The organism is Micromonospora sp. NPDC047740, assembly GCF_043204735.1.
In the GTDB taxonomy this organism is placed as follows: Bacteria; Actinomycetota; Actinomycetes; order Mycobacteriales; family Micromonosporaceae; genus Micromonospora.
Window position 1 is genome coordinate 395,588 of the sequence record NZ_JBIDCT010000003.1, and the last position, 56,337, is coordinate 451,924.

The following is a 56,337-nucleotide window of genomic DNA, read 5'->3' on the forward strand; positions in this document are numbered from 1 at the left end:
AAGATCTCGCCGTAGAGACCGAGCGAGGCGACGCCCTCCTGGATCCGCGCGCCGCCGGAGTCGTTGATCCCGACGACCGGGCAGCCGATCTTCATGGCCAGGTCCATCACCTTGACGATCTTCTCGCCGAAGACCTCGCCGAGGGAGCCGCCGAAGACCGTGAAGTCCTGGGCGAAGACGCAGACCTGCCGGCCGTCCACGGTGCCGTAGCCGGTCACCACACCGTCGCCGTACGGCCGGGTCTTCTCCAGCCCGAAGTTGGTGGAGCGGTGCCGGGCGAACTCGTCCAGCTCGACGAAGGAGCCCTCGTCGAGCAGCATCTCGATCCGCTCCCGGGCGGTCTTCTTGCCCCGCGCGTGCTGCTTCTCGACCGCGCGCGCCGATCCGGCGTGCACCGCCTCGTCGACCCGGCGTTCCAGGTCCGCCAGCTTGCCGGCGGTGGTGTGGATGTTGATCCCGGTCTCGGTAGTCACCCAGGGAATATAACGATGGTTCAGGTGGGCGCGGCTGTGCAGTGCGCCTCACCGCCTTCCGGGCGACCGCCCGCTGCGCGGGCCGTAGGCTGGCGGGATGCCCAGCTCGCCGTACACCAATCTGGACCGCCCGCCGCTGTCGGCGGCCCGGCTGCGGCGCGCGCTCGTCGCCCCGCACGGGCCGTGGCGCCGGCTGGAGCTGCGCGCGGAGACCGGCTCCACCAACGCCGACGCGGTCGAGGCCGCGCGGGCCGGCGAGCCGGAGGGGCTGGTGGTGGTGGCGGAGCGGCAGAGCGCCGGCCGCGGCCGGCGCGGCCGGGTCTGGCAGTCGCCGCCGCGGGCCGGCATCGCGACCAGCGTCCTGCTCCGGCCTGGCGAGGCCGTCCCGGAGCGCGACTGGTCGCCTGTGCCATCCCTGCGGTACGGCTGGCTGCCGCTGCTTGCCGGGGTCGCGCTGGTCGAGGCGGTGGCCCGGCTGGCCGAGCTGGACGCCCGCCTGAAATGGCCCAACGACCTTCTCGTCAACGGCGCCAAGTGCGCGGGCGTGCTGGCCGAGGCGGTGCCGGGCGACGCGCCGGACCAGCCGCCGGCGATCGTGGTGGGCATCGGGCTCAACGTGACGCTGCGCGCCGACGAGCTGCCGGAGAACCCGACCGGGCTGCCCGCCACCTCGCTCCAGCTCGCCGGGGCCGCCGCCACCGACCGGGACCCGCTGCTGCGCGCCCTGCTCCGCTCCCTCTCCGACTGGTACGACCGCTGGCGCGCGGCTGGCGGCGACGCGGTCGCCAGCGGCCTGCGGGATGCCTACCTGGCCGGCTGCGCCACGGTCGGCCGCCAGGTCCGGGTGCTGCTCCCCGACGGCCGGGAGGTGCACGGCACCGCCACCGGGGTGGACCCGGACGGCCAACTGCTGGTCGACGGCCCGGCCGGGGAGCTCCGCCTCGCCGCCGGCGACGTGCTGCACGTGCGCTGAGCGGAAGGGCCCTTGCTGCCGCCTCCGGTATAGGAAGGGACCCCTCCCAACACCCGCCGCGCGGCTGATCCCGTGGACGAGCGTCGACCGGTTACGGTCAGCGCGTCCTGTTCTGCGAGGAGGTTCCCGTGGCGTTCCCCGAAGACGTGCTCACCGAGGACGAGCACGTCGTGCTGCACCTGCACCCGCACTGGAAGGCCCTGATCCGGCCGGTCCTGGTGCTGGTGCTCGCCATCGCGGCGGTGGTCGCGGGCTGGGTCCTGCTGCCCGAGGGCGACGGCGGCATGATCGCGCTCTACGTGATCGCCGCCCTCGGCCTGGTGCTGGTGCTCTGGCTGGGCCTGTGGCCGTTCCTGCTCTGGCGCACCACGCACTACCTTTTCACCAACGAGCGGGTGCTGCTGCAGGAGGGGGTTTTCTCCCGTAACCGGCGGGACCTGCCGCTGACCCGGATCAACGACCACTCGATGCACCAGCGTTTCGTGGAGCGGCTGCTCGGCTGCGGCACCCTCACCATCGAGTCGGCTGGTGAGCGCGGCCAGTCGGTGCTCGCTGACGTGCCGCACGTCGACAAGGTGCAGACCAAGCTCTACGAGCTGGTCGAGGCCCACCACGACAAGCACTCCCTGGGTGACGGCGAGATGCGCGAGATCCTGGCCGACATGCGCGAGGGCAAGTCCCTCCGCGACCCGTCCGCCTGACCCTCGCCCTGTTGACCAAGAAGTTTGCGCCGGATCCATCGGTGGTCCGGCGCAAACTTTTTGATCGACTCTGCTCGCGGTGCCCGCGGCCGGATCAGCGGCGGGGGCGGCGGGGGGTGGGCTGGAGTTCGGCGGCGAGTTCGGCGTCCAGGTCGGCACCGAGGACCCGCCCGAGGCCGGCATCCGCCGCGGCGGGCCGGCTCTGGGTCGGCGCGTAGTCCGGCCGGTGGTCGGCCGCCCGGGCAGCCCGCGGGGCCGGCCGGGGCTCGGTCTCCTCCAGCTCGCTGACCGACTCGGCCAGCTCTGCCACCGGGTCCATCTCGCCCACGTTGTCCCATTCGTCGCGCGGGATGCTGTGCCAGTTCTCCTTCGCGTGCTGCGGAGCCGGCTGGAAGACGAACGTCCGGTACGACCAGAAGCGGAACATGGTGGCGAGCAGGACACCGCCGGTCTTCGCGATGTTCAGCATGAGCAGGCTGGTCACGCCGAAGCCGTACTTCGCGGCCGCCAGTACGCCGAGTTCGATGAGCAGTCCGGTGGCGTTGAACAGGAAGAACAGGACGTATTCGCGGCGCAGGGCCGACTTCGGTCGATCCCGGTACGTCCAGTGCCGGTTCATCAGATACGACGTGATCGTCGCGACGATGGTGGCCACCACCGTCGCCTTGAGCTGGCCATCGCGGAAAACCGTGAGTGCCAGCGCGTTGAACACCGCGTAATTGATGACGGTGTTGATGCCGCCGACGATGCCGAATTTGAGCGCCTCGTGGATGAACTTCCGCCAGCGCTCGGGCAGCAGACGGACTCCAGGCATGCGAAACACCTTAGGGCAGCGGGCAGGGCCGGCTCGGCCCGGCGGGACGGGATGGGCGCTGGGTCACGCCCCTGACTCTCGGTCGTGGCTCGTTGCCGGAACGGGAGGAGTTCCCGCTTCCACGAAAACGAACCGCCGGTACGACCAGAATCGGAACAGCGTCCCGAGGCCGGTGCCGACGATGAAGCTGGCGATGTTGTCGGCCAGTGGAGTCTGGAACACGTGGGGCCAGAGGGCACCCAGCCCGTAGCGACTGATCGCGAGGCAGCCCACGGCGATGCCGAGGCCGACGCCGTTGAAGAAGAAGAACAGCGCGTACTCCCGGGCCGGGTGGTTGCGCTGGCGGTGCCGCCAGGTCCAGAACCGGTTACCGAGGAACGCCATGGTCGCGGCCACCACGGTGGAGATGGTCTTCGCCATCACCGGCGGCTCGTGCTGGACGCTGGCCAGGTAGTTGAAGAGCGCGAAGTCGACGAGGAAGGCGAGCCCGCCCACCGTGGCGAATTTGCTCAGCTCACGGACGAGGTGACCGAAACGGTCGATCAGTGCCCCGAGCAGACCTCGACGGGTCTGCGGAGCCCCCGGCTGGTCTCCGGTCATCGTCGCGGCCACCCGCCGAGAGTACCGGTTGGGCGTACCTGGACGGGGTAGCAACGGCGAGCGGGCGGCACCCGGGTCAGGCGTGCCGCCAAGGGCCGGGAGGTCCGCCTGCGGGACGTTGTGGTCACGCCGCCCCGCCTCCCCGCCCGTTCCCGCCTTTGTGAACGGAGCGTAACTGGCTGTCGCCGAATTGTGGACGGGATCACGGAAGTCACGGTTGGTGGGGTGGAAGGCCGCGACGGGTCGCTCCGCCGACGTCCGGCGAAGGTTCTTCACAAGATTTGCGTGAAACTGCGCGCGAAAGCGGGTATCAGATCGCGATGCCGCAGCGTGGCCGTACCTTGTGCAGTTCTTCACAACAAGTCCCACTGACTCGCGACGCAGGCCGGTTTACGCTGAGGCCAATCCCAGGTTTCCACGAAGGCGACGCGCCAGCGCGCCAGAACTCGTGCATCCAATACATCGGTCAGCGTCGACCACAAGGAGATGTGACATGGTTGCTCCGGCTACTGTTCGGGGTATCGATCAGGCCCCGACGTCCCACCCCAAACTGCTTGCCTGGGTACGTGAGGTCGCGGAACTGACCACGCCCGATCGGGTGGTCTGGGTGGACGGGTCCGATGAGGAGTGGCGCCGCCTCACCGACGAACTCGTCGAGAACGGCACCCTGATCCGGCTGAACCCCGAGAAGAAGCCCAACTCGTTCTACGCGCGGACGGACCCGACGGACGTCGCGCGGGTCGAGGAGCGCACCTTCATCTGCTCGGTTGACGAGGCGGACGCCGGCCCCACCAACAACTGGATGGCGCCGTCCGAGATGAAGCGCACCATGACCGAGCTTTACCGCGGTTCGATGCGCGGCCGGACGATGTACATCATCCCGTTCGTGATGGGTCCGGTCGAGGCGAAGAACCCCATGTTCGGCGTCGAGATCACCGACAGCGGGTACGTGGTCGCCTCGATGCGGATCATGACGCGGATGGGCGCCAAGGTCCTGGAGGCGATGGGCGACGACGCCGACTTCGTGCACGCGCTGCACTCCATCGGCGCCCCGCTCGCCCCCGGCCAGCAGGACGTGCCGTGGCCGTGCAACGACACGAAGTACATCTCGCACTTCCCGGAGACCCGGGAGATCTGGTCCTTCGGCTCCGGCTACGGCGGCAACTCGCTGCTCGGCAAGAAGTGCTACTCGCTGCGGATCGCCAGCGTGATGGGCCGGGACGAGGGCTGGCTCGCCGAGCACATGCTGATCCTCAAGATCACCTCGCCGGAGGGGCGGGTCTACCACGTCGCCGGTGCGTTCCCGTCGGCGTGCGGCAAGACCAACCTCGCCATGCTGGAGCCGACCATCCCGGGCTGGAAGGTCGAGACCATCGGCGACGACATCGCCTGGATGCGGTTCGGCCCGGACGGCCGCCTCTACGCGATCAACCCGGAGTTTGGCCTCTTCGGCGTCGCGCCCGGCACCGACTGGAAGACCAACGCCAACGCGATGCGGACGCTGGACCGCGGCAACTCGGTCTTCACCAACGTGGCCCTCACCGACGACGGCGACATCTGGTGGGAGGGCATGGGTGAGCCGCCGGCGCACCTGATCGACTGGAAGGGCAACGACTGGACGCCGGAGAGCGGTGAGCTCTCCTCGCACGCCAACAGCCGGTTCTGCACCCCGATCGCGCAGTGTCCGATCCTGGCCGAGGACTACTACGACCCGAACGGGGTGCCGATCGACGCCATCCTGTTCGGCGGCCGGCGCCGGGACACCGTCCCGCTGGTCACCGAGGCCCGCGACTGGGTGCACGGTGTCTACATGGGCGCCACGCTCTCCTCGGAGACCACCGCGGCGGCCTCCGGCGCGGTCGGTGTGGTCCGCCGCGACCCGATGGCCATGCTGCCGTTCATCGGCTACAACGCCGGTGACTACTTCCGGCACTGGATCGAGATGGGCAAGGGCGTCGACGGCGACGAGGCGAAGCTGCCCAAGATCTACTACGTCAACTGGTTCCGCAAGGACCCGGAGGGCAACTTCCTCTGGCCGGGCTTCGGCGAGAACTCCCGGGTGCTCAAGTGGATCATCGAGCGGATCGAGGGCCGCGCCGAGGCGGTCGAGACCCCGATCGGCATGGTCCCGGCCCTGGACGCGCTCGACGTCGAGGGTCTGGACATGACCCCGGAGGACGTCCGGATCGCCATGAAGGTCGACCCGGAGGAGTGGCGCAACGAGCTGCCGCTGGTCACCGAGTGGTTCGAGAAGTTCGGGGACAAGCTCCCCGGTGTCCTCTGGGCCGAACTGGACGCGCTGCGCGCCCGGCTCGACGCGGAGCAGCCGCAGCGATAGGTGTGCCGGTTGCCCGCACCGGGCAACATCGGATGCCATGAGGACGGCCGCCGAGACCATCGAGGTCCGGCGGCCGTCCGCCGTCCGGGCGCTGACCCTGCTGCTCGGCGTCACGGCGGCGGCCACCGTCGTGGTCGAGCTGCTCAACTGGTGGTACGCCCCGGGGCAGGAGTTCGGGCTCGCCGTACGGACCGGCTGGGCGATGCTCCGCTCGCTGGGTTTCCTGGTGCTGATCGGGCACGTGAACCGGGGCCGTGCCGTGGCGAAGCCGCTGGGGCTGATCCTCGCGGTGACCACGGTCTTCGCGGTGGGGCGGCTGGTCGTCCCCCGGGTGGGGGTGCCGCCGCTGCCCGGCCTGCTCGGCTTCGGGCTGCTCACCGGCCTCTGCGTGGCGGTGGTCGGGCTGCTCTACCGGTCGGACGTGGTCGGCGGCCACCTGGTCCGGCACCGCAAGGGCCTGGTCATCTCCGGGGGCCGGCTCTCCTGGCGGGAGGTCGCGCCGAAGCGTCCGGCGGTGACCGGGTGGCTGCTCACCGCCCGGGCCGCCGCGTTCACGTACAGCCCGCTGGTGCTGGTCCCGGCGCTGGTCGCGGGCGGGTCCATCCTGGACGGCCGGCTCAGCTCCGTACCCGCGGTGCTGTTCTGGTTCGCGGCCGGCATCGCGGTCAGCTACCTGGTGCTCTTCTGCATCGCGTTCCTGCTGCGCGGCCGGAGCTGGGCCCGGAAGCTGCTGGTCGCGATCACCCTCGGCACGCTCGCCGTCGACCTGCCGCTCTGCTGGTGGCTCCTCGGCCTGGACGGCCTCGTCCGCGACGGCGCCCCCCTCCTGGCCGCCGCCGCCCTGGCCCTCTACTCCCTCCACCGCGCGACGCAAAGTTCTTGATCAACGCCGACGGGGGTCCCGGCGGGGGGAGGATGGGTGGGTGGGTGCGGAGTGGGACGTGATCGTGGTGGGGGCGGGGCCAGCGGGGTCGGCCGCGGCGCTCTCCGCGCGGCGGGCCGGGGCCGCCCGGGTGCTGCTGCTGGACCGTTACGACTTCCCCCGCGACAAGGCGTGCGGCGACGGCATCGCGGCGCACGCGCTGGACGTCCTCGCCGAGCTGGGCGTGACCGGGGCGGTCGACGGGTACGCCCCGCTGCCCGTGCTACGTCTCGTCGGCCCGGGCGGCGGCACGGTGGCGCGGGAGCTGCCCCGGCCCGCGTACACGGTGCCCCGGGCGGTGTTCGACGCGCGGCTGGTGGCCGCGGCGGTCGCGGCCGGGGCGGAGCTGCGCCGGCACGCCGTACGCCGGGTCGACCTGCGCGCCGACCGGGTGGTGCTCGACGGCGAGTTGGCCGGGCGGGCCGTGGTGGGGGCGGACGGCGCCGGCTCGGTGCTCCGCCGGGCGCTCGGCCACCCGGTGAACCCGGACCGCCACCTCGCGCTCGCCATCCGCGGCTACGCCCCGGCGCTGCCCGGGCCGCCCGAGCAGCTCATCGTCACCTCGGCCCCGCGCTGGCCGGCGTACGCCTGGTCCTTTCCGATCGGCGACGGCCGGGCGAACATCGGGTACGGCGAGGTGCTGCGCGGCGAGCCGTTGACCCGGACGCACCTGCTGGACCGCCTGGCCGCCCTGCTGCCCGGCACCGACCCGGCCACGGTCACCGAGTTGCGGGCCCATCACCTGCCGCTCTCCACGCACCGGCCGGCGCCGGGGCGGGGTCGGGTGGTGCTGGCCGGCGACGCGCTCTCGCTGATCAATCCGTTCACCGGCGAGGGCATCTTCTACGCGCTGCGCTCCGGCGCGCTGGCCGGCGCGGCGGCGGCCGGCAGCCCGGCGCAGGCGGCCCGCCGGTACGCCGACGCCCTCCGCGGGCGGCTCGGCACGCACCTGCGGCACAGCTCGGTGGCGGCCTGGCTGGCCCGACGGCGCCAGGTGGTGGACGCGGCGGTCGGCGCGGCCCGGCGGGACGGCCGGGTCTACCGGACCGTGGTGGAGCTGGGACTGGGTGACGGACGTCTCGACGCCCGCACCCTGGCCATGATCGGCATCGGTCTCACCCGTACGACGACTTCAGCTCGGCGCGTCTAAAGCGCCGCGCCGCGACCTGAAGCCGTCGCGAGACCAGCCACCGCGACACTGATCTTCAACCTGGGTCGCTACCCTGCAAGGTGATGACTCTGCGGAAACTCCTCTACTCCGTGTACGAGCGCCGGCTGACGGCGAGGCTCGCGGGCAAGCCGGTGCCCCGGCACGTCGGCGTGATGTGCGACGGCAACCGCAGATGGGCCCGGGAGATGGGCTTCGTCGATCCGAACGACGGCCACCGGATGGGCGCGGAGCGGATCAAGGAGCTGCTGCGCTGGTGCGACGCGGCCGGCGTCGGGCACGTGACCCTCTGGCTGCTCTCCACCGACAATCTCTCCCGACCGGCCGCCGAGCTGGATCCGCTGCTCCAGATCATCGAGGATCTCACCACCGAGCTGGCCGAGGAGGGCAACCCCTGGCGGCTGCGCATGGTGGGCGCCCTCGACGTGCTGCCCGCGCACCACGCCGCCGCGCTCAAGGCCGCCGCGGAGCGCACCCGGGACCGCAGCGGCGGGGCGCAGGTCAACATCGCGGTCGGGTACGGCGGGCGGCGCGAGATCGCGGACGCGGTCCGCTCGCTGCTGCTGGAGCACGCGGCCAACGGCGGGACCATCGAGGAGCTGGCCGGCTCGATCGACGTCGACCTGATCTCCGAGCACCTCTACACCAAGGGCCTGCCGGACCCGGATCTGATCATCCGGACCAGCGGTGAGCAGCGTCTGTCCGGCTTCATGCTCTGGCAGTCGGCCCACTCGGAGTTCTACTTCTGCGAGCTCAACTGGCCCGACTTCCGTCGGGTCGACTTCCTTCGGGCCCTGCGCTCGTACGCCACCCGCCAGCGCCGCTACGGCGTCTGATCGCGGCTCGATCGCCCGGCCACCGGCCCGTGGCGCGGTCAGCGCAGCCGGGACAGGGCCGTGCTGAGGAAGTCGGCGAGGACGGCGGGCGACTCCAGGGTGAGGTCGGCGGCGTCGGCGACCTCGTGCCCGGTCTCCGGGTTGGCGACGGCCACGCAGACGCCGATGAAGTCCGGGTCGGCGGCGGCGCGGGCGCGCAGCGCGGCGAACGCCTTGAGGTCGGAGACGTCGTCACCGAAGTACCAGGCGCCGGCGGTGTCCCGGACCACCTCACCGATGACCATGCCCTTGTCCCGGTCGACCGGGGGCTTCAGCTCCAGCACCATGCGTCCGGCCTGGCAGCGCAGGCCCAGTCGCTCGGCCCGGGCCCGGCCCCATTCCTGGACCAGGTCGCCGAGCTGCGGGGCGGTGCGCCAGTGCAGGGCGACCGAGAGCCGCTTGAACTCCACGAGGGCGCCGGGCGGCAGTTCCGCGCGCGCCTGCTCGGCCAGTTCCGCCATGGTCGGCACCCAGGGCAGGGCGGCCGGCTCGGTCACGGTCTCCCCGCCGGAGTGGCTGTGCTCCAGCCCGTAGAGCCCGTAGAGGTCGATGCCGTCGAGGCCGCCGAGCTGGTCGCGGAGGAACTCCACCGGGCGCGCGGAGACGATGGCGATCCGGCGTACGTGCGGGGCGAGCGCCTCCAGGGCGGCGAGCACCTTCGGCGCGGGCCGCACGGCGGTGGGGTCGTCGTCGACCGGCGCCAGGGTGCCGTCGAAGTCGAAGAAGAACACCACGTCGCCGGCACGGGTGGCGGTGGCCCGCCAGGCGTGCTCCACGTCCAACGGGGTCTTCGGCTGCTGGTTGCCCAGGTTCAACGGCGGCACGCGCGACAGCGTACCCCGGTCACGGCGGCATATTCGTGGCCGAGACGTGACGTTCGGGCGACGTGGATCAGCGTTCGGCGGCTCCCCGTCCCCGGCGCCCGAACGGCACCACGGCCGCCTCCGGGCCGTGGCTCAGCAGGTAGCCCTCCACGAAGCCGGTGTTCCGGTCGCCGGTGTGCGCCTCGATCTCGTTGAGCCGCGCCACCAGGAACTCGGTCAGCGCGCTGACCCGGTCGTTGAGCCGGTCGTGCAGCTCGGCGAGGACGGCGAGGACCACCGCGGTGCCGGCCGTGGTGAGCGCGAAGAGGTTGACGATCAGGGGAAGCTCCCCGCCGTTCAGTACGCCCACCACCACGTTGCCGGTCACGCACGATGTCACCGACACCACCGCGACCACGACTGCCAACCATTTCAGGGTCATGGACAGACCCCTCCTTCTGTCCCGCAGGGCTGGGTTCGGCCTTGTCCCGTCCCCCCGCCGACGACGAGCCCCAGCAGTACGAATAGGGACGCTAGCGTGCCCGTTCCGTCCCCGGAGCGAAACGAACGGGTCTGACCTTCGGTTCTTTCGCCATCTGAGGAACTACCCGGCTTGTTTACCGCTATTTCGGAGATTGACGGGGAGAGTTGGCCGATAAGCGAGGTAGCGAATCGTTTCTCGAATATGGAATTTCTCCGCGTCCGACACGTTCGGGTCGACCAGTCGGCGGAGCAGTGCCTCGACGTCGGGGTCCATCGGCGGCGGGGTGGCGGCGGCGCGCGGGGTGGTGGCGCGGTCCCAGCCCAGGGCGGTGAAGGCGGCTGCCGGGTTGAGGCCCAGGCCCTCGCAGAAGGCGACCACCCGTTCCGCCTCGGGGTCGCTGGCCCAGTCCCCGCGTACCCACCGGTTGATGGTCTGCCGGGAGACCCCGGTGCGCCGGGAGACCTCGGTGCCGCTCCAGGCCCGCATGGCCCGCGCGTCGTCCAGCGCGCGGCGGACGAAGGTGGCGAAGGCGATCTTCCGGGCGTTGGCGGTCTCGGTCACTCCGTGACGGTACGACCCGTCGGCCTCGCGGGCGCGTCCCGGCGCGCTGCTGTCACGCTGACGTGACGAGGTTCTCGGATTTCCGGTAAACGATCCAGTGCTGCTCCTGAGGGGTGTCACCCGGGCAGAATAGAAGGACCCCAGGACGGCGGTAAACAGACGAAAAGCTGATACTGTCACGCTCATGAGACAACTTACGGTGTGTCACGTGCCTGAGACGATTAGTGCTCACATGCGTCACTCCGCGGGTGACGAGGGGGTGTCGTGACCGAGCTCGCGACCCGTGCCCAGGCCTTCGGCCTGATCGCGGACGGCGTGGCCGCCGGGCTGAGCGCGCCGTGGCGCCTCTACCTCGCCCGGGGCTGCCGGTACCTCTCGCTCAGTGTCGGTGACCGGGACGAGTGGAACGCCTGGCGGATCCACCTCGGCTGTCCGGAGTTGAGCGTCCGGGTCTACGACGCCGGCGGGGAGATCCGGCGCTCGTCGGTGGCCGAGGTGATCCTGGACGGCTGCCGGATCAGCGTCGAGCTGGTCGAGGAGGTCAGCACCGCCGACCTGGAACGGCTGCTGGTCGTCGACCCCGAGGTCGAGCCGGAGGAGCGATGACCCGGCGGGCCGACCTGGAGCGGCAACTCCCACTCGACGCGTCTGGCGCCGCGCCCCGAGTTGTCGACCCGACCTCTTCGGGAGCGACCGGATGAGCCCGTTCCTCGCCGTCGTGCTCGTACTCGTGCTCGGGTCGACCTGCTACGCGGCGGGTCGGCTGCACGGCCAGCTCAGCTACCGGATCGGCTACCGGTTCGGCTACCGGCAGGGATACTTCGACGGCGACCGGGGCGCCTGGCACCGGCGGCGCCGCGACGCGCAGGCCGCGATCGCCCCGGCACTGGCCGGTCCGGCGCCGGCGTCGGTGACCGCCCCGGCCACCCGCGCCGCGGCCCCGTTCGCCGGCACGGTCGCCCCCGCCGCGGTCACCGCGCGGGCGACCTCCGGCCCGGCCCTTCGGGCCACCGCGACCGCCCAGCTCGGCGGGCTCGCCACCCGGCAGGGCACCACGTACACCGGGTCCTCGTTCAGCGCCTCCGTCGCCGGCGGGCGGCCGACCGGGACCCTCGTCCGCCGGCAGGGCTGAGCCCGCCCCAGAGCACGGTGTGTCGTCCGCGGCGGACGCGCACCGTCGGGGCCACGTCAGACCGGTGACGGTGGCTCCGCCGGCCGGGATGCGCGCAGGGGGCATGCATCCCGGCCGGTTCCGCCGTGCGCCGTTCATCTCCCGGTCAGGTGAGATCCATCCGCACCACTAGCCGACGGGCTCAGGTGCCATTAGCGTCTAAGCATGGCGCGGGGTTTTCCCGGGCCAGCCGGAGAGCCCGGACCTGCGACCTCGCGCACGGGGCCCGCATCCGACCCCGTGTCCACCGGGCACCGGACGAGGCGGAACACGGGTGGCCGGGTGCCCATCCGCGGAGCAGGCCTGTGACGACTCGCCGTACCCCCGCCGGTGCCGACCAGACCCCGGCCGCGACTGCCACCACCCGCCGGACCACCCGCAGCCGCCGTGCGGCGGCAGCCGCGCCGGCCGGCACCGAGGAGCCCCGACCAGCCGGTCCGGCCTTCGTCCTGGACACCTCGGTCCTCCTCTCCGATCCCGCGGCGTTCCACCGCTTCGCCGAGCACGAGGTGGTGCTGCCGCTGGTGGTCATCTCCGAGTTGGAGGGCAAGCGGCACCACCCCGAGCTGGGCTGGTTCGCCCGCCGGTCGCTGCGCATGCTGGACGAGTTGCGGGTGCAGCACGGCCGGCTGGACCGGCCGGTGCCCGCCAACGACCAGGGCGGCACCCTCCGGGTGGAGCTGAACCACACCGACGACGGAGTGCTGCCGCCCGGCTTCCGGAACGAGTCGAACGATGCCCGGATCCTCTCCGTGGCGCTCAACCTCGCCGCCGAGGGGCGGGAGGTTACCCTGGTCAGCAAGGACATGCCGCTGCGGGTGAAGGCGGCCTCGGTCGGGCTGCGGGCCGACGAGTACCGGCACGGCCAGGCCAGCGACCCGACCTGGACCGGGATGGCTGAGCTGGACCTGGCCGAGGAGGAGATCGCCCGGCTGTACGCGGGGGAGACGCTGGACGTCGACGCGGCCGGCGATCTGCCCTGCCACACCGGGCTGGTGCTGCACTCGACGCGCGGCTCGGCGCTCGGCCGAGTGCTGCCCGACAAGACTGTCCGGCTGGTCCGCGGCGACCGGGAGGCGTTCGGCGTGCACGGCCGCTCGGCGGAGCAGCGGATCGCGCTCGACCTGCTGCTGGACGAGTCGATCGGCATCGTCTCGCTGGGTGGCCGGGCCGGCACCGGCAAGTCCGCGCTGGCGCTCTGCGCCGGCCTGGAGGCGGTGATGGAGCGCCGCCGGCACAAGAAGGTGATCGTCTTCCGTCCGCTCTACGCGGTCGGCGGCCAGGAGCTCGGATATCTGCCCGGCTCGGAGTCGGAGAAGATGTCGCCCTGGGCGCAGGCGGTCTTCGACACGCTCGGCGCGGTGGTGCACGAGAACGTGCTTGAGGAGGTCACCTCGCGGGGTTTGCTGGAGGTGCTGCCGCTGACCCACATCCGTGGTCGCAGCCTGCATGACGCTTTCGTCATCGTGGACGAGGCGCAGTCGCTGGAGCGGGGCGTGCTGCTCACCGTGCTGTCCCGGATCGGTCAGGGGTCTCGGGTGGTGCTCACTCACGACGTGGCCCAGCGGGACAACCTCCGGGTGGGCCGGCATGACGGGGTGACCGCGGTGATCGAGGCGTTGAAGGGTCATCCCCTCTTCGCACACGTCACCCTCAGCCGTTCGGAGCGTTCTCCAATCGCCGCGATGGTCACCGATCTGTTGGAGGACATCCCGCTCTGAGGCCGATCAGCCGGCATCTTTGTCCCTGTTTGATGGCCTTCACAATGTGGTGCAGGTCACAATTGGCCGGCTTCATTTCCCATCAGCCTCACCGTGCGCAATGGTGTCCAACGAGCGCTCACGCACCAGGAAGATCGTCGAGCATCGTTCGCCACGGACGGCGGAGAGCCACGAACGCCGGTGCGTCGGCTGCGACCGCGGGTCGGGGCGCTCGCGACGCCGGCGCGGCCCACCGACGGCCACGCGTCGCGTCGCGTCCTTGCCCCCGACGAAGGGACACTTCGTGAGTCGGCTGTGGAGCCGGTTCGGTGCCCGTACGGCCGCTGTCGCGCTGCTCTCCGTGGGCGTTGCCGGCGGCTTCTATCTGGGCGAAGACCGACAGGTCCAGCAAGAGGGCCTGACTGCGCAGGCCGGCCTGGAGGTCGACCAGGCGGAGTACGCGTACCAGCGCGAGCGGCAGGCGGACCACCGCCTGGAGTCGGCCCGGCAGCGGGCCGCCGAGTACCAGGCGAAGCTGCGGGCGGCGGCGGCCGCCAAGGAGGCCGCCCAGCGGGCCCGGGAGGCCGAGGCGGCCGCCGCGTCCCGGAAGAAGGCACGCGAGGCGGCGGCCGCCACCAAGCCGTACGACGGGCCGATCCCGGCCTCCTGCGAGGAGTACAGCGGCAACCGGGCCATCGGTTGCGCCATCATGCTGCAGGAGGGCTTCGGCATCGACCAGTTCCCGTGCCTGGACAAACTCTGGACCAAGGAGAGCGGCTGGAACCACAAGGCCTACAACGAGGGGTCCGGCGCGTACGGGATCCCGCAGGCCCTGCCCGGCAGCAAGATGGGCTCGGTCGCGGCCGACTGGAAGACCAACCCGGCCACCCAGATCAAGTGGGGCCTCGGCTACATCGAGGGCCGGTACAACAACCCGTGCGGTGCCTGGCAGCACTCGCAGAGCAAGGGCTGGTACTGATCGGACGGTGACGACGGCGGGGTGGGCGGGGATCCGCCCACCCCGCCGTCGTCATGTCGGGGCGTGCCGGGGCGCCCGGGTGGCGGCCGGCCGGGATTGCTGATAGCTGTTGGTACGTGACCTGGCGCGATGGCTCGACGAGCGACGATCCCCGACGGTTCGGCACCGAGGCGTTCTACGCCGCCCTGGGCCGGGCCTTCGTCGCCATGTGCGCGGTCGTGCCGGTGCTGTTCCTCATCGAGGCGCTCGACGTCGGCCTGCACGCCAACCTCGACGTCACCGCCGGGATCATCCCGCACCGGATCCAGGGGCTCGACGGGGTGTTCTTCTCGCCATTCCTGCACGCCGACTTCAACCACCTCTACAGCAACAGCATCCCGCTGATCCTGCTCGGCACCTTCGTGCTGGCCGCCGGCACCCGCCGGTTCCTCTGGTCCACTCTGGTGATCATCCTGGTCAGCGGCCTGGGCGTGTGGTTCACCGGCTCCCCGAACTCGGTGGTGGTCGGCGCGAGCGGGGTGATCTTTGGCTATCTCGGCATCCTGCTGACCCGCGGCGTCGTCGAGCGGAGCTGGTGGAACCTCGCGGTGGTGCTGCTGGTCGGCCTGCTCTACGGCTGGCAGTTGCTCGGCATCCTCCCCACCGACGAGCTCATCTCCTGGCAGGGGCACCTGTTCGGGCTGCTCGGCGGGGTCGCGGCGGCGATCCTGTTCCGCCGCCGCCGGGCTGATGGACCGGCGGGGGCACGCAGTGAGTCGCCCACGCTGACTCTGCCCTGACCGAGCATCGAGCCGTTGGCGTCAGGTGCTTGCCCGGAGGCACCGGCCCGCCTACCGTCGGGACCAGCACGCGTTGATCCGTGAGCGGGAAGTGACGGTGCGCCATGCGCGAGGTCGATGTCGCCGTGATCGGCGCCGGTCCGGCCGGGCTCTTCGCCGCCTACTACGCCGGGTTCCGCGGGCTCTCCGTGGCGGTGGTCGACGCGCTGCCCGAGCCGGGTGGGCAGGTGACCGCCATGTACCCGGAGAAGCTCATCCTCGACGTCGCCGGGTTCCCCGCCATCAAAGGGCGGGAGCTGGTGGCGAACCTGGTCGCCCAGGCCGCGCCGTTCCATCCCGAATACCTGCTCGGCGCGCGGGCGGAGAAGCTGTCGTACCTCGACGGACGGCCGGTGCTCGGCCTGGCCGGCGGTGAGCAGTTGCGCTGCGGCGCGGTGATGGTGACCGGCGGACTGGGCAGTTTCACGCCCCGGCCGCTGCCGGTGGCCGACAGCTTCCTGGGCGGCGGGATCGTCTACTTCGTACCGCAGCCGGTCGAGCTGGCCGGCCGGGACGTGGTCATCGTGGGCGGCGGCGACTCGGCCTTCGACTGGGCGGTGACGCTTGAGCCGATCGCCCGCTCGGTGACGCTGGTGCACCGGCGGGAGAAGTTCCGCGCCCACGCGTCGACCGTCGCCCGGGTGCGGTCGCTGCCCGTCCGGCTGGTGGTCAACGCCGAGGTGACCCGGTTGCACGGCGAGGATCAGGTGACCGGCGTGGAAATCACCGTACGTGGCGGCGGGGTGGAGACCCTGCCGGTGGACACCCTGGTCGCCGCCCTCGGCTTCACCGCCGACCTGGGCCCGCTCGCCGAGTGGGGGCTGCGGCTGGACCGGCGGCACATCCTGGTGGACAGCGCGATGGCCACCAACCTGCCGCGGGTCTTCGCGGCCGGGGACATCACCGAGTACCCGGGCAAGGTCCGGCTGATCGCCACCGGCTTCGGCGAGGCGGCCACGGCGGTGAACAACGCCGCGGTGGTCATCGACCCGACGGCCCACCTGTTTCCCGGGCACTCCTCCGACGGCACCTGACCGCCGACGTTCCGCACGTTGCCGAGGTGAGGGCGGGTCACGCAGCGGGCAGGCCGATGAGGTCGGCCATCAGGGCGGTCTGGTGGTCGAAGTACTCGTCGCGGTGCGGGATGACCCCGTTCAGCCGCCCGAACAGTTCGAAGCTGATCAGCCCGAAGAGCTGGGTCCAGCCGGCCAGGCCGCGGGCCAGCAGCGCCTCCGGCAGGCCGGGGGAGAAGCCGGCGGCGAGCTCGGCGAGGTCGGCGCGGACCGGCTCGGGCAGCTCCTCGTCGGGCGGGCTGAGCCGGCCGGCGGCTAGGCCGTCGCGGAGGATGCCGACCAGGGTCAGCGGGGGCCGCGCCGCCGGTGCGACGGTGTCCTTCGGGGCCGCGTACCCGGGGACCGGGCTGCCGTAGAGCAGCGCGTATTCGGCGGGGTGGGCCAGCGCCCAGGCCCGGGCGGCCTCGCACGCGGCGTGCCAGCGTCCGCGTAGGTCGGCCCGGTCGACGGCGGCGTCGGCCGCTTCCACCGCCTCGCCGAGGGCGTCGTACGCCTCGAGGATCAGCGCGGTGAGCAGGTCGTCCCGGCTGGGGAAGTAGCGGTAGATCGCCGAGGAGACCATGCCCATGTCGCGGGCCACCGCGCGCAGGGAGAGGTTCGCGCCGTCGGTGGCGAGATGGCGGCGGGCCACCGCCTTGATCTCGTCGATCATGCCGGCACGGACCCGGGCGCGGAGCGTGTGAGCCACCATGCCCCCCACTCTGCCACGGCCGAGAGCGCTAATCAAAACCAAGAGCAGTGCTCTTGACAGTGAGCGGCCTGCGGTCCATGCTGGGGAGGTCGTAGGGAGAGCACCGCTCTCGGATTGGATCCATGCTTCGAAGGGTGGCCACCATGGCCCTGCACGTGATCGTCGGCGCCGGACCCGTCGGCACCGCCACCGCCCACCTCCTCGCCGAGCGGGGCGACCGGGTGCGGGTGGTGACCCGCCGCGGCACCGGACCCGAGCACCCGGCGGTCGAGCGGGTCGCCGCCGACGCCGCCGACCCCGCCCGGCTGACCGCGCTGACCGAGGGCGCGGTCGCGCTGCACAACTGTGCCAACCCGGCGTACCACCGGTGGCCGGTGGACTGGCCGCCGCTGGCCGCCGCGCTGCTCACCGCCGCCGAGCGGACCGGCGCGGTGCTCGCCACCGTCGGCAACCTCTACGGGTACGGCCCGGTCGACGGCCCGATGACCGAGGCGACCCCGCCGGCCGCGACCGGCACCAAGGGGCGGGTGCGAAACCGGATGTGGGCCGACGCGCTCGCCGCGCACCGGGCCGGCCGGGCCCGGGTCACCGAGGTGCGCGGCTCCGACTACTTCGGCGTCGGCGGCACCTCGCTGGCGATGATGGTGCTGCCCCGGGTGCTCGCCGGCCGGCGGGTCTTCCTGCCGGTGGACTGGGACGCCCCGCACACCTGGACGTACATCCCGGACGTCGCCCGTACCCTGGTCGCCGCCGCGACCGACGAGCGGGCCTGGGGGCGGGCCTGGCACGTGCCCAGCGGGCCGGCCGTACCGATGCGGGACCTGGCCGTCCGCGCGGCGGCCCTGACCGGCGCGCCGGCGGCGAAGCTGACCCGGATGCCCTATCCGGTGCTCTGGCTCGGCGGCCTCGCCAACCCGATGGCCCGCGAGCTGCGGGAGACCGCCTACCAGTTCGACCGGCCGTACCTGATGGACTCGTCAGCCGCCACCGCCACCCTGGGCATCGAGCCGACCCCGCTGGACCAGGCGATCAAGGAGACGGTGGCGGGGCTGCGCGGCTGACCGTCAGCTTCAGCGGCGGTCCGAGCGCGGCGACGAGGACCGCGACCAGGGTCAGCACCGCGCCCAGCAGGGTGGCCGGCCCGGGGTGCGAGGCCGCCGTCGGCAGCGCCACGTCCAGCAGGACCGCGCCGACGATCTGCCCGGCGATGGTGGCCAGGCCGAGCAGCAGCACCCCGGTGAAACGGACGATGGCGGCGGCCAGCGCGATGAACACGATGCCGATCGGGCCACCCAGATAGAGCCAGGGCTCGCTGGGCAGGGCGCCGCCCGGGCGGCCCCGGACCGCCACCTCCACGGCGAAGGTGGCGAGCAGCGCGACGGTGCCGACGGCGAAGTTGACCAGGGTGGCGGCCAGGGCACTGCCGACGGCTCCCCGGACCCGGCCGTTCACCGCCTGCTGCCAGGCGATGCCCACCCCGGCCGCCAGCGGCAGCAGGGCCAGCGCCAGGGCGCGCGGGTCGCCGAGCCGGTCGCTCACCGCCAGCAGCACGGCCAGCACGGTGAGCACCGCGCCGACCAGCCGGTTCGGGGTGACCGGCTGGCGGCCGGTCGGGCCGATGCCGGCCCGGTCCACCAGCAGGCTGCTGCCGGACTGCCCGGCCACCACGGCGACGGTGAACACGGCCACGCCGAGCGTGCCGATGGTCAGCCCCTGGGTGGCCACCAGAAACGCGCCGCACACCCCGCCGAGGCACTGCCACGGCCGCAGGGAGCCCTCGCGCAGCGCCGCCCGGAGGGCGGCCAGGCCCCGCCGGCCGCCCGGGGTGCCGGGGACCAGCACCAGCAGCACGAGCAGGCCGAGGCCGAACGAGACCACCGCGGCGGCGATCCCGTCGGCCAGGCGTACGCCCAACTCGCCGTTGATCCGGGACTGGACGGCCACCGCGACCCCCGAGGCGGTGGCCAGCCCGACGCCGGCGATCCGCCGCGCGGCCGACAGCGTGGGGGGCGCCGCCGTGCCGGTCGCGGTCACTCCTGCTCGGCCAGGGGTCGTCCGTCGAAGTCGACTGCCGAGTAGAGGGCAAGCTTCTCCAGCCGGTGGTACGAGTCGATCACCCGGATCGTGCCGCTCTTGGAGCGCATCACGATCGACTGCGTGTACGCCCCGCCGGCCCGGTAGCGCACGCCACGCAGCAGGTCGCCGGAGGTCACACCGGTGGCCACGAAGAAGCAGTTGTCCCCGGTGACCAGGTCGTCGGTGAACAGCACCCGGTCCAGGTCGTGCCCGGCGGCGAGCGCCTTCTCCCGCTCCTCGGCGTCCTTCGGCCAGAGCTTGGCCTGCATCATGCCGCCCATGCACTTGAGCGCGCAGGCCGCGGTGATGCCCTCCGGGGTGCCGCCGATGCCCATCAGCACGTCGACGTCCGACTCGCCACGGGCGGCGGCGATGGCACCCGCGATGTCGCCGTCGGAGATGAACCGGATGCCCGCCCCGGTACGCCGGATCTGCTTCACCAGGTCGTCGTGGCGGGACCGGTCCAGCACGCAGACCGTCACCTCGGCGACGTCGGTGCCCTTGACCTTGGCGATCCGGCGGATGTTCTCGGCCGCCCCGGCGTTGATGTCGACCACGTCGGCGTACATCGGGCCGACGGCGAGCTTCTCCATGTAGAAGACGGCGCTCGGGTCGAACATCGCGCCACGCTCGGCGACCGCGAGCACCGCGAGGGCGTTCGGCATGCCCTTGCTCATCAGGGTGGTGCCGTCGATCGGATCGACCGCCACGTCGACCTCGGGGCCGGTTCCGTCACCGACCTCCTCGCCGTTGAAGAGCATCGGGGCGTTGTCCTTCTCGCCCTCGCCGATCACCACGACCCCGCGCATCGGGATCGAGTTGATCAGCTTGCGCATGGCGTCGACGGCTGCCCCGTCGCCGCCCTCCTTGTCGCCCCGGCCGACCCAGCGGCCGGCCGCCATCGCCGCGGCCTCGGTGACCCGGACCAGGTCGAGGGCGAGGTTGCGGTCGAGGTTCTGCGGGGTCCGCGTCCTGGTGGTTGTCATCACGGCTTCCTCCTCGCGACGTTGCGGGGTGGGACCGGCACGCTGCGGCCATCGCCGCCGCCGGCTTTGTCGCTGATCCTCACACGATGACAGGTCGCGCGCCGGGTCGGGGCGGAGGAGGCCAGGATCACGTCACCCGGACGGCTGCGAGAATGGGCGGGTGGAAGCCGCACACCCTGCCGATCGCGTACCGACCGACGCCACCCCGCCGGACGGCCAGCCACCCGTCCGGTCGACCGCCGGGCCGATCCCTCCAACGGCCGGCGAGCCCGCCCTCGTGGAGTCGTCGGGCGGGGTCGCGCCGCTGGCCGACGCGGGCGACCACGCCGCGCCGCCCGCGCGGAAGGACCGGGCGCGCTCCGAGCGGTCGCCGCGGGACATGGCGCTCTCGCTGCTGGTGCTGCTGGTCCCGATCGCACTGCTGCTCGCCTTCTACCGAGGCGTCCTGGGTGGGGACGAGCCGGCCACGGTCGATCCGGCACCCGCCATCGAGCAGGCCCGGTCGGCGGGCGCGTTTCCGGTCAGCCCGCCGGAGGGGCTGAGCTCCGGCTGGCGTACGGTCAGCGCGCGCTACCAGGCCGAGGCGGGCGGCGGGACGCTGCGGATCGGCTACCTGACCCCGGAGGGGCGCGGCGCGCAGCTCGTGGAGAGCAACGTGGCCGCCGACAAGCTGCTCCCCGCCGAGCTGAAAGGTGGCCAGCCGCAGGGGCCGGCCGACCTGGCCGACGGTAGCTGGCAGCGGTACACCGCTCGGGGCAACGAGCAGGCCCTCGTCCTGCTGGAACCGAACCGGACGGTGATCGTCGTGGGCGACGCCCGGGACAACGAGCTCCGCCAGCTCGCCACCGCCGTGCGCTGATCCGCCCGTTTCCGGTGCCCCCAAGCGCCGGGGCCGGTCCGCTAGGCTGCCCGGGCCGGACAAACTGGCACGCATCACGCGTCCGTACCAAACACCGGAAAGAGAACAACGTGAACATTCGACGGTGGAGCGTCGGCGTCCTCGCCGCCGCCCTGTTCGTCCCTGCTCTGGCCGCCTGCAAGTCCGAGGCCGGCTCGCCGAGCGCCGACAGCAAGTCCGCCGCCGCCCAGGGGATTCCGGCGGACCCGAAGGAGGCGCTCGCCGCCGCCACCAAGGAGATCCAGAAGGGCAACTTCACCTTCGGCATCAAGGGTGGTGAGTTCAACGGCAGCGGGACCGTACACATGCCGTCCAAGAGCGCCGAGATGAAGCTGGAGAGCGGGCAGACGGCCAACGACGACCTCGCGATGTCGATGCACCTCGTGTTCATCGACGCGGACAGCTGGGTCAAGCTCGAGCTCGCCGGGGCGATGGCCGACGCCGTCCCCGGCTTCAAGGCGATGAAGGGCAAGTACCAGCACCTGGACCGCAGCAAGATCAAGGACGCCAAGGAGCTGAACTTCGACTTCACCGACGTCGACCCGGCGGGCACCGACAAGATGATCAAGGCGATCACCGACGTGAAGCAGACCGGCGAGGGCACGTACGCGGGCACGATCGACGCCACCAAGGCGAGCGACTCCGACCTGCTCGACGCCGAGACCGTCAAGGCGCTCGGCGCCCAGGCCAGCGCCGTGCCGTTCACCGCGAAGCTCGACGCGCAGGGCCGGCTGACCGAGTTCGCCGTCCAGGTGCCCGCCGCCAGCGGCGCCGAGGCGCAGGCCGTGACCGTCACGTACGCCGACTACGGCAGCGCCGCCGCCGTTAAGGCGCCCCCGGCCGGCCAGGTCGTCGAGGCGTCCGACCAGCTGTACCAGATGTTCCAGAGCTGATCAGGGTGCGGGTGGGGGCGGCGTAGGTCGTCCCCACCCGACGCGGGGTCGTCCGCCCGGAACGGACAGGGATTGCCGAAGGCCGCTTCCGGGAACAGATGAGGGCACGAGCCCGCCGGGGCGCGACGCCGGCCGGACGGGCTCGTGCGCCGCAGCCGGCGTCAGGGCAGCGGCGCCCCGCCTCCGGCACCTCCGTGGGCCGGACGACCCACCTGGAGAGTTCTCATGAAGATTCGACGCTTCAGCACGGCGGCCTTCGCCGCGGCACTGCTCAGCCCCGCCCTGGCCGCCTGCAACGACAACGGGACCGGCACCGCGGGGGCCACCGCGTCCCCGAGCGTCTCCGGCAGCGTCGCGCCGAGCGCTACGTCGGGCGACGCCAAGCAGGCCCTGCTCAACTCCACGAACGCGATCCGCGACGGCAACTTCCGGTTCAGCATGTCCGGCGCCGGCTCCACCGCCGAGGGGCAGGTGCACGAACCGAGCCAGAGCGCGGAGATGCGGATGACGATCGGTGACCCGACGTCCGACCTGATGATGAAGCTGGACCTGATCCACTACAAGCCGGACAGCTGGGTGAAGCTGGAGCTGGGCGGCAAGGCCGCGAGCAGTGTGCCCGGCGTGCAGAAGCTCAACCTCGGCAAGTACCAGCACCTCGACCAGACCCGGATCAAGGGCAATCGGGCCTTGGGCTTCGATTTCGACAAGCTCGACCCGGCCGGCAGCGCCGTGCTGACCCAGGGCATCACCGAGGTCCGCCAGACCGGCGAGGGCACGTACGCGGGCACCGTCGACGTGTCCAAGGCGGCCGAGGCGGGCTCGCCCGACCCGGCGGTGATCACCGCGCTCGGGGCGCAGGCACAGTCGGTGCCGTTCACCGCCAAGGTCGACCCGCAGGGGCGGCTCAGTGAACTGGTCATGCAGATTCCCGCCGCCGGCCAGAGCGCCGCGCAGGACATCAAGATCGCCTACACCGACTACGGCAACGCCAGCGCGGCGCAGAAGCCCCCGGCCGACCAGGTCGTCGAGGCGCCGCCGGAGTTCTACAACCTGTTCAAGTGAGCACGACGACGTCGACGGGGCGGCCCCGGCCGCCCCGTCGGTCGTCCACCCAGGTCACTCCTCGGCGCGCTGCCGGGCGGCGTCGATGCGGGCCCGCGCCCCGTCCAGCCAGCGCTGGCAGGTCTCGGCGAGCTGCTCGCCGCGCTCCCAGAGCGCCAGCGACTCCTCCAGCGAGGTGCCGCCGGCCTCCAGCCGCTCCACCACGCCGGCCAGTTCGGCACGGGCCTGCTCGTAGCTGAGCCGCTCGTCCTTCTTCGCGTCAGTCATCGGCTCCCATCCCAACACATCGCTCAGCCGGCCACGGTCGCGGTGAGCTCACCCTCGGCGAGGCGGACCCGCAGTGGGTCACCCTTGGCCACCTCGGACGCGGCGCGCAGCACGTGGCCGTCGGCGCGCTGGACGATCGCGTACCCCCGGTCGAGGGTCGCCGCGGGAGAGAGCGCGCGCAGCCGGGCCAGGGTGTGGCGCAGGTCGTCGGCGGCACCGCCGAGCCGGTGCTCCAGGCAGCGCCCGGCCCGGTCGCGCAGCGCGGCGACGTCGGCGGCCCGCTGGTCAACCATCACCTGCGGGCGGGCCAGCACCGGGCGGGAGCGCAGCAGGTCGAGGCGGTGCTGCTCCCGGTCGACCAGGTTGCGGACCGCCCGTTCCAGCCGGGACCGGGCCTGGCCGATGAGGCGTACCTCCTCGGTGAGGTCGGGGACGATCCGCTTCGCCGCGTCCGTCGGCGTCGAGGCGCGGACGTCGGCGACGTAGTCCAGCAGCGGCGCGTCCGTCTCGTGGCCGATTGCGCTGACCACCGGGGTACGGCAGGCGAAGACCGCCCGGCAGAGCGCCTCGTCGGAGAAGGGCAGCAGGTCCTCGATGCTGCCGCCGCCCCGGGCGATGACGATCACGTCGATGCTCGGATCCGTGTCGAGCACCTTGAGCGCGTCGACGATCTGCGGCACCGCGCTCGGCCCCTGCACCGCGACGTTGACCGTGCGGAACTCCACCGCCGGCCAGCGCCGCCGGGCGTTGGTCAGCACGTCCCGCTCGGCGGCCGAGGCGCGGCCGGTGATCAGGCCGATCCGGCCGGGCAGGAACGGCGGCCGGCGCTTGCGGGCCCGGTCGAAGAGCCCCTCCGCGGCCAGCAGCTTCTTGAGCTTCTCCAGCCGCGCCAGCAGCTCGCCGAGCCCGACCTGGCGGATCTCGTCGGCGCGCAGGCTGAGCGTGCCCCGGGCGGCGTAGAACTCGGGCTTGGCGTGCAGCACCACCCGGGCGCCCTCGCGCAGCTCCGGCGCACCCGCGTCGAGCACGTCCCGGTTGGTGGTCACGGTCAGGCTGAGGTCGGCCGAGGGATCACGCAGGGTGAGGAAGACGGTGGTCGCGCCGGGCCGGCGGCTGATCTGCGCGACCTGCCCGTCCACCCAGACCCAGCCCAGCCGGGCGATCCAGGCGCCGATCTTCTGGCTGACCACCCGGACCGGCCACGGCTCCTCGGACGTGCTCCGCCCCGCCTCCGCGCCGCCCCGCCCCGCCTCGCTACCCCGCCCCACCTCGCTCACCCGCCCACCCTACGGCCCGGGGCCGACACCACCCGCGTCGATCATGAGGTTGACGGCGATGTCGATCTCCGCTGCCGCCGCCAACCTCATGATCGACGGTTCAGGCGAGGGCGGGCCAGGGTCACGCGGTCGCGGTCGGGGGAAAATCGGGCACGTACGATGGTTGGGTGACTGAGGCTGAGGCGACTCCCCGGACCGGCAAGCGCGTGCTCCTGGCCAAGCCCCGCGGCTACTGCGCGGGCGTGGATCGGGCGGTGCAGACCGTCGAGGAGGCGCTGCGGCTCTACGGCGCCCCGATCTACGTCCGCAAGCAGATCGTGCACAACAAGCACGTCGTGCAGACGCTGGAGGCCCAGGGGGCGATCTTCGTGGAGGAGAACGAGGAGGTGCCGGAGGGCGCCACCGTCATCTTCTCCGCGCACGGCGTGGCCCCCGAGGTGTACGAGCAGGCGAAGGCGCGCTCGCTCAAGGCGATCGACGCGACCTGCCCGCTGGTCACCAAGGTGCACCAGGAGGCGCGGCGGTTCGCGGCCGAGGACTACGACATCCTGCTGATCGGCCACGAGGGGCACGAGGAGGTCGTCGGCACCGCCGGTGAGGCTCCCGCGCACATCCAGCTGGTGGACGGGCCGGACGGCGTTGACAAGGTCACCGTGCGCGACCCCAGCAAGGTCGTCTGGCTCTCCCAGACCACCCTCTCCGTGGACGAGACGCTGGAGACCGTCGCCCGGCTCAAGCAGAAGCTGCCGCTGCTCCAGTCGCCACCGAGCGACGACATCTGCTACGCCACCTCCAACCGGCAGCACGTGGTGAAGGAGATCGCCCCCGACTGCGACGTGGTGATCGTGGTGGGCTCGCGCAACTCCTCCAACTCGGTCCGCCTGGTCGAGGTGGCCCTGGACGCCGGCGCCCGGGCCGGGCACCTGGTCGACTTCGCCCACGAGATCGACGACGCCTGGCTCGCCGGCGCCCGTACGGTCGGCGTCACCTCCGGCGCCAGCGTGCCGGACGAGCTGGTCCAGCAGGTGCTCGCGCACCTGGCCGAGCGGGGCTTCACCGACGTCGAGGAGGTCACCACCGCCAACGAGCGGCTGATCTTCTCGCTGCCGCAGGAGCTCAAGCGGGACCTGAAGGCCGCCGCGGCCGCCCGCGGCTGATCCGCCGGAACGGATCGGCGGCCCGGTACGTCCAACCGCCCATGAACACTCCTCGGACGGCGATCGTCGCCCTGCTCGCCTGCGTCGCCCTGGGCGCGTGCGCCAGCCCGGGCGCCGACCCCGCCAGCCCCGGCCCGACGGGAGCCGCCCCGGTGACCAGCACGCCCAGCCCCGACCCCAGCGTCAGCCCGACCGACCCGACAGCTCCCACGAAGGGTGGGCCGTCGAGCGGCGCCACCACCACGCTCACCGGCACGCTGCAGGCCGGGGTGGAGCCAGGCTGCCTGCTGCTCGACGGCAACCTGCTGGTCGGCGGCCCGCGCGACGTGCTGAAGGCGGGTGCCCGGGTGACCGTCACCGGCCATTCCCAGCCCAACCTGATGACCACCTGCCAGCAGGGCACACCGTTCGTCGTGGAAACCGCCAAACCCGCCTGACCACCCCGGACCGTTCGGTCCCGCCGGGCGCCTTGTCGGGCCGTCGATAATGAGGTTGGCGAGGTGATATGTCGGCTTTGCTGCGGCCAGCCTCATGATCACCCGGGGTGGGGCGGGGCGGGAGGGATGTAGGAACGGAGGAGCCCCGCTCCCTTGGTGGGGGCGGGGCTCCTCGGGTTCAGCGGGAGGTCAGTTGACCGCGCCGACGGACACCGAGCCGCGGCCGACGACCGCGCCCTCGGTGGTGGTGATGGCCACGTCACCGTAGAGCTCCCGGCCGGCGGCGGGGGCCGCCAGGGCGGTCACCGTGCCGGTCAGGGTGGCGGTGGCGCCGTTGTCCAGGGCTAGCGAGGTGGCCGGAGCCGACACCGAGCCCAGCGACGCGGACGCGAACGAGTCGCGGTAGTCGTAGGCGGTGCTGCTGCCCGGCCCGGTGACGGCGTACCCGTCGACGACCACCCGGTAGGTGCCGGCCACTGGGTTCGTGATGGTGACCGCCTCCTCCGAGCTGCCGCCGGCCGAACGGCCGACCTGGGTGGCGCCCCGGAAGACGAACAGGTCGAGGTCGGCGCTCGGGTTGGCCGGGTTGCCGATCCGAACGGTGAACGACGTGGCGCCCGCCGGCACCTCGACGGTGTATTCCTGGGTCGCCCCCTCGGCGATGGTCGGCCGCTCGGCGTGCACGCTGGCGAGCGGGCCGCCGACGCCGGTCACCTGGACCGGGCCGAAGGCGTTGGTCAGGCCCCAGCTCACGTTGGCCGGGGTGCCGGCGGTGACCGACGGCAGCTCGACGACGGCCGGCTCGACCTTGACGCCCTGCACCCGCGCCTGGAGCTGGAACGGGTTGTCCAGCGTCGGCGAGGTACGCCGGGCCTCCACCTCGATCTCCCAGACACCCGGGATCGGGTTCTGGTAGTCCCGCTCCTGCGGCTTGCAGACGGCGGCGTCGGAGAAGTTGGTGTAGCAGGCCGTGCTCGCGGTGCTCTCCACCGGCACGCCGTACGGGTTGATGGCGATGAACCGGGTCTGGGAGCCGGTGGCGATGCCGGAGAGGTTCACCTGCAGCGCGCCGGCACCCGGCGGAACCGTCACGAAGTACGACGTGAAGCTGTTGCGCTCCACCGAGCCCTCGGTGGTGTACGAGTACGCCGGGGCGCTGACCGTGTTCGAGGCGACCACGACGGTGGAGACCTCGAAGTCGACCACCGGGGTGGCCGGGTCGTCAACGGTCATGATGGCGCCGTGCGCGCCGGCGGTCATCGGCTTGGCCTTGACCTTGACGGTGACGGTCTTGTTCAGCGGCAGCAGCACGACAGCCGGCGCCGAGAAGGTGCCGTCGTTGCCCCGGAAGCCGATGAGGTGGGCGACGGTGCGGTTCGGGCCGCTGGTCCGGGTGAGCTTGACCTCGTAGTCACGGCTTTCCTTGACCTTCTGGCCGCCCCGGTCGGCGGCGCAGCGGTTGTGGATGCCGGCGCCGACGTTCGGGTTCGGCTCGAAGATGCCGAGGCTCTCGTTGTACTTCGTCAGGTTCGCCGACAGCTCGGTGCAGACCGCCGCCTGGGAGGTGTAGGTCCGGGTCTCCACGCCGTCGGCCAGCAGCTTCCACGCGCCCGGCACGTTGAACATGCCGTAGCCCTGCGCGTACGTCGGGACGTCGGCGATCGGCTGGGCGGAGGTGTAGACGGCCCGGCGCAGCGCGGCCGGGGTGACCGCCTTGCCGGTGGCCTTGGCGGCGGAGAGCAGCAGCGCGGCGGCGCCGGTGGCCTGCGGGGAGGCCATCGAGGTGCCGTTCAGCATCTGGTAGCCCGGGGGCAGTGGGTAGCCGGCCTCGGCGACGGGAACGCCGGGCTGCCACGTCGGCGCGGTCGAGATGGCCGAGCCGGGGGCGGCGATGTTCGGCTTGAACGCGCCGTCCTCACGCGGACCGCGCGAGGAGAAGTTGAACAGTGCGTTGTCCTTGCGGACCACCGAGCCGTAGTTGGCCAGCCAGGTGTCCTTGCTGATGTTGGCGGCGACGCTGACCACGTTGCTGGCCACCGACGGGTCGCCGACGGTGTTCAGGCCCGGGCCGGAGTTGCCGGCCGAGATGAACATCTGGACACCGTAGGTGGTGATCAGGGTGTTGTAGAGCTGGGCGCGGGCGTTGGCGCCGTCGTTCAGCGCCGGCAGGCCGCCGATCGACATGTTGATCACGTCGACCTTGCGGTTGACCACCAGATCGACCATGCCGGTGGTGAGCGCCGCGTAGGTGCAGCCGCCGCCCCAGGAGCAGGCCCGGGCGGAGACCAGCTTGGCACCGGGCGCCGCGCCGTTGAACGCGCTGTTGCCGAGCATGCCGTTGGCGGCGGTGATGCCGGCGACGTGCGTGCCGTGGGTGCTCTCGATGATGCCGATGTTGACGTAGTCGACCAGGCCGGGGCCGCCGACCGGAGTGGTGTCGACGTTGCGGCGGTACTCGACGACGAACGGCATCTGCTCCCGCACCGCGGTGGCCGGGTTGTCCGTGCCGAAGTGACCGACCTGGAACTTCTCCTTGTACGGCCGCATCACCTCGTCATCGGTGAAGTCGAAGTTCTGGTTGACATCGACCACGATGTCGCCGTTGACGGGGTTGTAGAGGATGCCCCAGACGTCCGTGGTGTCCTTGTCGCGGTTGACGTCACCGGCCGGGTCGCTGCCGATGGTGGTGGACTCGCGGAAGGTGTTGAACTTGTACGTGCCGGCCGGCGCCTTCCAGGTGCCGAGGGAGTTGGTGAACGACGGGCCGGTCACGTCCGTGATCATCGGCCGCCAGGTCGCGTCCTCGAGCGGGTCGGTCGCGGTGACCCAGTCGACGATCTTGCGCTCGCCGGTGGTGGTCTGCTGCAGCGCCGGCTGGTCGAGGTCGATACCGGAGTCCATGATGCCGATGGTGACGCCGCGGCCGTCCCAGGTCGGGTGTGCGGCCTTGAAGGCCTCCGCGCCGGTCTCGTTGGTCGGCATGTACGGGTTGACGGCACCGGTGTCCGCACCCGGACCGGCCAGGGTCTCGCCCTGCTTGGCGACCTTCGCGCCGGCCGGGGCGGCCTCGGGGGTCGGGTCGGGGAGCTTGATGGTCTCGTCGAGGTCGACGGCGGCGACGCCCGGCAGCGTCGCGGCCTTGAGGACCTTCGACGTCGGCACCTTGGCCAGCACGTAGCCGACCTCGTCGTAGCGCTGGCTGACCGCGGCACCGAGGCTCTTGAGGCCGTCGGTGACCTTCTTCGCCGAGCCCTTCTTGGTGGCGATGATCAGCGTGACGGTGGGGGCGTGCTTCGCCTCGGCCTCGGTGAGCAGCTTGGCGTCGTGCGCTCCGAGCGTCTCAACAGCGGTCGGCTGGGCGGTGTCAGGGGCGGTGGCGGGGGCTGCGCTCGCGGTGGCGGCGCCGCCCCCGACCGTCATCGCGCCGGCCGCCAGGACCGAGGCGAAAAGCGCGGCGGAGGTACGCCGGCTCCGGTTGCGGGGTTGGCTCACGTTCTCTTCCTCCAGAGAACAGGGGCCCTTCAGGGAACAGGGCACACGTGACGGTGATCCTTCGGTGTACGCCGTGCGGTGTCACTAGCGCGAGGAGGGTTGTGACCAGTCCGTGATGCGGATTGGCCGTCATCGCCACGAGAACGTGCTAATCGTCGATATCTGTCGGCCGTTGCGCCGATGTGGACGGTGTCTCGACGCCGTTCGACAGCAGCTCCGGCGCCTGCGGCTGGCGCGGTGCCACCTCGACCTGAGCCGGAGCGCTCAACTCCTGGTCCGAGACGCCCAGTTCGGCCAGCTTGCGGGCGCTGACCAGCACCCGTGCCTCCAGCGAGCCCACCGCCCGGTTGTACGCGGTCACCGCCCCGCCCAGCGACGCACCCAGCTTGCCGACATGGTCGCCCAGGGTGGACAGCCGCCCGTACAGCTCGCGGGCCAGCAGGTGCACCGTGGCCGCGTTGCGGGCCAGCGCCTCCTGCCGCCACGAGTACGCCACCGTGCGCAGCAGCGCCACCAGGGTGGCCGGCGTGGCCAGCACGACGTTGCGGGCGAACGCGTGCTCCAACAGGGCCGGGTCGCGCTGCAACGCCACGTCGAGGAACGGGTCCGCCGGCACGAAGAGCACCACGAACTCGGGCGACGGGTCGAACGCGGCCCAGTAGGACTTGGCGGCCAGCGCGTCCACGTGCGCCCGGAGGTGCCGGGCGTGCGCGTCGAGGTGGGTGTCCCGCCCCCGCTCGTCGCGCGCCTCCATGGCGGTCAGGTACGCGTCGAAGGGCGCCTTGGCGTCGACCACCACCGTCCGGCCGCCGTGCAGCCGGACCACCAGGTCGGGGCGTACCCCCTGATGGTCGGTGGCACCGGTGACCTGCTCGGAGAAGTCGCAGTGCTCCAGCATCCCGGCCGCCTCGACGATCCGGCGGAGCTGGTGCTCGCCCCACCGGCCGCGGACCTGCGGGGCGCGCAGCGCCGCGACGAGCTGCTTGGTCTCGGTGCGCAGCTCCCCGGAGACCGTGCTCATCGCCCGCACCTGCTCGCGCAGCTCCGCGTACGCGTCGACCCGGTCGCGTTCCAGCTCGGTGACCCGCTGCTCGTAGCGCCGGAGGGTGTCGTGCAGCGGGGCCACCGCGCGCGCCACGGCCTCCTGCGACTGGGCGGTCGCCTCGTAGCTGAGCGCCCGCATCGACTGCTCCAGCCGTCCCTCGCCCTCCCGGGTGGCGGCGAGGGTCGCCTCCAGCCGGGCGATCTGGGTCGCCGAGCGGGCCCGGGCGGCCAGCCAGCCCACCGCGCCGCCCGCGGCGAGACAGATGATCACCACGGCCAGCGTTGCGATGCTCGTCACCCTCCGAAGCTTGCCAAACAGATACGACGTGACCCCCGTGGGTACCGTCGAGTCATGAAGGTTGGGCTGTGGTTCGTCCTGCTGCTGATGCTCGGGGGTGCCTACGTGTTCTGGCGGTGGGGTAGCAGGTCCCGCGAGGCCACCGAGCTGGCCGACGCGCGGGCCGAGGCGCAGCGCTGGTACGAGCGGCTCGGTGGGCAGCTCATGAACCTGCACGGCGACGCCCCGGCGGTACGCCAGGCGCTGGCCGACGCGGGCGAGCGGTACAACGCGGCCGGCTCACAGCTGGAGCAGGCGCGTACGCCGCGCCAGTTCGCGCTGGCCCGGGAGACCGCGCTGGAGGGGTTGGCGTACATCCGGGCGGCCCGGACCGCGCTGGGCATCGACCCGGGGCCGGACCTGCCGCCGCTGGCCGCCGCCCGGGGCGCCGGGATGCTCACCAAGGAGCGCGAGGTCAACGTCCAGGGGCAGACCTACCGGGCCGGGCCGCAGCCGGGCAGCGGCACGCCCTACTACTACCCCGGCGGCCACTGGCAGGGCCGGCGGGTGCCCGCCGGCTGGTACTCGACGCCCTGGTGGAAGACCGCGCTCGGCACCGGCGCCGGGGTGCTCGGCGGCCTGCTGATCGCCGACGCGCTCTTCTCGCCCGCCTTCGCCGACCCGGGCTACGGCTACGAGGCCGGCTACCAGGAGGGCTTCCAGGACGGGGTCGGCGACGGCCAGGACTACGGCGACCAGTTCGCCGGCGACCAGGGCGGCAACGACTTCGGCGGCGACCAGTTCGCCGGCGGCCAGGGCGGCGGCGACTTCCCCGGCTACGGGGGCGGCGACTTCGGCGGAGGCGACTTCGGCGGCGGGGACTTCGGCGGCGGCGACTGGTGACCCCGCCAGGCCCCGCGGACCGCTAGCCGGTGCCCGCCACCTCCCCGATCTGGCGCGGTTGACGCGGCGCGGATGCCACCATCTCGCCGATCGGGCGCGGCGGCGAGCACCGGCCCCGCCACCCCGGCGATCTGGCGCGGCGGCGAGCACCGGTCCCGCCGCCTCGCCGATCTGGCGCGGCGGTGAGTGGCGGGGCCGGCCGTCAGCCGGTGTTGCGCATGCCGGCGGCGATGCCGTTGACCGTGGTGAGCAGCGCCCGCTCCAGCGCCGTACCGTCGTTGGGGGCCCGGCGGCCGCCGGGCGCGGTCGCCACCGCGCGGCCCGCCGCGCCGGAATCCCGGTACTGGCGCAGCAGCGCCACCTGGAGGTGGTGCAGCGGCTCCAGGTAGGTGTCCCGCACCGCCAGGGTCCGCTGGAGGACGGGCGAGTTGTCCAGCAGGGCCGGCGAGGCGGTGACCGCCAGCACCTCCTGCTTGGTCAGCTCGTACTCCTGCTCGATCTTGTCGAAGATCGGGTGCAGCTTCTTCGGGACCAGGGTCTCCACGTAGCGGCGGGCGATGGTGAGGTCGGTCTTGGTCAGCATCATCTCCACGTTCGACAGGAACGTGCGGAAGAAGTGCCAGTTCCGGTGCATCTCGGCGAGCACGTCGTCCAGGCCGGCGGCGCGCGCGGCGGCCAGCCCGGACCCGACGCCGAACCAGCCGGGGACGATCTGCCGGGTCTGGGTCCAGCCGAACACCCACGGGATGGCCCGCAGGCCGGCCAGGCCGGCACCGGTGTTCGGCCGCTTCGCCGGCCGGGAGCCGATGTTCAACTGGCCCAGCAGCTCGGTCGGGGTGGAGGCCCAGAAGTACGCGGGCAGGTCCGGGTCCTCGACCAGGGACCGGTACGACCGGAACGCCGCCTCGGAGACCACGTCCATGGTGGCGTCCCAGCGTTCCAGCATCTCGGCCGGCTGCCGGGGCGCGGTGTGCAGCAGCGTCGCCTGGAGCACCGCGGCCACGGTCAGCTCCAGGTTCTCCCGGGCCAGGGCGGGCAGCGTGTACTTGTCGGAGATGACCTCGCCCTGCTCGGTCACCTTGATCGCGCCGTCGAGCGTGCCGTACGGCTGGGCCAGGATGGCGTCGTGGGTGGGGCCGCCGCCCCGGCCGACCGTGCCGCCCCGGCCGTGGAAGAGCCGCAGGTGTACGCCGTGCCGGGCGGCCACGTCGCGCAGCGCGCGCTGGGCCCGGTGGATGGACCACTGGCTGGTGGTGATGCCGGCCTCCTTGTTGGAGTCGGAGTAGCCCAGCATCACCTCCTGCACGTCGCCCCGGGCCGCGACGAGCGCCCGGTACGCCGGCAGCGACAGCAGCTCGTCCAGCAGTTCGCCGCCGGCGTTCAGCTCGCCCGGGGTCTCCAGCAGCGGCACGAAGCCGATCCGGGCCCGGCCGCTGTGCACGTCGATCAGGCCGGCCTCGCGGGCCAGCACCACCGCGGCGAGCACGTCGTCCACGCCGAGGGTCATCGAGATGATGTACGACTCGATCACCTCGGTGCCGAACCGGTCCTGGGCCTCGCGGATCGCCCCGAACACGTCGAATGTCTTCCGCGCGGTCTCGGTGAGCGGCGTGTCCAGGGTGGAGAGCGGCCGGCGGCCGGTCAGCTCGTCGGCGAGCAGCTTGGTGCGCTCCAGCCGGCTCAGCGACGGGTAGTCGGACACCTCGCCGACCGCCCCGTAGAGCTGGGCCAGGACGGCGTGGTGCGCCTCGGCGTGCTCGCGGACGTCCATGGTCGCCAGGTGCAGCCCGAACGCGGAGACCGTACGGATCGTCGAGGCGAGCCGGCCCACGGCGGTGAGCTGCCCGGAGTTGCGGGCCAGCGAGGCACGCAGCAACTCCAGGTCGGTGATCAGCTCGGCGGACCCGCGGTAGTCCCGCCCCGGCACGTGCGGGGTGCCGTTGCGCAGCCGCTCCCGGGTGTTGGTCAGCTTCGCCTTCACGCACCGCGCCTTGAGGCGGTAGGGCTCCTCGGCGTTGACCCGGCGGAACCGGGGCGCCACCTCGGGCAGCGCGTCCAGATCAGCGGCGAGGCTGGCGGAGAGGTCGAGGGAGACCGCGCGCAGCCGGCGGGAGACGGAGACCTCGCTGATGAGCTCGTCCATCGCCTTCTCGGTGGCCTCGATGCCGTGCTCGTGCTGGATCTGCAGCACCTCGCGGGTGACCGTCGGGGTGACGAAGGGGTTGCCGTCCCGGTCGCCGCCGATCCAGGTGCCGAAGGTCAGCGGGCGGGCGGTCGGTGACGTCTCCACGCCCAGGGTGCGGAGCGTATCGGCGAGGTCGTCGAGGACCTGCGGGGCGGCCTCGGCGTGCAGATCACGCAGGTAGTAGATGGCGTTGCGGGCCTCGTCGGTCGGGTCGGGCCGGTCCAGCCGCAGCTCGTCGGTCTGCCACATCAGGTCCAGCAGTTCGGCCAGGCGCCGGTTGGCCGGGCCCTCGTCGCTGGCCCCGTAGAGGATGGCGTTGGCGGTCTCGGCGTCCAACTCGTCGGCGATGGCGCGCAGCTTGGACAGGATCGACCGGCGGGCCGCCTCGGTCGGGTGGGCGGTGAAGACCGGGCGTACCGCCAGCCGGCGGGCCACCGAGGCGATCTCCTCGGCCGGGACCCCGCGCTCGGCGATCATCTTGGCCGCCTGGTCCAGCCAGCCGCCGTGCATGGCCCGGCGCCGGCGCAGGTCGCGGGCCCGGTGCACCTGCTCGGTGATGTTGGCCAGGTGGAAGTAGGTGGAGAAGGCGCGGGCCAGCTTCGTGCCGGTGGTGACGTCGAGGCCGGCGAGGCGCTGCGCGGCGGCGGGGGCGTCGGAGCGGACCTGGGCGCGGATCTCCTCGACCAGGTCGAGCAGCGGCCGGCCCTCCTGGCGGGCGAGGGTCTGCCCGAGCAGGGTGCCGAGGCGGCGGATGTCGGCCCGGAGAGCGGCGTCGGGCCCGTCGTGGTCGTGCTGGTCGGTCACGGTGCGCTCCTTACGCGAGTACGAAGGACAGCGCTGTCCGACTCCCTGGATCGTATCCGTGTGCGCCCCGGTGTCAGGAGGGGGACGGGGTGATGATCTGCACTCCGGGACGGATCGACGGGCTCAGCCATCGGTGGCCGGTCTCCCGGGTGCGGCCGGGCGGGCCCGCGCGGCGCGGACGGCGCGCCGGTGCGCCCGGAAGATGGTCGCGGTGACCAGCCCGAGGATCCCGAGCAGGACCCAGAGCGCCAGCCCCACCAGCGGCCAGCGCCCGGCCCGCCAGTCGAAGTAGACCGCCGACTTGAGCAGGTCGGTGGCCAGCCCGGTGACGTTCCACCGGTGCATCCCGCGCAGGAAGGTCGGCAGGAACTCCGGGGCGTAGATGCCGCCCGAGCCAGGATTGCCGAGCACCACCAGCAGTAGGATCACCAGGCCGGTACCGAGCAGTCCCAGCCACCCCTGCACCGCCGCGGCGACCATGCCGGCGGCGAACACGGTGAGCGCGCCGACCAGGAAGACCGCCAGGACCTGGTGGGCCCAGATGCCCATCACCGGCCCGACCAGCACCGCGCCGATGATGCCGAGCAGCACGGAGTGCACCGCGAGGGTGGCGATCCGCAGGCCGGCGCGGCGCAGGCTGCGGGGCGCGGTGCCGAGCGAGATACCCAGGGCGGTGGACGCCAGGTAGCCGCCGAGCACCAGGCCGACCGCGAGGTAGAACGGCACCAGCCCACGCGGGTCGTCGGCGGAGACGGGCACCTCGTCGGTGACCTGGAGCGGCAGGTTGGCCTGCCCGGCGGCCTGGGTGAGCACCTTGCTGACCAGGTCGGTGGCGGTGGGCGCGCCGGCGCTGGCGGTGGACAGGGTCAGGCCACCACCCGGGTCGGTGTGCAGCACCGCGTAGACCTCGCGGGACCGCAGCGCGTCGAGGGCCCGGTCCTGGTCGTCGTACTGGACGGGTTTGATGGTGTCGGTCCGGCTGCGGACGGCGGCCAGCACCGCTTGGGCGCGCTGGTCGCTGCGGGCCACCCCGACCGGCACGTCGCGTGGGGTCGGCTTGTGCAGCGCTCCGACGTACGCCGCGATGAACGCGGTGGCCAGGGCGAGCGTGCCGACCAGCAGCGCCGCCGCGCGCGGCAGCCAGTCGCGTACCGGAAGCTCCGGCCCCTGATCGCCCACGTGGCCAGCCTAGGGCGGCGCTTCGCCCGGGTTGTGCGGTTTGGCCGCCCTGTCCGGCGGCCCTGGGGGCGACGGCGTGCCGCCGCCGGCCGGACGGACGCCCGGACAACCCGCTGGCCCCGGCCGATAGCGTCGGGGGCATGACGTCGTTGCGATACCCCGCCAAGCCGAAGCCGGGCGACCGGGTCGCCGTGGTCTCCCCGTCCGCCGGGCTGCCGGGCCTCTTCCCCCACGTGTACGAGCTGGGGCTGCGCCGGCTGCGCGAGGAGTTCGGGCTGGAGCCGGTGGAGTATCCGACGACCCGGCAGCTGGGCGCCGACCCGCGAGACCGGGCGCGGGACCTGACCGCCGCCTTCGCCGACCCGACGATCACCGCCGTGCTCGCCACCGTCGGCGGGGACGATCTGATCACCGTCACGCCCCACCTGGACGACGCGGTGCTGCGGGCCAACCCGAAGCCGTACTACGGCTACTCGGACAACACCAACGTCCTCAACCACCTCTACCGGCTGGGGATGGTGGCCTACCACGGCGGATCCGTCCTGGTGCACCTCGGCCGGCCGGGCAAGCCGCACCCGCTGACCTTCGACTCGCTGCGCGCCGCCCTGTTCACCTCCGGCTGGTACGAGCTGATCCCGGCCGCCGAGTGGGGCGACCAGCCGAACGACTGGCGGGACCCGTCCACCCTGGCGTACGAGCCGGTGATGTTCCCCGGCGCCGGGTGGCGCTGGCAAGGGCCGGCGACCGTCGTGCAGGGCCGCACCTGGGGCGGCAACCTGGAGATCCTGCACTGGCTGCTGGCCATCGACCGGGTCGGTGCGGTGGCGGACCACGCGGGTGAGGTGCTGATCATCGAGACGTCGGAGGAGTTGCCCTCGGCCACCGAGGTGTTCCGGATCCTGCGCAACATGGGCGAGCGGGGGCTGCTCGCAGGCTTTCCGGCGGTGCTGGTGGGCCGCGCCAAGGCGTGGGAGTTCGACAAGCCGCACACGGTGGAGCAGCGGCGGGAGTGGGGCGAGGCGCAGCGGGAGGCGATTACCCGGGCGCTGGCGGACTACGCCGAGGATCCGGTGGTGGTCTTCGACGTCGATCTCGGGCACACCGATCCGCAGCTGATCATCCCGTACGGCGGGGAGGTCCGGATCGACGCGGTCGAGCACCGCATCTCGGTGCGCTACTGATGGGCAACTCCTGGGCGTATCCCGTCCTGCGAACCGGTGACGTGGGACGGGCGCTGGACAGCGTCGGGCGGCTGCTGGACCTCGTCGACCTGCCGAGCACCGAGGTGGAGATATGGGCGCGAACTGGGCGGCACTCGGGTCTGCCGCGCGACCTCGACGCGTACGACCACCTGCTGGACGCCGACGGCGAGGACTTCATGTTCGTGGACCAGTCCAGCCAGCGGGAGACTGGCCCGCAAGATCCTGCCGACCACCGGTCGATGTCACAGTGGAGGCGCGCGGGCTGGGCCCCATGGAGGGGCGGTTTGAAGAGACCATCAGGGTTGACCAGGGGTACGTGCTGTGGCAGCCCGGATGCTGGCCGGAGGTGCCCAGCCTCGGCCTAGGTCGGGAGTTCAAGTACGCGCACGTGCAGTTGGTCTTCAACGCCTCAGATATCTGGGCCACCGAGCCGTCCGCGGGGCACAGCGTCTTCGTGCACGTCCGCCACCGAGAGTTGGAGCGCGCGGAGTGGTTGGCGCGGCAGGCAGGGCTGAGCGTGATTGGCCCCGGTGGACTGGGTCGCTGATCCGGGCTACCGAGAGGCCGGATGGCGGACGAAGACGCCCTCACCCTGCCGGCCTTCGATCAGCCCCTCCGCTTTGAGGATGAGCAGCGCGGTCCGGACCGAGCCGTAGGAGACGCCGTACATCTCGATCAGCCCTTGGGTCGTGGGTAGCTGATCGCCGGATTTGAGTTTGCCGGTGCGGATCTGATCGCGGATGGCGGACGCCACCTGCTCGTACTTGGGTGTGCTCACGGTGTCTCCCTGGCTCGCAAGGCCAAGTAGATCACCAGAAATCGACAGCGTCTATAACGTCGACACTGTCGACAATGTCGATTAGCAGCTATAGACTCGGCTCGCTTGCCCTGGCTCGCAACCGGGTGGGCATCACATGTAGGGCGGCCCGGGGTGGAGGTGGCACTCCGCTCCCCGGGCCTTGACCGGGAAGGACCCCGGCCCGTGAGTAACCTACCGAACTCCGTCCATCCGCCTTGGTGCCTGCGCGGCCCTGACTGTGCTGGCGGTAACGACCTACACCTGTCTCGCCTCGTCGGCACGGCGGTCCGCGGCGACGAAGTGATCCAGATGCGACTCGGCCTCTGGCGAATGGAGGTCGGCCCCACACCGTCTGGCGGGCTGTTGCTTGAACTCTCCGCAGGTTCTGAGGTCGAACGCTGGCCGATCGACCTGGCTCAGTCCCGGGCGCTGGCCCATCTCTCCGGACGCCTGCTCCGCCGGCTCCTTCCGACCGCGTCCCGGGTCGCCTAGCCTTCACGCTGGCGAAATCCACTCCATGTCGGCGACGTGGCGGTATCCGTGTGCGGTGGATACCGCCACGTGGGCGATCTCGTGTGGATCTTGACTCGGCCCGCGGACGCGGGCGAGGTCAGGCGTCGACGATGGCGAAGGCGCGGACCGGGAAGGTGCCCATGCCGGCCACCCGCGGCGGCGTGGCGGTGAACCGGAACCCCTCCGGAGGCAGGGCCGCCAGGCCGGTCAGGTGCTCCACGATCGGGATGCCGGCGGCGAGCAGGGCGCTGTGCGCGGGGCGCTCGCCGGCCGCCGCCGGGGTCATGTCGTCGATGTTGATCGAGTCGATGCCGACCAGGGTCGCGCCCGCGTCGACCAGCCAGTCGGCACCGTCCCGGGTCAGGTAGGGCGCGTCGGGGCCGGCGTAGCGGTCGGTGCCGAAGTGCGTGTCCCATCCGGTGTGCAGCAGCACCGCCCGCCCCGCCACGTCGTACGGGGCCAGCATCAGCCGGTCCACGGACCGGGTGCCGGGCGGTACCCGGACCACGATCCCGGGCAGGTCGGCGAGGCGGTCGAGCGGGGTTCCGGCCAGGTCGGCCCCGTCCGCCCAACGGTGGGCGGGCGTGTCGAGGTAGGTGCCGGTGTTGGCGATCATGTCGATCCGGGCGACGTGGAACTCGACGCCCGGGGCGTAGTTCGCCCGGGACGCCTCCCGGGTGAGCCAGTCGGTGATCTGCGGTGCCGGCCAGCCGGGCAGGGTGATCATCCCGTCGGTGATCACGTGGCTCAGCTCGACAAGTCGCCGGCTGCCGTCGCCGGCCGGAACGGCGACCGCCCGGCCGCCCTTGTGCGGTTCCTCGACCACCGTCCTGTTGGTGATCCGCACCTCGCCCACCATGAGCAGGCCGAGGTGCCGGACGAGGAGCGAGCCCAGCGTCGCGTCGTCTATCTCCGGGCCGGGGACGTCCAACCGGAACCCCTCGGTCCGCAACCCGCCGCCGTTGGCGAAGACGACCTCCGCGTCGAAGATCGCCCGGTACTCAGCTGCCATGCCGCCACCGCACCACGCCATCCTGCCCGTGGTCAAGATCCTTCCCGGGCACCCGCCAGCACCGCCCCCGCCACGGGAGCGCCCCTATTTCCGGGAACTAGTGCGGATCTTGGGCTCCGCGGTGCGGGGGTGCGCGGGCCCCGGGGCGCAGATCTTGAGCGGGGCCGGGTGGGCGTGCGGATCTTGGGCTGCGTGGTGCGGGGGTGCGCGTGCCCGGGACGCGGACCTTGGGCGGGGCGGGTGGGCGTGGGACCTTGGGACGCGGGCGCGGGCGCGGGCGGGGTGCGGGGACGGCTGGGGCCCGGAATGTCCGGGGAGGGGGATAGTCTCGAACGGTGCACCCCCCGTCCGGCTGGACGCGGGGTCGTCGTCGTGCGTCGACCTCCTGGAAGTGATCACAGATGCTCACCGGACTCTTCTCCGCCGCCCTGGCCGACCCGGGGCTGGCCCGGGCGCGTGACCTGGCGCGCTCCGGTGCCGCGCAGGTCGACGGCCTCGACCTCACCGCCCCGGCCGCGCTGCGTCCGTTCGCGGTGGCGGCCGTCGCCGCGGACGAGCCGGTGGGCGGCGCCGGGCGGCCGGTGCTCGCCGTCACCGCCACCACGCGGGAGGCCGAGGACCTGGCGTCCGCGCTGGGCAGCCTGCTGCCGCCGGAGCAGGTGGCGATCTTCCCGTCCTGGGAGACGCTGCCACACGAGCGGCTCTCGCCCCGCTCCGACACTGTCGGGCGGCGGTTGGCCGTGCTGCGCCGGCTGGCGCACCCCGAGTCGGCCGACGCGCACGGGCGGACGGGCCCGCTGCGGGTGGTGGTGGCGCCCGTCCGGTCGCTGCTGCAGCCGCAGCTCAAGGGGCTCGGCGACCTGGAGCCGGTGCAGCTGACCGCCGGTGACGAGGCGGACCTGGAGGAGGTCGCCCGCCGGCTCACCGACATGGCGTACGCCCGGGTCGACCTGGTGACCAAGCGGGGCGAGTTCGCCGTCCGGGGCGGCATTCTGGACGTCTTCCCGCCCACCGGCGAGCACCCGTCCCGGGTCGAGTTCTGGGGCGACGAGGTCGAGGAGATTCGCACCTTCGCGGTCGCCGACCAGCGGACCATCGAGCAGGTCCCGCAGCTCTGGGCGCCGCCGTGCCGGGAGCTGCTGCTCACCCCGGCGGTGCGCCAGCGGGCCGCCGCGCTGGCCGAGGAGCACCCCGAGCTGGCCGAGATCCTCGACAAGCTGGCCGAGGGCATCCCGGTCGAGGGGATGGAGTCGCTCGCCCCGGCGCTGATCGGCGCCGGCTCGATGGAGCTGCTGCTGGACTGCATGCCGGCCGGCACCCACGTGCTGCTCTGCGACCCGGAGCGGATCCGCACCCGGGCGCACGACCTGGTGCGTACCTCCGATGAGTTCCTCCAGGCGAGCTGGGCCGCGGCCGCCGTCGGGGGGCAGGCCCCGGTCGACCTCGGCGCCGCCGCCTTCCGGACCCTGGCCGACGTACGCACGGCCGCCCGCGCCCTGCGCCAGCCCTGGTGGACCCTCGCGCCGTTCGGGCTGGTGGAGGCGGAGGCCGCGCCAGCCCGGCAGCCCTGGGAGGACGAGCCCACCGAGGTCGACGTGACTCCCGACGACGCGATCGCGGTGATCCTGGCCGCCCAGCCGGCGCCGCTCTACCACGGCGAGACCGCCCGGGTGGTCGACGACCTCAAGCGCTGGGCCGGCGAAGGCTGGTCGATCGCGCTGGTCTTCGAGGGGCACGGCCCCGCCCAGCGGGCCGTCGAGGTGCTCCGCGACGCCGGGCTCGGCGCCCGGCTCACCGAGGAGGTGCCCGCCGCGCCCGCTCCCGGTGAGGTGCTGGTCTCCTGCGGCTGCCTGACCGCCGGCTTCGTCGACGAGGCGTCCCGGTTCGTGCTGCTCACCGGCAACGACGTGACCGGCGGCCGGGGCGCCTCCACCCGGGACATGCGCAAACTGCCCAGCCGACGGCGCAACACGATCGACCCGCTGGAGCTCAAGGCCGGCGACCACGTGGTGCACGAGCAGCACGGCATCGGCCGGTACGTGGAGCTGGTGCAGCGCACGGTCAACGGCGCCTCCCGGGAATACCTGGTCATCGAGTACGCCCCGAGCAAGCGGGGCCAGCCGGGCGACCGGCTCTTCGTCCCCACCGACCAGCTCGACCAGCTCTCCCGGTACGTCGGCGGCGAGCAGCCCACCCTGCACAAGATGGGCGGCTCGGACTGGCAGAAGTCGAAGGCGCGCGCCCGCAAGGCGGTCCGCGAGATCGCCGCCCAGCTCATCCAGCTCTACGCCGCCCGCAAGGCGTCCAAGGGGCACGCGTTCGGCACCGACACCCCGTGGCAGCGGGAACTGGAGGACGCCTTCCCCTGGCAGGAGACGCCGGACCAGCTCGCGGCGATCGAGGAGGTCAAGCGGGACATGGAGCAGACGGTCCCGATGGACCGCCTGATCTGCGGCGACGTCGGGTACGGCAAGACCGAGATCGCGGTCCGCGCGGCGTTCAAGGCGGTGCAGGACGGCAAGCAGGTGGCCGTGCTGGTGCCCACCACCCTGCTCGTGCAGCAGCACTACAACACGTTCGCCGAGCGGATGAGCCAGTTCCCGATCACCATCCGGCAGCTGTCCCGGTTCCAGACGCCGAAGGAGGCCGAGCAGACCCTGGCGATGGTTGCCGACGGCACCGCCGACATCGTCATCGGCACCCACCGGCTGCTCCAGGCGGCCACCCGGTTCAAGCAGCTCGGCCTGGTCATCATCGACGAGGAGCAGCGCTTCGGCGTCGAGCACAAGGAGCACCTGAAGACCCTGCGCGCCTCGGTCGACGTGCTGGCCATGTCGGCCACCCCGATCCCGCGCACGCTGGAGATGGCGATCACCGGCATCCGGGAGATGTCCACCATCGCCACCCCACCGGAGGAGCGGCACCCGGTGCTCACCGCCGTCGGGGCGTACGACGAGCGGCAGGTGGCCGCCGCTGTGCACCGCGAGCTGCTCCGCGACGGTCAGGTGTTCTACCTGCACAACCGGGTCGAGTCGATCGAGCGGGCGGCCCGCCGGATCCGCGAGCTGGTGCCCGAGGCCCGGGTCGCGGTGGCGCACGGGCAGATGAGCGAGGAAGCGCTCGAGAAGGTGATGGTCGGCTTCTGGGAGAAGGAGTTCGACGTCCTGGTCTGCACCACGATCGTGGAGTCCGGCATCGACATCCCGAACGCCAACACGCTGATCGTGGAGCGTGCCGACCTGCTCGGCCTGGCCCAGCTGCACCAGATCCGGGGCCGGGTCGGCCGCGGTCGGGAACGGGCGTACGCGTACTTCCTCTACCCCGCGGACCGGCCGCTGACCGAGAACGCGCACGAGCGGCTGGCCACCATCGCCCAGCACACCGAGCTGGGCGCCGGCATGTACGTGGCGATGAAGGACCTGGAGATCCGGGGCGCCGGCAACCTGCTCGGCGGCGAGCAGTCCGGCCACATCGAGGGCGTCGGCTTCGACCTGTACGTCCGGATGGTCGGCGAGGCGGTCTCCGCCTTCAAGGGCGAGCACGCGGAGGAGGAGACCGAGGTCAAGGTGGACCTGCCGGTCGACGCGCACCTGCCGCACGACTACGTCGGGGTGGAGCGGCTGCGCCTGGAGATGTACCGCAAGCTCGCCGAGGCCCGCGACGAGGAGCGGCTGCGCGAGGTGGTTGCCGAGATGACCGACCGCTACGGCGAGCCGCCCGCGCCGGTGCAGAACCTGGTCGCGGTGGCCCGGTTCCGGCTGCTGGCCCGGCAGTACGGCCTGGCCGACGTCTCGATGCAGGGCAAGCACATCCGGTTCAGCCCACTGCCGCTGCCCGACTCGAAGCAGCTGCGGCTCAAGCGCTACCACCCGGATTCGGTCTACAAGCAGGCGCTCGACCAGGTCAGCGTGCCCCGGCCGAGCACCCGCCGGGTCGGCGGCGAGCCGCTGCGCGACCAGGCGCTGCTGGAGTGGTGCGCTCAGCTTCTCAGGGACGTGCTGGGCGAGCCGGTCGCGGCGCAGCCGGCCGCAGCGGCGGCCCGGTGAGCGCGGCGGGCGGGGGACAGCCGGTCGGAGCGGCGGCGCGGTGAGCCCCGGCGGGGTGGGCGGCGTCACAGCTGCGTGGCGGGCATGAGAGAGTGGCCGTCATGCGTGCTCGCCGTCTTGTCGCCGCCGCCAGTGTGGCGGTGGGTCTCGTCGCCCTCGCCGGTTGCCGTTCCGAGCCGGGAGTCGCCGCCTACGTCGGTGACCACCGCATTACCGAGGATGCGGTGACCCGCCTGCTCGACGAGTTGCGGGCCGAGGCGCCCACGCCGAGCGCGGAGCCGAGCGCCGGCCCGGAGCAGGCCGCGCCGGCCGAGGTGCGGATGCCGTCCCGCACCCAGGTGGTCAGCAACCTGGTGCTGCTCGACGTGTGCCAGCGGCTCGCCGACGACAAGGGCTACCAGCCGCCGCAGCAGCCGGTCACCGCGAGCCAGATCGCCCCGCAGCTCGGCGTCCCCGCCGACACCGCGTACGCCGAGCGCGTGGCCGACCTGACCAACTGCATGAACAGCCTGCCCGTCCCCGAACCGGTCGCGCCGACCGAGCAGGACCTCGCCGAGGTGGTCGCCGCCGGCAAGGCGGCCGGGGTGATCCCGGCCGAGGTGACGGTCCAGCAGGCCGCCGCCCAGCTCGACGGCGACCAGCTGCGCGGGGCGCTGGGCAGCAAGAAGGTGCTGGCCGACGCGATCACCGGGTACGAGGTCAGTGTCAGCCCCCGGTACCGCCCGCTGGAGATCCCGCTGCTCAGCTTCGCCGCCGGGCAGGCCGCGGTGAGCGTGCCGCTGGGCGAGCCCGGTTCCGACTCGGTGACCGACGTCTCCAAGCCCGAGCCGGCGGTCACCGAGTCGACCGGCACGGTCGCACCCTGAGCATGCCCGCCCGGATCGTCCTGCTGGTCACCTCGCCCCGGCTGCCGGCCGGTCTGCTGACCGCGTCCGCCTGGGACGTCGTACGCTCCGCGCCGGTGCTGGCCGGCGTGGAGAGCGAGCTGACCAGGGCGGTCGGGGCGGCGGGCGCCGAGGTCACGGTCGTGACCGAGGGCGCCACCCAGGCTCTGCTCGAGGCGGTGGCGGAGCACGGCACCGCGGTCTGGCTTGCCGGGCCGACCGGCGACGAGGCGCTGGCCCGGGAGCTGGGGCTGCGGCTGGCCCGGGAGCCGGGCCTGGCCGAGCTGGAGCTGATGTACGGGTCCTGGGATCCGCCGGGCGCCCGGCTGCTCGACGCGGTCGAGGTGATGGACCGGCTCGCCTCCCCGGGCGGTGACCCGTGGAAGCGGGCGCAGACCCACCGCAGCCTCGCCGGCTTCCTGCTCGAGGAGTGCTACGAGGCGTACGACGCGATCAGCGCCGACGACACCGACGCGCTCCGCGAGGAGTTGGGCGACGTGCTGCTCCAGGTGCTGCTGCACGCCCGGCTCGCCGAGGAACTGCCGGAGGGGAAGCGCTGGACGGTCGACGACGTGGCCGGCGGCCTGGTCGACAAGATGGTCCGGCGCAACCCGCACGTCTTCTCCGGCGAGCAGGCCGGCTCGATCGAGGAGATCGAGGCGGCCTGGGAACGGATCAAGCGGGCCGAGAAGGCGCGCGCGTCGGTGCTGGACGGCATCGCGCTGAGCCAGCCGGCGCTCGCCCTGGCCGCGAAGATCCTGGACCGGGCCGGCCGGATCGGTCTCGCCGTGCCTCCGCCGCTCGCCGAGTCCCAGGTGGACCCCGAGGCGCGCCTCGGCGCCAGCCTCCTGGCCACGGTCGCCGCCGCGAGACAGGCGGCCATCGACCCCGAGGCCGCTCTCCGCCGCACCACCCTGGCGTACGCCGACGCCGTCCGCGCCGCCGAGTCCGCCCAGCCCGAGTCGAGTTGATCAAGAGGTTTGCGCCGGAGCGAGCGCTCCGACAGACGCAAACCTCTTGATCAACGAGAACGTCGGCGGACATCGGTAGGGTCGTCGGTATGGAAGCGTTTGTGCCGCTGGCGGAGCGGATCGTCGAGGCGTTGCTGGAGAGCCGGCCGGGGCTGGCCACGTCGGCCGGTGACCACCGCTACGACGACCGGCTGCCCGACCTCTCCGCCGACGCCCGAGCCGCCGACCAGGCGATGCTCCGCGACGCGGCCGACGCGCTCTCCGAGCTGGACCCGGACTCGCTGGACGTCGAGGAGCGGGTCGACCACGCGCTGCTCAGCAGCCTGGTCGACCGGGAGCTGTTCGAGGCGACAGAGATCCGCGGGTACGAGTGGGACCCGCTGCGGCACAACCCGGGTCCGCTGCTGCACGCCCTGCTGGCCCGCCCGTTCGCCTCCGCCGAGGAGCGGCTGACCTCGTTGGCCGGGCGGCTCGCGGCCGTACCCGACGCCCTGGCCACCGCGCGCGCGACGCTGCGCGACATGCCGCGGATCCACGCCGAGACGGCGGTCGGTCAGTTCACCGGCACGGCGGCGCTGATCCGCGACGAGCTGCCGGGGTTGCTGGCCGAGGCCCCGGCGATGTACGGCCGGGTGGAGCCGGCGGCCACCGCGGCGATCGCCGCGCTGGAGGAGTTCGTGGCCTGGCTGCGGATGGGCCTCGCCGCCGACGCGGGCCCGGATCGGGACCCGCGGCTGGGCCGACGGCGCTGGGAGGCCCGGCTCTGGCACACCCTCGACACCGAGCTGAGCGCCGCCGAGGTGCAGCGCCGCGCCTGGGACAACCTGGACCGGGTCACCGCGGAGATCCGCGAGGCGGCCGTCGAGCTGGTCGGTGGCCCGGCCGACGACGAGACGGTACGCCGGGCCCTGGACCTGCTCGCCGCCGAGCACCCCGACGACGCCACCATCGTGGACCTGGCCTCGGTCACGCTGGACGAGGCGACCGACTTCGTCCGCGCGCACGACCTGGTCACCCTGGTCAACGACCCGTGTGTGATCCAGGAGATGCCGGAGTTCGCCCGGGGCGTGGCGGTGGCCTACTGCGACTCGCCGGGCCCGCTGGAGACGGCGAACGTGCCGACGTTCTACTGCATCGCGCCCACCCCGGCGGACTGGTCGGCGCAGCGGGTCGAGTCGTTCTACCGCGAATACAACGACCACATGATCCGCAATCTGACCGTGCACGAGGCGATGCCCGGGCACTTCCTCCAGCTCGCCCACGCCCGCCGCTACGCCGGTCCGACCCGCGTCCGGCCGCTCACCGAGTCGGGGGTGTTCGTCGAGGGCTGGGCGGTCTACACCGAGGAGCTGATGACCGGCCTGGGGTTCGGTGGGCTGCCGGTCCGCCTCCAGCAGCTCAAGATGCAGCTCCGGATGACCATCAACGCGCTGCTCGACCAGCTCGTGCACTGCGACGACCTGCCCGAGGCGGAGGCGATGGCGCTGATGACCGGGCGCGGCTTCCAGGAGGAGGGCGAGGCGGCCGGCAAGTGGCGGCGGGCGCTGCTCACCTCCACCCAGCTCTCGACCTACTTCGTCGGCTACAGCGAGCTGGCCGACATCGCCCGCTCCCGCCCGGAGGGGGTGTCGGTCCGCGAGTGGCACGACGCGATGCTCGCGCACGACTGCCCGCCACCGCGGCACCTGCGTACCCTGCTGGGGATCTGACCGGCCGGGCGCGCGGGTTCAGGGCCGAGGGCGAGCGGCGGCCGCGTCGATCAGCCAGCGCGAGAGGGAGTACGCCGGCGGCAGCTCCGCCGGCAGCGCGTCCACCGGGAACCAGCGGGCCTCGGTCAGCTCCTTCGCGTCGACCATCGGCTCGGCGTCCGGGTCGGTCACCGGGGCCGTGAAGCCGGCGAGCAGGGTGCCCGGCCCGGACATCGCCCAGGGCTGGCTGTCGACGTAGGACGGTCGCCCGATGCTGAGCCCGACCTCCTCGCCGACCTCCCGGTGCACGGCCGCCTCCAGCGACTCGCCCGCCTCCACGAAGCCGGCCACCAGCGCCCACAGCTCCGTCGGCCCGTACGCGTGCCGCACCAGCAGCAGCTCGTCGGGGCCGCCGGCCCGCCCGGGACGGGTGATCGCCACGAGCACCGCGACGGAGAGCGGCACGAACACCGTCAGGTCGCAGCCGGGGCAGCGGCGGGCGGTCTCGCCCGGCACGTCGGCCAGTTCCGTCCGGCACGCCCCGCACCACCGGTGCGTACGCCGCCAGGTGATCACGGCGAGGGCCCGCCCGGCCAGGGTGGCCAGCGGTTCCGGCAGTTCGGCGGCAATGCCCCGCCAGCCGCGCCAGCGGCCGGGCAGTGCCTCGGCGTCGGCCACCTCGGCCGCCCAGGCCGGCACGCCGTCCAGCGTCCCCACCGGCACCCAGTCGAGGCCGGTGGGCAGGTCACCGATTCGGAGGAACCCGTCCGGCCCGGCCAGCAGCCGGCATCCGGCCACCGGCAACGCCAGGTCGCCGGGCATCGGGGGTCGGGCGCGGTCGGCGCCCGGGACGAATCCACCCCCGCCCGCCCCGGCCCAGGGGGTCAGCGCGTCGGCGGCGGGTGCCGCGTCGCCGGAAGCCGCAGGGGCGCCGGTCCCGGCCGGCACCTCGGTTCCGACCCGGGATCCGGTCGCGGCAGCGGCTTCTTCGGGCCGCCCGGTCACGAGGTCTCGGGGCGGCGGCGGTCCACCACGCCCGCGCCGGCCGGCACGTCGAAGCTGGCCGCCTCGACGGTGTCGGTGTAACGGCTCAGCGTGATCTCCGCCGGCTTGCCGTCGAGGGCGCCGGTGAAGCTGGCGAGCACCCCCTCGGTGGTGACGCAGGCGGTGAAGCGCTGGCCGGCGCGGGTGACGTCGACGCAGGTGGCGTGGCGGCCGGCCAGGGTGGTGTCGCTCTGCTCGATGGTCGCCTGGGTGTCCAGGGCCGCGTCGGTGAGCAGCCGGATCACTGCTGGCGGGGTGACCTGGCCGTGCTGGCGGGCCTCGGTGTAGACGATCACCGACGGCTTGCCGGCGGTCAGCACCGGGGGCGACACCTCGCAGGAGGTACGCCTGCCGGCGGTCGCGCAGCGGGTCACCGCCTCCTGAGTCACCGTGATCTTGCCGTCCGGCCAGGTGTACGCCGAGCGGAGCGGCTTCACGGTCTGGGCGATCGAGGCGGTGCGGCCGCCCGGGAGTTGGTAGTCGGCCGCCCAGGTCTGCTCCAGGGCCCGGTCCATCCGGGCGGCCAGGTCGTTGACCAGGTCGGCCCGCCCGAGCGCGACCCCGGCGTCGTCGAAGGTCTGACAGCCGGTGACCGTGAGCGACGCGATGATCGAGGCGGCGAGCGCGCGAAGAGTCGTCGAGGCGGCGGGCATGGCGCCCAGCCTTGTCGATCGGGGCAACCTCTCGCAAACCCGTTGCCGGTTGACGCCCGGGATTTCGGGAATGTCCGTCGTGGCGGGACCGCGGGGGCCGTCACTGAGCGTTGCGGCCCGCCGGGCCGCGGCGTGCGTACCTCGGGGGCCCGATACGCTGCGTTCAACACCTGCCTCAGCCGCACCGTCGCGGCCCATACCGGACCGGAACACACATACGAGGAGCGACTCAGTGGCAACCATCGAGGGAATCGTCGCCCGGGAGATCCTGGACTCGCGGGGCAACCCGACGGTCGAGGTCGAGGTCGGGCTCGACGACGGCACGATCGCCCGCGCCGCGGTGCCGTCCGGCGCCTCCACCGGCGCCTTCGAGGCGATCGAGCTGCGCGACGGTGACAAGGACCGCTACCTGGGCAAGGGTGTCGAGAAGGCGGTCACCAACATCGAGGACAAGATCGTCGACGAGCTGATCGGGTACGAGGCCAGCGAGCAGCGGCTGATCGACCAGAAGATGCTCGACCTCGACGGCACCGACAACAAGGCCGAGCTGGGCGCGAACGCGATCCTCGGCGTCTCCCTGGCCGTGGCCAAGGCCGCCGCGGGCAGCGCCGAGCTGAGCCTCTTCCGCTACCTGGGCGGGCCGAACGCGCACCTGCTGCCGGTGCCGATGATGAACATCCTCAACGGCGGCGCGCACGCCGACTCGAACGTGGACATCCAGGAGTTCATGATCGCGCCGATCGGCGCGCCCACCTTCCGCGACGCGTTGCGCTCCGGCGCCGAGGTCTACCACGCGCTGAAGTCGGTGCTGAAGAAGAAGGACCTGTCGACCGGCCTCGGCGACGAGGGCGGCTTCGCCCCGAACCTGCCGACCAACGCCGCCGCGCTGGACCTGATCGCCGAGGCGGTGGAGAAGGCCGGCTACCGGCTCGGCACCGACATCGTCTTCGCCCTCGACGTGGCCGCCACCGAGTTCTTCGACAACGGCACCTACACGTTCGAGGGGGCCAGCAAGACCGCCGAGGAGATGAGCAACTACTACACCAAGCTCGCCGGCGACTACCCGATCGTGTCCATCGAGGACCCGCTGTCCGAGGACGACTGGAGCGGCTGGGCCACCCTGACCGCGGCGCTCGGCGACCGGATCCAGATCGTCGGCGACGACCTCTTCGTCACCAACCCGCAGCGGATCGCCCGGGGCATCACCGAGAAGGCCGCCAACGCGGTGCTGGTGAAGGTCAACCAGATCGGCTCGCTCACCGAGACCCTGGACGCGGTGAACCTGGCCCACCGGGCCGGCTTCGCCTGCATGATGAGCCACCGCTCGGGCGAGACCGAGGACACCACCATCGCCGACCTGGCGGTCGCCACCGGCTGCGGCCAGATCAAGACCGGCGCCCCGGCCCGGTCCGACCGGGTCGCCAAGTACAACCAGCTCCTGCGGATCGAGGAGGAGCTGGCCGACGCGGCGCGGTACGCCGGCGTCGGCGCGTTCCCGCGCTACCGTTCGGCCTGAGCGGAGAGCTCCGGGGGAGGGGTGTGACGATGCAGCAGCGCCGCACACCGGGTGGCCAACGTCCCGCCCGTCGGCCGGGTCAGATCGGCCGGCCGGGCGGTGCCCGGACCCGGTCGTCGGCCCGCGAGGGCGGCGTCCGCGCCGAGCCGCGGGCCGCCGGTCGGTCGTCCGGAGGCGTCCGCGGCACTGATGGCGTACGCTCCGCGAGCCGTCCCGCGGCGGCCCGGCGTACGGCCGCCGGGGGCACCGTCAAGCGGCTCACCGCACCCCAACCCCGGCGCTTCACCGGGCGCGCCACCGTGCTCTTCGCGGTGCTGATCGCGCTCGCCCTGGCGTACACCTATCCGGTCCGGGTCTACCTTGACCAGCAGGCCGACATCGAGCGGATGGAGGCGTCCCAGGTCGACCAGCGGAAGCGGATCGAGGACCTCACCGCTGAGGCGGCCAAGTGGAAGGACCCGGCGTACATCGAGACGCAGGCCCGGGAGCGCTTCTTCATGGGCCGGCCGGGGGAGACCCTGCTGGTGGTGCTCTCCGACCCGGAGGGGGCCGCCCGGGACGCCGGCAAGGGCGCGAAGCCGGGGCCGCCGAAGCAGCCCGACGCCTGGTACGACACCCTGTGGTCCAGCGTGCAGGCGGCCAACGCCGAGCGCCCGGACAACTAGGCACCACCCCGAAAGGCGACACCGTGAGCGTCGTACCACCGCAGGAACCGGCGGCGGATTCCGTACCCCCGGCCGAGCGGCAACCGGCCACCGAGGCCGACCTGGCCGCGGTGGCCGCGCAGCTCGGACGCCCGCCCCGCGGCACCCGGGCGGTGGCCCACCGCTGCCCGTGCGGCCTGCCCGACGTGGTCGAGACGACGCCACGGCTGGCCGACGGCACCCCGTTCCCGACGCTGTTCTACCTGACCTGCCCCCGGGCGACGGCGGCGTGCAGCCGGCTGGAGTCGGCCGGGCTGATGAAGGAGATGGCCGAGCGGCTGGCCGCCGACCCGGAGTTGGCCGCCCGCTACCGGGCCGCGCACGAGGACTACCTGGCCCGCCGGGAGGCGATCGGCCAGGTGCCGGAGATCGCCGGCATCTCGGCCGGCGGCATGCCCGGCCGGGTGAAGTGCCTGCATGTCCACCTCGGGCACGCGCTCGCGGCCGGGCCGGGGGTCAACCCGTTCGGCGACGAGACCCTCGCCCTGGTGGAGCAGTGGTGGGCGGCTGGTCCGTGCGTGGACGTCCCGGCGGCGGAGTGAGATGACGGCCGCCGACGAGATCGTGGTCCGCCGGGCCCGCACCGCAGACATACGCGGCATCCGGCGACTCGTCGACACCTACACCGACGACCGGCGGCTGCTCAGCAAGGCCACCGTCACCCTCTACGAGGACGTGCAGGAGTTCCGGGTGGCGGCCACCCCGGACGGCACGGTGGTCGGCTGCGGCGCCCTGCACGTGATGTGGGAGGACCTGGCCGAGATCCGGACGGTGGCGGTCGACCCGACCTGCCGGGGCCGCAAGATCGGGCACCGGATCGTCGGCGAGCTGATCGACGCCGCCCGGGAGCTGGGGGTGGCCCGGATCTTCGTGCTGACCTTCGAGACCCGGTTCTTCGGTTCGTTCGGCTTCCAGGAGATCGACGGAGCGCCGGTGCCGCAGCCCGTCTACGAGCAACTGCTCCGCTCCTACGACGAGGGCGTGGCCGAGTTCCTCGACCTGGAACGGGTCAAGCCGAACACCCTCGGCAACACCCGCATGCTGCTGCGCCTGTGACGACGGCGTGACCGGTCGGGGCACCGGCTGCCGTAGGGTTGCTGCCGTGACGACGCGCGTGGCCGCCATCGACTGCGGGACCAACTCGATCCGACTGCTGGTCGCCGACCTGCCCGACCGGGAGGCCGGCCCGCAGGCGCCGCTGGTGGACCTGTGCCGCCGGATGGAGATCGTCCGGCTGGGCCAGGGCGTCGACCGGACCGGCCGGCTCGCGCCGGAGGCGATCGAGCGGACCCGGGTGGCGCTCGCCGACTACGCGGCCGAGATCGAGAAGTTCGGCGCGGAGCGGGTCCGGATGTGCGCCACCTCGGCGACCCGGGACGCCAGCAACGCCGCCGACTTCCGGGCGATGGTCGAGCAGACCCTCGGCGTGCCGCCCGAGGTGGTCACCGGCGACGAGGAGGCCCGGCTCTCCTTCACCGGCGCGGTGCGCGGGCTGCCCGCCGACGCCCGGCCGCCGTACCTGGTCGTCGACATCGGCGGCGGATCGACCGAGTTCGTGGTCGGCACCCGCGAGGGCCGGGTGGAGGCGGCCGTCTCGATGGACATCGGCTGCGTCCGGATGACCGAGCGCCACCTGCACGGCGACCCGCCGAGCCTCGACGAGATCGCGGCCGCGCAGGCCGACATCGCCGTGGCGGTGGACCGCGCGCTGGCGGTGGTGCCGGGGCGCGAGGCCGCCACGCTGGTCGGGCTCGCCGGGTCGGTCACCACCGTCGTCGCCATCGCCCAGGGGCTCCAGGCGTACGAGCCGGAGCGCATCCACCACGCCCGGGTGTCGTACGACCAGGTCGCCGAGGTCACCGCCGACCTGCTGGCGAAGAGCAGCGCGCAGCGGCTGGCCATCCCGGTGATGCACCCCGGCCGCGCCGACGTGATCGGCGCGGGCGCCCTGGTGCTCCGGGTCATCATGGAGCGCGCCGGCATGTCGTCCGTCGTCGCCTCCGAGCACGACATCCTCGACGGCATCGCCTGGAGCCTGCAGTAGCAGGTTGGACCAACCGGGTTCGATGAACCGGTTTCCACCCCGATGCATTGAATCGGAAGAATGTCATGGCGGTCGATGGAGCAGGAGAGCCCCTGCTACTGTCTCGCGGAGATGCTCATCGATGCATCATTACGGGGAGGAGTGTGGATGTCGAAGCGTGTTGTTCGGCGAGCGGTTGCGGCGGTTCTGCTGGTGGTGACCAGCGGTTCGGTCCAGTTGGTGGGCTCCGGCCCGGCGTCCGCCGCGACGCCGACCTGCGTGAAGTCTGTTACCTATCAGGGAGCCCTGGTGCCCGCCGCATCGACCAACTCGGTCGACTGCAACATGGTGCGCGGGAACGTCAGTGACGGGGTGGCCCGGCTGCAGGACACGATGAACGACTGCTACCCGGGCACGCTCAGGGCGGTCGGCGTCTACCCGCTGACGGTCGACGGCAACTTCGGCGGCAACACGCAGAAGGCGCTGATCGAGGTGCAGAAGGTCGCCCGCACCTCGGCGGACGGGGTCTACGGGCCGAACACCCGGAAGGCGATGCTGCACGTCGACCCCGACTACGGGGACCCCTGCCGCCGCGTCAGCTGAGTCCCTGCCGGACCGGCGGCCCGCGCCGGGACAAGGCGACGTGGGCCGGCAGAAGTGGGTCAGGACAAGCTGACCCACTTCTGCCGGGTGGCGATGCGCGCGGTATCGGTGTCCCCAAAATGCGGCATCACAAGATCTGCCGGTTCACCTCGACGGCTGGCGCGGCCAGTCCGACGATCGTCCGGGCCGGTCCCCGGCACCGCCCGACAGCGAGCCAGCCCAGTCCGAAGCGCCGGTCCCGTCCGAACGACCGGCCCCGCTCGAACTGCCGGCCCGTACCAGTTCCGGCTCGGGGGTCCTGCTCGGCGTGCCCAGGCCGAGACCGTCCACGCCCAGTGGGCGGTCCTTCTGCGTCGCGGGCGAGAGGATCTCGTCCGGCTGCAGCGCGCCAGGTCCGTCGGCTTCGGGTTGCGGCCACCGTTGCCAGCGGCGGACGCTCACGACCGCGACGAGCAACAGCGAGCCCACAAGCAGGGTGGTCCCGGTCCGGACGGGGGCTGCCAGATCGACCTGGTAGCCGGCCAGAGTCGGTTCGTGGTCGAGGAGTTTCATCAGCGAGGCCGGGCTGACCAGCAGGCCCAGGTAACTGGCCGAGTAGAACAATCCGGTCAGCGTCGCGCCCAGCGGGGAGATCCGGAGTGTGGCGACGAGCCCGAGCAGGATCCCAGCCGCCGCCAGCACGAGCGCGGGCCGGACGAGATCACCGCCGTCCAGTGCGCCGCCGTTCTGTGCGTCTGCGAACGCCTGCGCCGACCGGTCCTGCCCAAGGGCGAAGAGGATCCAGGCCGACGGGCCCACGATGGCTGCGGCGATCACGGTTCCGATGTGTCGCATCGGGGCAAGGTACCGACCATCCTCGTGAATCAGCAGGCACGTAAGGAGAACTTAAGTGCCAGCACAGCACGTATCCGGTTTTGGCGGGCAGGCCGTCACATCGCGGATTCCCTGAGTGACGCAGCGCGGCCTGGCTTTATCTGATGACCCGTCGGGCCCATCAAGCCGAACATTCGACGTCCACGCCCAGTGTGTCGCCGCTTGCGCCGAGATCGTCTATCCGATTACTGACGGCTTGCGCTCCGCCGCTTCTTGGTCGGCGGCCCGTATGGCGCGGTCATCAACGTGTCGACCGTTGAACGGGGCAGATCAAGCGATGGCGGCGATGTCCCCGTCGTCGAAGTAGATGGCCTGGTGGAGCTTGCCCCCCAGAGCGGCGGCGAACCGGGCGACGACCTCCTGGCCGGAGATCTGGCCTTGCTCGATCTGCGAGACTCGGCCCTTGGTGACACCCATCCGGTCCGCGACCTGCTGCTGCGTCAGCCCGCGCGCACGTCGCACTTCCGCCAGTCGGTGCCCGATGACCTCGGCAAGGAGCTCCTGCTTGCCTGCCTCGACGGCCTCCTCTCCACCGGCACGCGTGACGTGCTCGGCGCGGATGTCCTGCCACCGCGAGTAGTCGCTCATGCTTCCCCCTCCTGTCGTGCTCGTTCCTTGAGGTAGAGCTCATAGCGGTGTTCGGCGAGCGGGATGGCGTCGCGGTACCACACGTTCCACTGCCCTGACTTGTCCCCGGCAACCAGCAGGATGCTCGATCGCCAGGGGTCGAACGCAAAGAGAATACGTACGCTGCCAGGCCGCAGTTCCTTCAAGTTCGCCATCGATGAACCGTGAATGGTGTCGATGAGTGGCCGCCCGAGCCCGGGTCCGTGTTCCGCCAGAAGATCGATCGCATGCACAACCCGGCGATAGGTGTTGCCTTCGAGGGTCTCGATCCATTGCCGCACCTCGTTGACGAGGTACACGTCCCACTCGCCCGCCCCCATGCAACGAGTATAGCAATCGCTATACCTAGGTTGGGCCTGTTGTTCCATGTGTGCCTGGTCAGGCATGTTCGGTGGCGAGGCGGGCGTCGAAGCCGAACAGCGCCTGTTCGGGCGCGGCGGCGGTTACCCCTGGAAGGAGGCATGACTGCTTTACGACATGGCTCCAACCCATGACGCGGAGAGAGAACTACTGTTTTCTTGACGGTACTGTGCAATCCACAGTACCGTGCAACGCGTGGATACGACGCAGCTCCTCAAGGGCGTGCTCGACCTGGCCGTTCTCGCCGTGCTCAAGGACGAGGACGGCTACGGTTACGACATCCTCCGCCGGCTGCGCGAGGCCGGCCTGGAGGAGGTCGGCGACGCCTCCGTCTACGGCACCCTGCGCCGGCTCTTCGCCGCCGGCCTGCTGACCGCGTACGTGGTGCCGAGCGAGTCCGGCCCGCACCGCAAGTACTACGCCCTCAACGCCGCCGGCCGGGATCAGCTCACCCGCTCCGGCAAGACCTGGCGCTCCTTCGCCACCACCATGGACGCACTGCTCGACGATCGGGGGATGGCGGCATGACCGTCACTGGGCAGGAGATCGCGGACTACGTCGAGCGGGTGCGGGCCGCCCTGGCCGACCTGCCGCCCGCCGTCCGCGACGAGTTGACCGAGGACCTGGCGGAACACCTCACCGAGGTCGCCGCGGAGGCCGACGGCACGCTGGTCGACCGGCTGGGCGCGCCGGAGGCGTACGCGGCCGAGCTGCGAGCTGCCGCCGGCGCGGACGGGG

Annotated in this window: 55 protein-coding genes (2 of these 55 only partly in view); 33 read left to right on the plus strand and 22 right to left on the minus strand. The window is 72.3% G+C overall.

The genetic code is table 11. The features are described from left to right. On the minus strand, window positions 1-473 hold the beginning of the coding sequence (locus ACGF4F_RS08860; protein ID WP_357437705.1) for an acyl-CoA carboxylase subunit beta. 1,111 nt of this gene lie to the left of the window's left edge; 473 of the gene's 1,584 nt are visible here — the first part of the coding sequence; it begins with the start codon at window positions 471-473; its stop codon lies off the left edge, out of view. A 97-nt stretch (window positions 474-570) separates the two neighbouring features. Here ACGF4F_RS08860 and ACGF4F_RS08865 point away from each other — a divergent pair, with 97 nt between their 5' ends. Then, window positions 571-1,446: a biotin--[acetyl-CoA-carboxylase] ligase gene (locus ACGF4F_RS08865; RefSeq protein ID WP_357437709.1), complete on the plus strand. Its 876-nt coding sequence runs from the start codon at window positions 571-573 to the stop codon at window positions 1,444-1,446. Between the two features lie 128 nt (window positions 1,447-1,574). Next, the gene (locus tag ACGF4F_RS08870) at window positions 1,575-2,147 is read left to right on the plus strand and encodes a PH domain-containing protein (protein WP_357437712.1); all 573 of its coding nucleotides are present in this window, start codon (window positions 1,575-1,577) and stop codon (window positions 2,145-2,147) included. A gap of 94 nt (window positions 2,148-2,241) precedes the next feature. On the opposite strand, the gene ACGF4F_RS08875 is transcribed toward ACGF4F_RS08870, so the two are convergent. Beyond that, entirely contained in the window at window positions 2,242-2,961 is a 720-nt protein-coding gene (locus ACGF4F_RS08875) for a GtrA family protein (protein WP_357437715.1), read from the minus strand. 63 nt (window positions 2,962-3,024) lie between these two features. After that, window positions 3,025-3,561: a GtrA family protein gene (locus ACGF4F_RS08880; protein WP_073836814.1), complete on the minus strand. Its 537-nt coding sequence runs from the start codon at window positions 3,559-3,561 to the stop codon at window positions 3,025-3,027. 493 nt (window positions 3,562-4,054) lie between these two features. Here ACGF4F_RS08880 and ACGF4F_RS08885 point away from each other — a divergent pair, with 493 nt between their 5' ends. From ACGF4F_RS08885 to ACGF4F_RS08900, 4 genes are all read left to right on the plus strand, one after another. Next, window positions 4,055-5,899 (plus strand): phosphoenolpyruvate carboxykinase (GTP), encoded by a 1,845-nt coding sequence (locus ACGF4F_RS08885; protein WP_357437721.1) that lies wholly within the window; start codon window positions 4,055-4,057, stop codon window positions 5,897-5,899. A 37-nt stretch (window positions 5,900-5,936) separates the two neighbouring features. Next, window positions 5,937-6,782 (plus strand): hypothetical protein, encoded by an 846-nt coding sequence (locus ACGF4F_RS08890; RefSeq protein ID WP_393075991.1) that lies wholly within the window; start codon window positions 5,937-5,939, stop codon window positions 6,780-6,782. Window positions 6,783-6,822: 40 nt separating this feature from the next. After that, window positions 6,823-7,971, plus strand: coding sequence for a geranylgeranyl reductase family protein (locus ACGF4F_RS08895; RefSeq protein WP_357437726.1), 1,149 nt, complete (start codon window positions 6,823-6,825; stop codon window positions 7,969-7,971). A gap of 83 nt (window positions 7,972-8,054) precedes the next feature. After that, on the plus strand, window positions 8,055-8,825 hold the full coding sequence (locus ACGF4F_RS08900; RefSeq protein WP_357437730.1) for an isoprenyl transferase: 771 nt from the start codon (window positions 8,055-8,057) through the stop codon (window positions 8,823-8,825). A gap of 38 nt (window positions 8,826-8,863) precedes the next feature. Here ACGF4F_RS08900 and otsB read toward each other — a convergent pair whose 3' ends face one another. The 3 genes from otsB to ACGF4F_RS08915 form a co-directional block, all read right to left on the minus strand. Beyond that, entirely contained in the window at window positions 8,864-9,688 is an 825-nt protein-coding gene (otsB, locus tag ACGF4F_RS08905; RefSeq protein ID WP_357437733.1) for a trehalose-phosphatase, read from the minus strand. Between the two features lie 67 nt (window positions 9,689-9,755). Further along, a complete protein-coding gene (locus ACGF4F_RS08910) occupies window positions 9,756-10,109 on the minus strand; it encodes a hypothetical protein (protein ID WP_357437736.1) in 354 nt (117 codons plus the stop codon). A 162-nt stretch (window positions 10,110-10,271) separates the two neighbouring features. Continuing rightward, window positions 10,272-10,712 carry an XRE family transcriptional regulator gene (locus ACGF4F_RS08915; RefSeq protein ID WP_357437738.1) on the minus strand — a complete coding sequence of 147 codons (441 nt, stop codon included), beginning with the start codon at window positions 10,710-10,712 and terminating at the stop codon, window positions 10,272-10,274. 264 nt (window positions 10,713-10,976) lie between these two features. Between ACGF4F_RS08915 and ACGF4F_RS08920 the strand changes: the two genes are divergently transcribed. The 6 genes from ACGF4F_RS08920 to ACGF4F_RS08945 all read left to right on the plus strand — a co-directional run bounded on the left by ACGF4F_RS08920 (window position 10,977) and on the right by ACGF4F_RS08945 (window position 16,414). Next, window positions 10,977-11,318, plus strand: a complete 342-nt coding sequence (locus ACGF4F_RS08920) for a hypothetical protein (protein ID WP_357437741.1) — start codon at window positions 10,977-10,979, stop codon at window positions 11,316-11,318. Window positions 11,319-11,409: 91 nt separating this feature from the next. Continuing rightward, window positions 11,410-11,844: a hypothetical protein gene (locus ACGF4F_RS08925; RefSeq protein WP_357437744.1), complete on the plus strand. Its 435-nt coding sequence runs from the start codon at window positions 11,410-11,412 to the stop codon at window positions 11,842-11,844. A gap of 344 nt (window positions 11,845-12,188) precedes the next feature. Beyond that, a complete protein-coding gene (locus ACGF4F_RS08930; RefSeq protein ID WP_357437747.1) occupies window positions 12,189-13,604 on the plus strand; it encodes a PhoH family protein in 1,416 nt (471 codons plus the stop codon). 283 nt (window positions 13,605-13,887) lie between these two features. Beyond that, the gene (locus ACGF4F_RS08935; RefSeq protein WP_357437750.1) at window positions 13,888-14,562 is read left to right on the plus strand and encodes a lytic transglycosylase domain-containing protein; all 675 of its coding nucleotides are present in this window, start codon (window positions 13,888-13,890) and stop codon (window positions 14,560-14,562) included. 116 nt (window positions 14,563-14,678) lie between these two features. Then, a complete protein-coding gene (locus ACGF4F_RS08940; protein WP_393075997.1) occupies window positions 14,679-15,341 on the plus strand; it encodes a rhomboid family intramembrane serine protease in 663 nt (220 codons plus the stop codon). 104 nt (window positions 15,342-15,445) lie between these two features. After that, entirely contained in the window at window positions 15,446-16,414 is a 969-nt protein-coding gene (locus ACGF4F_RS08945) for an NAD(P)/FAD-dependent oxidoreductase (protein WP_393076000.1), read from the plus strand. 37 nt (window positions 16,415-16,451) lie between these two features. Here the strand turns inward: ACGF4F_RS08945 and ACGF4F_RS08950 are convergent, their stop codons facing one another. Next, window positions 16,452-17,144: a WHG domain-containing protein gene (locus tag ACGF4F_RS08950; RefSeq protein ID WP_357437759.1), complete on the minus strand. Its 693-nt coding sequence runs from the start codon at window positions 17,142-17,144 to the stop codon at window positions 16,452-16,454. 143 nt (window positions 17,145-17,287) lie between these two features. Between ACGF4F_RS08950 and ACGF4F_RS08955 the strand changes: the two genes are divergently transcribed. Then, window positions 17,288-18,205 (plus strand): NAD-dependent epimerase/dehydratase family protein, encoded by a 918-nt coding sequence (locus ACGF4F_RS08955; protein ID WP_357437909.1) that lies wholly within the window; start codon window positions 17,288-17,290, stop codon window positions 18,203-18,205. Here the strand turns inward: ACGF4F_RS08955 and ACGF4F_RS08960 are convergent. Next, entirely contained in the window at window positions 18,174-19,178 is a 1,005-nt protein-coding gene (locus ACGF4F_RS08960) for a DMT family transporter (RefSeq protein ID WP_393076003.1), read from the minus strand. The two genes, ACGF4F_RS08955 and ACGF4F_RS08960, sit on opposite strands and share 32 nt — an antisense overlap. Then, complete coding sequence (gene glpX / locus ACGF4F_RS08965; RefSeq protein ID WP_357437765.1) at window positions 19,175-20,206, minus strand: class II fructose-bisphosphatase; 1,032 nt, start codon at window positions 20,204-20,206, stop codon at window positions 19,175-19,177. The genes ACGF4F_RS08960 and glpX overlap by 4 nt, the downstream gene beginning before the upstream one ends. A 160-nt stretch (window positions 20,207-20,366) precedes the next feature. Between glpX and ACGF4F_RS08970 the strand changes: the two genes are divergently transcribed. The 3 genes from ACGF4F_RS08970 (at window position 20,367) to ACGF4F_RS08980 (ending at window position 23,059) form a co-directional block, all read left to right on the plus strand. Next, window positions 20,367-21,065, plus strand: coding sequence for a DUF4245 domain-containing protein (locus tag ACGF4F_RS08970; protein ID WP_393076006.1), 699 nt, complete (start codon window positions 20,367-20,369; stop codon window positions 21,063-21,065). Window positions 21,066-21,175: 110 nt separating this feature from the next. Then, on the plus strand, window positions 21,176-21,997 hold the full coding sequence (locus tag ACGF4F_RS08975) for a hypothetical protein (RefSeq protein WP_393076009.1): 822 nt from the start codon (window positions 21,176-21,178) through the stop codon (window positions 21,995-21,997). 225 nt (window positions 21,998-22,222) lie between these two features. Further along, entirely contained in the window at window positions 22,223-23,059 is an 837-nt protein-coding gene (locus ACGF4F_RS08980) for a hypothetical protein (RefSeq protein ID WP_393076012.1), read from the plus strand. 54 nt (window positions 23,060-23,113) lie between these two features. Here the strand turns inward: ACGF4F_RS08980 and ACGF4F_RS08985 are convergent, their stop codons facing one another. Both ACGF4F_RS08985 and xseA read right to left on the minus strand, forming a co-directional pair. Further along, window positions 23,114-23,326 (minus strand): exodeoxyribonuclease VII small subunit, encoded by a 213-nt coding sequence (locus ACGF4F_RS08985; protein ID WP_357437775.1) that lies wholly within the window; start codon window positions 23,324-23,326, stop codon window positions 23,114-23,116. 23 nt (window positions 23,327-23,349) lie between these two features. Continuing rightward, on the minus strand, window positions 23,350-24,603 hold the full coding sequence (gene xseA, locus ACGF4F_RS08990; protein ID WP_357437778.1) for an exodeoxyribonuclease VII large subunit: 1,254 nt from the start codon (window positions 24,601-24,603) through the stop codon (window positions 23,350-23,352). Between the two features lie 167 nt (window positions 24,604-24,770). Here xseA and ACGF4F_RS08995 point away from each other — a divergent pair, with 167 nt between their 5' ends. Both ACGF4F_RS08995 and ACGF4F_RS09000 read left to right on the plus strand, forming a co-directional pair. Beyond that, a complete protein-coding gene (locus ACGF4F_RS08995) occupies window positions 24,771-25,760 on the plus strand; it encodes a 4-hydroxy-3-methylbut-2-enyl diphosphate reductase (RefSeq protein ID WP_357437781.1) in 990 nt (329 codons plus the stop codon). 41 nt (window positions 25,761-25,801) lie between these two features. Next, window positions 25,802-26,197, plus strand: coding sequence for a hypothetical protein (locus ACGF4F_RS09000; RefSeq protein ID WP_393076016.1), 396 nt, complete (start codon window positions 25,802-25,804; stop codon window positions 26,195-26,197). A gap of 189 nt (window positions 26,198-26,386) precedes the next feature. On the opposite strand, the gene ACGF4F_RS09005 is transcribed toward ACGF4F_RS09000, so the two are convergent. Both ACGF4F_RS09005 and ACGF4F_RS09010 read right to left on the minus strand, forming a co-directional pair. Beyond that, window positions 26,387-29,689, minus strand: a complete 3,303-nt coding sequence (locus ACGF4F_RS09005; protein WP_357437787.1) for a S8 family serine peptidase — start codon at window positions 29,687-29,689, stop codon at window positions 26,387-26,389. 148 nt (window positions 29,690-29,837) lie between these two features. Beyond that, the gene (locus ACGF4F_RS09010) at window positions 29,838-31,031 is read right to left on the minus strand and encodes a DNA recombination protein RmuC (RefSeq protein WP_357437789.1); all 1,194 of its coding nucleotides are present in this window, start codon (window positions 31,029-31,031) and stop codon (window positions 29,838-29,840) included. 54 nt (window positions 31,032-31,085) lie between these two features. Between ACGF4F_RS09010 and ACGF4F_RS09015 the strand changes: the two genes are divergently transcribed. Continuing rightward, the gene (locus ACGF4F_RS09015; RefSeq protein ID WP_357437792.1) at window positions 31,086-31,913 is read left to right on the plus strand and encodes a hypothetical protein; all 828 of its coding nucleotides are present in this window, start codon (window positions 31,086-31,088) and stop codon (window positions 31,911-31,913) included. Window positions 31,914-32,115: 202 nt separating this feature from the next. On the opposite strand, the gene ppc is transcribed toward ACGF4F_RS09015, so the two are convergent. Next, window positions 32,116-34,902, minus strand: a complete 2,787-nt coding sequence (ppc, locus tag ACGF4F_RS09020; RefSeq protein ID WP_393076020.1) for a phosphoenolpyruvate carboxylase — start codon at window positions 34,900-34,902, stop codon at window positions 32,116-32,118. A gap of 123 nt (window positions 34,903-35,025) precedes the next feature. Further along, window positions 35,026-36,081 carry a hypothetical protein gene (locus tag ACGF4F_RS09025; protein WP_357437798.1) on the minus strand — a complete coding sequence of 352 codons (1,056 nt, stop codon included), beginning with the start codon at window positions 36,079-36,081 and terminating at the stop codon, window positions 35,026-35,028. Window positions 36,082-36,221: 140 nt separating this feature from the next. Here ACGF4F_RS09025 and ACGF4F_RS09030 point away from each other — a divergent pair, with 140 nt between their 5' ends. Both ACGF4F_RS09030 and ACGF4F_RS09035 read left to right on the plus strand, forming a co-directional pair. Beyond that, entirely contained in the window at window positions 36,222-37,262 is a 1,041-nt protein-coding gene (locus ACGF4F_RS09030; protein ID WP_357437801.1) for a S66 peptidase family protein, read from the plus strand. Between the two features lie 292 nt (window positions 37,263-37,554). Further along, a complete protein-coding gene (locus ACGF4F_RS09035; RefSeq protein WP_357437804.1) occupies window positions 37,555-37,830 on the plus strand; it encodes a hypothetical protein in 276 nt (91 codons plus the stop codon). Between the two features lie 6 nt (window positions 37,831-37,836). On the opposite strand, the gene ACGF4F_RS09040 is transcribed toward ACGF4F_RS09035, so the two are convergent. Together ACGF4F_RS09040 and ACGF4F_RS09045 are read right to left on the minus strand one after the other, a co-directional pair. After that, on the minus strand, window positions 37,837-38,061 hold the full coding sequence (locus ACGF4F_RS09040) for a winged helix-turn-helix domain-containing protein (protein ID WP_357437807.1): 225 nt from the start codon (window positions 38,059-38,061) through the stop codon (window positions 37,837-37,839). Window positions 38,062-38,692: 631 nt separating this feature from the next. Continuing rightward, entirely contained in the window at window positions 38,693-39,607 is a 915-nt protein-coding gene (locus ACGF4F_RS09045) for a cyclase family protein (RefSeq protein WP_357437809.1), read from the minus strand. A 401-nt stretch (window positions 39,608-40,008) separates the two neighbouring features. Here ACGF4F_RS09045 and mfd point away from each other — a divergent pair, with 401 nt between their 5' ends. The 4 genes from mfd to ACGF4F_RS09065 all read left to right on the plus strand — a co-directional run bounded on the left by mfd (window position 40,009) and on the right by ACGF4F_RS09065 (window position 47,217). After that, complete coding sequence (mfd, locus tag ACGF4F_RS09050; RefSeq protein WP_393076025.1) at window positions 40,009-43,653, plus strand: transcription-repair coupling factor; 3,645 nt, start codon at window positions 40,009-40,011, stop codon at window positions 43,651-43,653. 101 nt (window positions 43,654-43,754) lie between these two features. After that, window positions 43,755-44,519, plus strand: a complete 765-nt coding sequence (locus ACGF4F_RS09055; protein WP_357437816.1) for a hypothetical protein — start codon at window positions 43,755-43,757, stop codon at window positions 44,517-44,519. A 2-nt stretch (window positions 44,520-44,521) separates the two neighbouring features. After that, complete coding sequence (locus ACGF4F_RS09060) at window positions 44,522-45,508, plus strand: nucleoside triphosphate pyrophosphohydrolase (protein WP_393076028.1); 987 nt, start codon at window positions 44,522-44,524, stop codon at window positions 45,506-45,508. A gap of 89 nt (window positions 45,509-45,597) precedes the next feature. Continuing rightward, the gene (locus ACGF4F_RS09065) at window positions 45,598-47,217 is read left to right on the plus strand and encodes a DUF885 domain-containing protein (protein WP_393076031.1); all 1,620 of its coding nucleotides are present in this window, start codon (window positions 45,598-45,600) and stop codon (window positions 47,215-47,217) included. An 18-nt stretch (window positions 47,218-47,235) separates the two neighbouring features. Here the strand turns inward: ACGF4F_RS09065 and ACGF4F_RS09070 are convergent, their stop codons facing one another. Next, entirely contained in the window at window positions 47,236-48,144 is a 909-nt protein-coding gene (locus ACGF4F_RS09070; protein ID WP_393076034.1) for an NAD(+) diphosphatase, read from the minus strand. Between the two features lie 53 nt (window positions 48,145-48,197). Beyond that, window positions 48,198-48,893, minus strand: coding sequence for a hypothetical protein (locus ACGF4F_RS09075; RefSeq protein WP_393076037.1), 696 nt, complete (start codon window positions 48,891-48,893; stop codon window positions 48,198-48,200). Between the two features lie 232 nt (window positions 48,894-49,125). On the opposite strand from ACGF4F_RS09075, the gene eno reads away from it, so the two are divergent. The 6 genes from eno to ACGF4F_RS09105 all read left to right on the plus strand — a co-directional run bounded on the left by eno (window position 49,126) and on the right by ACGF4F_RS09105 (window position 53,739). Next, window positions 49,126-50,409, plus strand: coding sequence for a phosphopyruvate hydratase (eno, locus tag ACGF4F_RS09080; protein WP_357437828.1), 1,284 nt, complete (start codon window positions 49,126-49,128; stop codon window positions 50,407-50,409). A 29-nt stretch (window positions 50,410-50,438) separates the two neighbouring features. Next, window positions 50,439-51,074 carry a septum formation initiator family protein gene (locus tag ACGF4F_RS09085; RefSeq protein WP_393076040.1) on the plus strand — a complete coding sequence of 212 codons (636 nt, stop codon included), beginning with the start codon at window positions 50,439-50,441 and terminating at the stop codon, window positions 51,072-51,074. Window positions 51,075-51,097: 23 nt separating this feature from the next. Beyond that, a complete protein-coding gene (locus ACGF4F_RS09090; protein ID WP_393076043.1) occupies window positions 51,098-51,655 on the plus strand; it encodes a DUF501 domain-containing protein in 558 nt (185 codons plus the stop codon). Window position 51,656: 1 nt separating this feature from the next. Continuing rightward, window positions 51,657-52,169, plus strand: a complete 513-nt coding sequence (locus tag ACGF4F_RS09095; protein ID WP_357437834.1) for an amino-acid N-acetyltransferase — start codon at window positions 51,657-51,659, stop codon at window positions 52,167-52,169. A gap of 58 nt (window positions 52,170-52,227) precedes the next feature. Beyond that, complete coding sequence (locus ACGF4F_RS09100) at window positions 52,228-53,157, plus strand: Ppx/GppA phosphatase family protein (protein WP_357437912.1); 930 nt, start codon at window positions 52,228-52,230, stop codon at window positions 53,155-53,157. A 147-nt stretch (window positions 53,158-53,304) separates the two neighbouring features. Beyond that, window positions 53,305-53,739 (plus strand): peptidoglycan-binding domain-containing protein, encoded by a 435-nt coding sequence (locus ACGF4F_RS09105; RefSeq protein ID WP_357437837.1) that lies wholly within the window; start codon window positions 53,305-53,307, stop codon window positions 53,737-53,739. A gap of 144 nt (window positions 53,740-53,883) precedes the next feature. Here the strand turns inward: ACGF4F_RS09105 and ACGF4F_RS09110 are convergent, their stop codons facing one another. The 3 genes from ACGF4F_RS09110 to ACGF4F_RS09120 form a co-directional block, all read right to left on the minus strand. Then, window positions 53,884-54,555, minus strand: a complete 672-nt coding sequence (locus ACGF4F_RS09110; RefSeq protein ID WP_393076046.1) for a hypothetical protein — start codon at window positions 54,553-54,555, stop codon at window positions 53,884-53,886. Window positions 54,556-54,882: 327 nt separating this feature from the next. Beyond that, entirely contained in the window at window positions 54,883-55,200 is a 318-nt protein-coding gene (locus tag ACGF4F_RS09115) for a helix-turn-helix transcriptional regulator (protein ID WP_357437842.1), read from the minus strand. Continuing rightward, on the minus strand, window positions 55,197-55,559 hold the full coding sequence (locus ACGF4F_RS09120) for a type II toxin-antitoxin system RelE/ParE family toxin (protein WP_393076049.1): 363 nt from the start codon (window positions 55,557-55,559) through the stop codon (window positions 55,197-55,199). Before ACGF4F_RS09120 ends, ACGF4F_RS09115 begins: the two co-directional genes overlap by 4 nt. A 235-nt stretch (window positions 55,560-55,794) precedes the next feature. Here ACGF4F_RS09120 and ACGF4F_RS09125 point away from each other — a divergent pair, with 235 nt between their 5' ends. Both ACGF4F_RS09125 and ACGF4F_RS09130 read left to right on the plus strand, forming a co-directional pair. Beyond that, window positions 55,795-56,127 (plus strand): PadR family transcriptional regulator, encoded by a 333-nt coding sequence (locus ACGF4F_RS09125; RefSeq protein WP_073836854.1) that lies wholly within the window; start codon window positions 55,795-55,797, stop codon window positions 56,125-56,127. Beyond that, window positions 56,124-56,337, plus strand: partial view of an HAAS signaling domain-containing protein gene (locus ACGF4F_RS09130; RefSeq protein ID WP_357437846.1) — the 5' end (the start) only. It continues 797 nt past the right edge of the window; the window shows 214 of its 1,011 coding nt (coding positions 1-214); it begins with the start codon at window positions 56,124-56,126; its stop codon lies off the right edge, out of view. Before ACGF4F_RS09125 ends, ACGF4F_RS09130 begins: the two co-directional genes overlap by 4 nt.

Coding starts and splice junctions, on each gene's coding strand:
- ACGF4F_RS08865 (WP_357437709.1), top strand. CDS start 571: ATGCCCAGCTCGCCGTACACCAATCTGGACCGCCCGCCGCTGTCGGCG.
- ACGF4F_RS09105 (WP_357437837.1), top strand. CDS start 53,305: ATGTCGAAGCGTGTTGTTCGGCGAGCGGTTGCGGCGGTTCTGCTGGTG.
- ACGF4F_RS09035 (WP_357437804.1), top strand. CDS start 37,555: ATGGAGGGGCGGTTTGAAGAGACCATCAGGGTTGACCAGGGGTACGTG.
- ACGF4F_RS08980 (WP_393076012.1), top strand. CDS start 22,223: ATGAAGATTCGACGCTTCAGCACGGCGGCCTTCGCCGCGGCACTGCTC.
- ACGF4F_RS09030 (WP_357437801.1), top strand. CDS start 36,222: ATGACGTCGTTGCGATACCCCGCCAAGCCGAAGCCGGGCGACCGGGTC.
- ACGF4F_RS08880 (WP_073836814.1), bottom strand. CDS start 3,561: ATGACCGGAGACCAGCCGGGGGCTCCGCAGACCCGTCGAGGTCTGCTC.
- ACGF4F_RS08875 (WP_357437715.1), bottom strand. CDS start 2,961: ATGCCTGGAGTCCGTCTGCTGCCCGAGCGCTGGCGGAAGTTCATCCAC.
- ACGF4F_RS09000 (WP_393076016.1), top strand. CDS start 25,802: ATGAACACTCCTCGGACGGCGATCGTCGCCCTGCTCGCCTGCGTCGCC.
- ACGF4F_RS09075 (WP_393076037.1), bottom strand. CDS start 48,893: ATGCCCGCCGCCTCGACGACTCTTCGCGCGCTCGCCGCCTCGATCATC.
- ACGF4F_RS08950 (WP_357437759.1), bottom strand. CDS start 17,144: ATGGTGGCTCACACGCTCCGCGCCCGGGTCCGTGCCGGCATGATCGAC.
- ACGF4F_RS09045 (WP_357437809.1), bottom strand. CDS start 39,607: ATGGCAGCTGAGTACCGGGCGATCTTCGACGCGGAGGTCGTCTTCGCC.
- ACGF4F_RS09060 (WP_393076028.1), top strand. CDS start 44,522: ATGCCCGCCCGGATCGTCCTGCTGGTCACCTCGCCCCGGCTGCCGGCC.
- ACGF4F_RS08925 (WP_357437744.1), top strand. CDS start 11,410: ATGAGCCCGTTCCTCGCCGTCGTGCTCGTACTCGTGCTCGGGTCGACC.
- ACGF4F_RS09085 (WP_393076040.1), top strand. CDS start 50,439: ATGCAGCAGCGCCGCACACCGGGTGGCCAACGTCCCGCCCGTCGGCCG.
- ACGF4F_RS08945 (WP_393076000.1), top strand. CDS start 15,446: ATGCGCGAGGTCGATGTCGCCGTGATCGGCGCCGGTCCGGCCGGGCTC.
- ACGF4F_RS09120 (WP_393076049.1), bottom strand. CDS start 55,559: ATGGGGGCGGGCGAGTGGGACGTGTACCTCGTCAACGAGGTGCGGCAA.
- ACGF4F_RS08985 (WP_357437775.1), bottom strand. CDS start 23,326: ATGACTGACGCGAAGAAGGACGAGCGGCTCAGCTACGAGCAGGCCCGT.
- ACGF4F_RS08890 (WP_393075991.1), top strand. CDS start 5,937: ATGAGGACGGCCGCCGAGACCATCGAGGTCCGGCGGCCGTCCGCCGTC.
- ACGF4F_RS09055 (WP_357437816.1), top strand. CDS start 43,755: ATGCGTGCTCGCCGTCTTGTCGCCGCCGCCAGTGTGGCGGTGGGTCTC.
- ACGF4F_RS08885 (WP_357437721.1), top strand. CDS start 4,055: ATGGTTGCTCCGGCTACTGTTCGGGGTATCGATCAGGCCCCGACGTCC.
- mfd (WP_393076025.1), top strand. CDS start 40,009: ATGCTCACCGGACTCTTCTCCGCCGCCCTGGCCGACCCGGGGCTGGCC.
- glpX (WP_357437765.1), bottom strand. CDS start 20,206: ATGACAACCACCAGGACGCGGACCCCGCAGAACCTCGACCGCAACCTC.
- ACGF4F_RS08900 (WP_357437730.1), top strand. CDS start 8,055: ATGACTCTGCGGAAACTCCTCTACTCCGTGTACGAGCGCCGGCTGACG.
- ACGF4F_RS08910 (WP_357437736.1), bottom strand. CDS start 10,109: ATGACCCTGAAATGGTTGGCAGTCGTGGTCGCGGTGGTGTCGGTGACA.
- ACGF4F_RS08955 (WP_357437909.1), top strand. CDS start 17,288: ATGGCCCTGCACGTGATCGTCGGCGCCGGACCCGTCGGCACCGCCACC.
- ACGF4F_RS09015 (WP_357437792.1), top strand. CDS start 31,086: ATGAAGGTTGGGCTGTGGTTCGTCCTGCTGCTGATGCTCGGGGGTGCC.
- ACGF4F_RS09115 (WP_357437842.1), bottom strand. CDS start 55,200: ATGAGCGACTACTCGCGGTGGCAGGACATCCGCGCCGAGCACGTCACG.
- ACGF4F_RS09065 (WP_393076031.1), top strand. CDS start 45,598: ATGGAAGCGTTTGTGCCGCTGGCGGAGCGGATCGTCGAGGCGTTGCTG.
- ACGF4F_RS09095 (WP_357437834.1), top strand. CDS start 51,657: ATGACGGCCGCCGACGAGATCGTGGTCCGCCGGGCCCGCACCGCAGAC.